Annotated in this window: 42 protein-coding genes and 2 pseudogenes (2 of these 44 cut by a window edge); 10 read left to right on the top strand and 34 right to left on the bottom strand. The window is 72.6% G+C overall.

Annotated elements, in window-relative coordinates:
• The 21 genes and pseudogenes from AC3EUJ_RS17750 to AC3EUJ_RS17650 form a co-directional block, all read right to left on the bottom strand.
• Positions 1-189: pseudogene (locus AC3EUJ_RS17750) on the bottom strand (helix-turn-helix domain-containing protein) (it extends 852 nt beyond the left edge of the window).
• An 84-nt stretch (positions 190-273) separates the two neighbouring features.
• Complete coding sequence (locus AC3EUJ_RS17745; protein WP_431962347.1) at positions 274-1,095, bottom strand: helix-turn-helix transcriptional regulator; 822 nt, start codon at positions 1,093-1,095, stop codon at positions 274-276.
• A gap of 147 nt (positions 1,096-1,242) precedes the next feature.
• Positions 1,243-2,676, bottom strand: coding sequence for an aldehyde dehydrogenase family protein (locus AC3EUJ_RS17740; RefSeq protein WP_431962345.1), 1,434 nt, complete (start codon positions 2,674-2,676; stop codon positions 1,243-1,245).
• Positions 2,677-3,252: 576 nt separating this feature from the next.
• On the bottom strand, positions 3,253-4,002 hold the full coding sequence (locus AC3EUJ_RS17735; RefSeq protein WP_431962343.1) for an SDR family oxidoreductase: 750 nt from the start codon (positions 4,000-4,002) through the stop codon (positions 3,253-3,255).
• Between the two features lie 229 nt (positions 4,003-4,231).
• A complete protein-coding gene (locus AC3EUJ_RS17730; RefSeq protein WP_431962341.1) occupies positions 4,232-4,498 on the bottom strand; it encodes a hypothetical protein in 267 nt (88 codons plus the stop codon).
• A 510-nt stretch (positions 4,499-5,008) separates the two neighbouring features.
• Positions 5,009-6,046, bottom strand: a complete 1,038-nt coding sequence (locus AC3EUJ_RS17725; protein WP_431962339.1) for a sugar phosphate isomerase/epimerase family protein — start codon at positions 6,044-6,046, stop codon at positions 5,009-5,011.
• A gap of 34 nt (positions 6,047-6,080) precedes the next feature.
• The gene (locus AC3EUJ_RS17720; RefSeq protein WP_431962337.1) at positions 6,081-7,469 is read right to left on the bottom strand and encodes an alkaline phosphatase family protein; all 1,389 of its coding nucleotides are present in this window, start codon (positions 7,467-7,469) and stop codon (positions 6,081-6,083) included.
• Positions 7,466-8,635 carry a metabolite traffic protein EboE gene (eboE, locus tag AC3EUJ_RS17715; protein WP_431962335.1) on the bottom strand — a complete coding sequence of 390 codons (1,170 nt, stop codon included), beginning with the start codon at positions 8,633-8,635 and terminating at the stop codon, positions 7,466-7,468. The genes AC3EUJ_RS17720 and eboE overlap by 4 nt, the downstream gene beginning before the upstream one ends.
• Before the next feature lie 13 nt (positions 8,636-8,648).
• The gene (locus AC3EUJ_RS17710; protein ID WP_431962333.1) at positions 8,649-9,497 is read right to left on the bottom strand and encodes a TatD family hydrolase; all 849 of its coding nucleotides are present in this window, start codon (positions 9,495-9,497) and stop codon (positions 8,649-8,651) included.
• Positions 9,497-10,138, bottom strand: a complete 642-nt coding sequence (locus AC3EUJ_RS17705; RefSeq protein ID WP_431962331.1) for an EboA domain-containing protein — start codon at positions 10,136-10,138, stop codon at positions 9,497-9,499. The genes AC3EUJ_RS17710 and AC3EUJ_RS17705 overlap by 1 nt, the downstream gene beginning before the upstream one ends.
• A complete protein-coding gene (locus AC3EUJ_RS17700; RefSeq protein ID WP_431962329.1) occupies positions 10,135-10,992 on the bottom strand; it encodes a sugar phosphate isomerase/epimerase family protein in 858 nt (285 codons plus the stop codon). Before AC3EUJ_RS17700 ends, AC3EUJ_RS17705 begins: the two co-directional genes overlap by 4 nt.
• The gene (locus AC3EUJ_RS17695) at positions 10,989-12,209 is read right to left on the bottom strand and encodes an SCO3242 family prenyltransferase (RefSeq protein WP_431962327.1); all 1,221 of its coding nucleotides are present in this window, start codon (positions 12,207-12,209) and stop codon (positions 10,989-10,991) included. Before AC3EUJ_RS17695 ends, AC3EUJ_RS17700 begins: the two co-directional genes overlap by 4 nt.
• The gene (locus tag AC3EUJ_RS17690) at positions 12,206-13,390 is read right to left on the bottom strand and encodes an inositol-3-phosphate synthase (RefSeq protein ID WP_431962325.1); all 1,185 of its coding nucleotides are present in this window, start codon (positions 13,388-13,390) and stop codon (positions 12,206-12,208) included. The genes AC3EUJ_RS17695 and AC3EUJ_RS17690 overlap by 4 nt, the downstream gene beginning before the upstream one ends.
• Before the next feature lie 93 nt (positions 13,391-13,483).
• On the bottom strand, positions 13,484-17,203 hold the full coding sequence (locus AC3EUJ_RS17685; RefSeq protein WP_431962323.1) for a ThuA domain-containing protein: 3,720 nt from the start codon (positions 17,201-17,203) through the stop codon (positions 13,484-13,486).
• A 298-nt stretch (positions 17,204-17,501) separates the two neighbouring features.
• On the bottom strand, positions 17,502-18,506 hold the full coding sequence (locus tag AC3EUJ_RS17680) for a sugar phosphate isomerase/epimerase family protein (protein WP_431962321.1): 1,005 nt from the start codon (positions 18,504-18,506) through the stop codon (positions 17,502-17,504).
• 28 nt (positions 18,507-18,534) lie between these two features.
• Positions 18,535-19,749 carry a Gfo/Idh/MocA family protein gene (locus tag AC3EUJ_RS17675; RefSeq protein ID WP_431962319.1) on the bottom strand — a complete coding sequence of 405 codons (1,215 nt, stop codon included), beginning with the start codon at positions 19,747-19,749 and terminating at the stop codon, positions 18,535-18,537.
• A 49-nt stretch (positions 19,750-19,798) separates the two neighbouring features.
• On the bottom strand, positions 19,799-20,836 hold the full coding sequence (locus AC3EUJ_RS17670; RefSeq protein ID WP_431962355.1) for a substrate-binding domain-containing protein: 1,038 nt from the start codon (positions 20,834-20,836) through the stop codon (positions 19,799-19,801).
• Positions 20,837-20,921: 85 nt separating this feature from the next.
• Positions 20,922-21,959, bottom strand: a complete 1,038-nt coding sequence (locus AC3EUJ_RS17665; protein WP_431962317.1) for an ABC transporter permease — start codon at positions 21,957-21,959, stop codon at positions 20,922-20,924.
• Positions 21,956-23,500, bottom strand: a complete 1,545-nt coding sequence (locus tag AC3EUJ_RS17660) for a sugar ABC transporter ATP-binding protein (RefSeq protein WP_431962315.1) — start codon at positions 23,498-23,500, stop codon at positions 21,956-21,958. Before AC3EUJ_RS17660 ends, AC3EUJ_RS17665 begins: the two co-directional genes overlap by 4 nt.
• A gap of 100 nt (positions 23,501-23,600) precedes the next feature.
• Positions 23,601-24,782, bottom strand: a complete 1,182-nt coding sequence (locus tag AC3EUJ_RS17655) for an ROK family protein (protein WP_431962313.1) — start codon at positions 24,780-24,782, stop codon at positions 23,601-23,603.
• Between the two features lie 293 nt (positions 24,783-25,075).
• Positions 25,076-26,257, bottom strand: coding sequence for an ROK family protein (locus tag AC3EUJ_RS17650; RefSeq protein ID WP_431962353.1), 1,182 nt, complete (start codon positions 26,255-26,257; stop codon positions 25,076-25,078).
• A gap of 250 nt (positions 26,258-26,507) precedes the next feature.
• On the opposite strand from AC3EUJ_RS17650, the gene AC3EUJ_RS17645 reads away from it, so the two are divergent.
• Together AC3EUJ_RS17645 and AC3EUJ_RS17640 are read left to right on the top strand one after the other, a co-directional pair.
• Positions 26,508-27,308 carry an alpha/beta fold hydrolase gene (locus AC3EUJ_RS17645; protein WP_431962311.1) on the top strand — a complete coding sequence of 267 codons (801 nt, stop codon included), beginning with the start codon at positions 26,508-26,510 and terminating at the stop codon, positions 27,306-27,308.
• 177 nt (positions 27,309-27,485) lie between these two features.
• Positions 27,486-27,899, top strand: a complete 414-nt coding sequence (locus AC3EUJ_RS17640; protein ID WP_431962309.1) for a nuclear transport factor 2 family protein — start codon at positions 27,486-27,488, stop codon at positions 27,897-27,899.
• Positions 27,900-27,928: 29 nt separating this feature from the next.
• On the opposite strand, the gene AC3EUJ_RS17635 is transcribed toward AC3EUJ_RS17640, so the two are convergent.
• The 9 genes and pseudogenes from AC3EUJ_RS17635 to AC3EUJ_RS17595 all read right to left on the bottom strand — a co-directional run bounded on the left by AC3EUJ_RS17635 (position 27,929) and on the right by AC3EUJ_RS17595 (position 36,890).
• Positions 27,929-28,282, bottom strand: a complete 354-nt coding sequence (locus tag AC3EUJ_RS17635) for a WhiB family transcriptional regulator (RefSeq protein ID WP_431962307.1) — start codon at positions 28,280-28,282, stop codon at positions 27,929-27,931.
• A 102-nt stretch (positions 28,283-28,384) separates the two neighbouring features.
• Positions 28,385-29,260: a LysR family transcriptional regulator gene (locus AC3EUJ_RS17630; protein WP_431962305.1), complete on the bottom strand. Its 876-nt coding sequence runs from the start codon at positions 29,258-29,260 to the stop codon at positions 28,385-28,387.
• A 77-nt stretch (positions 29,261-29,337) separates the two neighbouring features.
• The gene (locus AC3EUJ_RS17625; protein WP_431962303.1) at positions 29,338-30,273 is read right to left on the bottom strand and encodes an NAD-dependent epimerase/dehydratase family protein; all 936 of its coding nucleotides are present in this window, start codon (positions 30,271-30,273) and stop codon (positions 29,338-29,340) included.
• A 157-nt stretch (positions 30,274-30,430) separates the two neighbouring features.
• Positions 30,431-31,264 carry an oxidoreductase gene (locus tag AC3EUJ_RS17620; protein ID WP_431962301.1) on the bottom strand — a complete coding sequence of 278 codons (834 nt, stop codon included), beginning with the start codon at positions 31,262-31,264 and terminating at the stop codon, positions 30,431-30,433.
• 137 nt (positions 31,265-31,401) lie between these two features.
• Positions 31,402-32,262 carry a helix-turn-helix transcriptional regulator gene (locus AC3EUJ_RS17615; protein WP_431962299.1) on the bottom strand — a complete coding sequence of 287 codons (861 nt, stop codon included), beginning with the start codon at positions 32,260-32,262 and terminating at the stop codon, positions 31,402-31,404.
• A 294-nt stretch (positions 32,263-32,556) separates the two neighbouring features.
• On the bottom strand, positions 32,557-34,818 hold the full coding sequence (locus AC3EUJ_RS17610; protein ID WP_431962297.1) for a M4 family metallopeptidase: 2,262 nt from the start codon (positions 34,816-34,818) through the stop codon (positions 32,557-32,559).
• A 531-nt stretch (positions 34,819-35,349) separates the two neighbouring features.
• Complete coding sequence (locus AC3EUJ_RS17605) at positions 35,350-35,727, bottom strand: cupin domain-containing protein (protein ID WP_431962295.1); 378 nt, start codon at positions 35,725-35,727, stop codon at positions 35,350-35,352.
• Positions 35,728-35,832: 105 nt separating this feature from the next.
• Positions 35,833-36,199: pseudogene (locus AC3EUJ_RS17600) on the bottom strand (GNAT family N-acetyltransferase).
• A gap of 94 nt (positions 36,200-36,293) precedes the next feature.
• Complete coding sequence (locus AC3EUJ_RS17595; RefSeq protein WP_431962293.1) at positions 36,294-36,890, bottom strand: MBL fold metallo-hydrolase; 597 nt, start codon at positions 36,888-36,890, stop codon at positions 36,294-36,296.
• A gap of 342 nt (positions 36,891-37,232) precedes the next feature.
• On the opposite strand from AC3EUJ_RS17595, the gene AC3EUJ_RS17590 reads away from it, so the two are divergent.
• From AC3EUJ_RS17590 to AC3EUJ_RS17580, 3 genes are all read left to right on the top strand, one after another.
• Complete coding sequence (locus AC3EUJ_RS17590; protein WP_431962291.1) at positions 37,233-40,256, top strand: glycosyl hydrolase; 3,024 nt, start codon at positions 37,233-37,235, stop codon at positions 40,254-40,256.
• Between the two features lie 128 nt (positions 40,257-40,384).
• Positions 40,385-40,762 (top strand): VOC family protein, encoded by a 378-nt coding sequence (locus AC3EUJ_RS17585; protein ID WP_431962289.1) that lies wholly within the window; start codon positions 40,385-40,387, stop codon positions 40,760-40,762.
• Positions 40,763-41,131: 369 nt separating this feature from the next.
• Complete coding sequence (locus tag AC3EUJ_RS17580) at positions 41,132-44,857, top strand: S8 family serine peptidase (protein WP_431962287.1); 3,726 nt, start codon at positions 41,132-41,134, stop codon at positions 44,855-44,857.
• Between the two features lie 49 nt (positions 44,858-44,906).
• Here AC3EUJ_RS17580 and AC3EUJ_RS17575 read toward each other — a convergent pair whose 3' ends face one another.
• A complete protein-coding gene (locus AC3EUJ_RS17575) occupies positions 44,907-45,386 on the bottom strand; it encodes a hypothetical protein (protein WP_431962285.1) in 480 nt (159 codons plus the stop codon).
• Positions 45,387-45,492: 106 nt separating this feature from the next.
• Positions 45,493-46,050 carry an NAD(P)H-dependent oxidoreductase gene (locus tag AC3EUJ_RS17570; protein WP_431962283.1) on the bottom strand — a complete coding sequence of 186 codons (558 nt, stop codon included), beginning with the start codon at positions 46,048-46,050 and terminating at the stop codon, positions 45,493-45,495.
• 104 nt (positions 46,051-46,154) lie between these two features.
• Here AC3EUJ_RS17570 and AC3EUJ_RS17565 point away from each other — a divergent pair, with 104 nt between their 5' ends.
• The 4 genes from AC3EUJ_RS17565 (at position 46,155) to AC3EUJ_RS17550 (ending at position 52,114) form a co-directional block, all read left to right on the top strand.
• Positions 46,155-46,805: a TetR/AcrR family transcriptional regulator gene (locus AC3EUJ_RS17565; RefSeq protein ID WP_431962281.1), complete on the top strand. Its 651-nt coding sequence runs from the start codon at positions 46,155-46,157 to the stop codon at positions 46,803-46,805.
• Between the two features lie 50 nt (positions 46,806-46,855).
• Entirely contained in the window at positions 46,856-47,269 is a 414-nt protein-coding gene (locus AC3EUJ_RS17560; RefSeq protein ID WP_431962279.1) for a hypothetical protein, read from the top strand.
• Positions 47,270-47,384: 115 nt separating this feature from the next.
• Positions 47,385-51,119: a S8 family serine peptidase gene (locus AC3EUJ_RS17555; protein WP_431962277.1), complete on the top strand. Its 3,735-nt coding sequence runs from the start codon at positions 47,385-47,387 to the stop codon at positions 51,117-51,119.
• A gap of 197 nt (positions 51,120-51,316) precedes the next feature.
• Entirely contained in the window at positions 51,317-52,114 is a 798-nt protein-coding gene (locus AC3EUJ_RS17550; protein WP_431962275.1) for a hypothetical protein, read from the top strand.
• 86 nt (positions 52,115-52,200) lie between these two features.
• On the opposite strand, the gene AC3EUJ_RS17545 is transcribed toward AC3EUJ_RS17550, so the two are convergent.
• Entirely contained in the window at positions 52,201-55,197 is a 2,997-nt protein-coding gene (locus AC3EUJ_RS17545; RefSeq protein WP_431962273.1) for a S8 family serine peptidase, read from the bottom strand.
• A gap of 207 nt (positions 55,198-55,404) precedes the next feature.
• Here AC3EUJ_RS17545 and AC3EUJ_RS17540 point away from each other — a divergent pair, with 207 nt between their 5' ends.
• Complete coding sequence (locus tag AC3EUJ_RS17540; RefSeq protein ID WP_431962271.1) at positions 55,405-56,391, top strand: LuxR C-terminal-related transcriptional regulator; 987 nt, start codon at positions 55,405-55,407, stop codon at positions 56,389-56,391.
• Positions 56,392-56,798: 407 nt separating this feature from the next.
• Here AC3EUJ_RS17540 and AC3EUJ_RS17535 read toward each other — a convergent pair whose 3' ends face one another.
• Positions 56,799-57,671: the 3' portion of an ABC transporter substrate-binding protein gene (locus tag AC3EUJ_RS17535; protein WP_431962269.1), read on the bottom strand. It continues 477 nt past the right edge of the window; 873 of the gene's 1,350 nt are visible here — the last part of the coding sequence; its start codon lies beyond the right edge, outside the window; the stop codon is at positions 56,799-56,801.

Genomic DNA, 57,671 nt, shown 5'->3' with positions numbered 1-57,671 from the left:
GTCCCGGACGGTGTCCTCGTCGGCCTGGACCAGCTGCGCGATCACCGGCACCCGGTTCCCGTCCGCCGAAGCCAGCAGCATCATCGCCCGCCGGTAGCGCACCGAACTGGTACTGCCCCGGCGCACGATCTGCTGCAGCTTCTGCCCCTCCTGATCGGTCAGTCTGCGCACCCGCACAGGCTCAGCCACCGCACCTCCAGCAATCGGATCGAACGTCACCGCACATCCAACCGCCCCAACCGCCAACCCGGCGAACCTATGCGGTCACAGCACCTAGCCGAGCACGGAGAGGAGCTGGAGATTGGTGTGGCTCTCCGTGCCTGGCACCGCGGTGTAGACCAGGAGCCTTTGCGACTGGTCGGGGTCGACGAGCGTCTGGCAGTGCAGTTCCAGCAGTCCGACCTGCGGGTGCTGGAAGCGTTTCACCGCGCAGGAGGGGCCCAGCACGGGATGCCCGCGCCACAGCGCGGCGAAGTCCGGGCTGGCCTGGCGGAGCGCGTCGACGAGTTCGCCGACCGGAGAGTCGCCGCCGTCGCGGGTGTACGCGCCGTACAGGTCCGCCGCCATCAGCCGGCTCTGCTCGGGGACGTCACTCTCGGGCACCAGGCGGGAGGACGGATCGGTGAACCAGCGGTAGTGCGCGCTGCGCGCCCAGCCGGTGTAGGCCGTCTGGTCGCCGAGCAGCGCGACGGCCAGGCGGGTCTGCTTCAAGGTCTCGCCCAGGTGGTTCATCACCTGGGCCGGAGTGTCCTCCAGGCGGTCCAGGATGCGCAGCATGCCCGGGTTGAGGTGGTCGCCGCGGCGCACCCTGCGCGGCAGGGCATGACCGGCGAGCCGGAACAGGTGGTCGCGCTCCTCGAGCGACAGGCGCAGCCCGCGGGCGATCGCGGCGAGCATCTGCTCCGAGGGGTGGGGGCCGCGCGGCTGTTCCAGCCGGCTGTAGTAGTCGACCGACATGTCGCACAGGGCCGCCACCTCCTCGCGGCGCAGCCCGCCGGTGCGCCTGCGCCGCCCGCGCGGCAGGCCGATGTCCTCGGGCTGCAGGGCTTCACGGCGTGCCCGCAGGAACGCCGCCAGCCCGGCTCGGTCCGTCATGTGCCCTCCCGTCCTTTCGTCTGTCACGGGCCGCTCGGGCGCGGGCCGCCCACAACGCAGGGTAACTCCGCACCGCCGGCCCTCCCCGGTGGCGGCCGCGGGCCGCGGACGTCCCGGTGAGCGTCCGCGGCCACCAGCGGCCGCAGGTCAGCGGGTGATCGCCTTGGTCTCGAGGAACTCCTCAAGGCCGGCCCGGCCCATTTCCCGGCCGTTGCCGGACTGCTTGTAACCGCCGAACGGCGCCTGGAAATTGTGGGGCCCGCCGTTCACGTCGACCTGCCCGACCCGAAGACGCCGGGCGATCGCCACGGCGTGCTCCTCCTCGCCGGTGACGGCGCCGTTGAGTCCGTAGACCGTGTCGTTGGCGATCTCGACGGCGTGGTCGTCGTCGGTGTAGGGAATCACCACGAGAACGGGGCCGAAGATCTCCTCCTGGGCGATGGCGGAACCTGGGTCGACGTCGGCGAAGATCGTGGGCTTGACGTACGCGCCGGTCTCCAAGCCCTCGGGGCGGCCGGTGCCGCCGACGACGAGCGTGGCGCCGTCGGCGATGCCGCGACGGATGTAGCCGTCCACGCGCCGGCGCTGGTTCTCCGAGGCGAGCGGGCCGATACGGGTGCCCTCGTCGGCAGGGTCGCCGACGGTGTAAGCGACGGCGGCGGAGCGCAGCTTCTCGACGACGGTCTCCTGCAGGTGCCCGGGCACGAGCATCCGCGTGTAGGCGCCGCAGGCCTGACCGCCGTTGGCCCAGGCATAGGCCAGGCCGCGGTTGACGGCGAAGTCGAGGTCGGCGTCGGGAAGGATGATGTGTGCGGCCTTGCCGCCGAGCTCCAGTGCGACGCGCTTGACGGTCTCGGCAGCGGCGGCCGAGACACGCCTGCCGGCGGCCGTGGACCCGGTGAAGGACACCATGTCGATCTTCGGGTGCCGCGAGATGGCCTCGCCGACCACCGGCCCGGTGCCCTGCACGACGTTCAGCACACCGGCCGGCAGACCGGCCTCGGTGGCGATCTCCGCGAACATCCGGGCGCTCAACGGCGAGAGCTCCGACGGCTTGAGGACCACGGTGTTGCCGGCCAGCAAAGCCGGGACGACCTTGGTCACCAGCTGCTGGAGGGGGAAGTTCCACGGGGTGATGGCGCCCACCACGCCGATGGGCTCGCGGATGATCAGAGAGTTCTCCACCGTCTCGGTCCACTCGAACCGCTCGGCCGTCACGATCGCGGCAAGGGTCGACGCCACCGGGAAGCCGGCCTGCGCCTGACGCGAGAACGTGATCGGTGCGCCCATTTCCAGGGTGATCGTGGCGGCGATCTCCTCGGAGTGCTTCTGCATCCCTTCGGCCACGCGCCGGATCACGGCGATGCGGTCCTCGGTCTCCGTCGCCGACCAGACGGGAAAGGCGGCGAGCGCCGCGTCCACGGCCATGTCGACGTCCTCGGAAGTGCCCTGGGCAACGGTGGCGACCACGGAGTCGTCGGCCGGGTTGATGACGTCGATCAGCGGACCCGAACCGGGGACCGCGCGGCCGCCGATCCAATGGGACGGGGCCGGGAAGGGAACATCGGGGTTTTCGTTCATACCGCCAGACAACAGCGACTGCCGCGCGGCATCCATGCCCGGCCATACCCATGATGCGCGTCACTCCCGCTTGGGAGCACCTGGCTGAACGCGGTCAATGACCAAGTGGTCGGGACCGGCAGTGGTCGTGCCGGCATCCGCAGCGAGAAAGGCATCCGCTGGGGCGGACGAGCACGGGGCGGGTCGATGCCCTCGCGGGCGGCACGTTCGCGTACCTCCGCCGCGCGTTCGGCGTTGCGGCCGGATATGTCGCGCATGCTCGCATAGACGGTGTGTCCCGCGGAGGCGAGGGCGTGGGCGGCCAGCGCGCCGAACCCGGAGCTCGCACCGGTGACCCGGACGACGGAAGACACGGGGGACATGACGGATCTCCTCGGGCTGCCGGGGCCGGTCCCGGCGGCTGTGGCGTCCGGGTCCCGGATCGGGTGGGTGGCGCGAGGTGCGGGACATGCCGTGGGGCAGGCCGCGGTCGTGGTGCGGGGGCGACGAGGGGCGGGGAACCAACGTCCGGCGGGCAGCGCCGACGAGCCCGCGGTCCGGTGCCGGGAGCGGCCGTGCGGGGACGCGGCCGGCGGGTCAGGCCGCTCCTCCGTTGGCGAAGATCGTCTGGCCGTTGATCCAGCGGCCCGGGCCGGCCAGGAAGGAGACGACTTCGGCGACGTCCTGGGGGGAGCCGAGACGCTCGAGGGGGCTCAGCTTCGCGAACCGCTCTATGGACGCCTCGTCCTTGCCGTTCAGGAACAGGTCGGTGGCGATCGGGCCTGGCGCGACGGCGTTCACGGTGATGTCACGGCCGCGCAGCTCACGGGCCAGGACCAGACTGATGACCTCGACCGCACCCTTCGACGCGGCGTACGCGGCGTAGGTCGGCGTGGCGATCCGGGTCTGCGACGAGGACACGTTGATCACGGCGCCGCCCTCACGGAGCCTGCGGGCGGCCTGCTGGTTGACCACGAAGGTACCCCGGATGTTGGTGCGGTGCATGCGGTCCAGGGCGTCGAGGTCGAAGTCCGCTACGGTGTTGAGGATCATGAGGCCGGCCGAGTTGACCACCACGTCCACACCCCCGAACTCCCGCTCCGTGGCGTCGAAGAGCGCCAGGACTGCCTTCTCGTCGGCGACGTCGGCCCGCACCGCGAGCGCGGAACCACCGTTGGCGGCGATCTGCGCGACGGTCGCGTCGGCGTCCGCCTGGTTGCCGGCGTAGGCGATGACGACCGCCTGGCCGTCGGCGGCCAGGCGCAGCGCGACCTCGCGGCCGATGCCGCGGGAGCCGCCCGTGACGATTGCGACGCGGCGGGCGGTAGCGGTGGTGGTCTCGGTCATGGCGGTCTCCTGATCACGCGAGGGAGGCGACTCCTTCCGTCGCCCCGCTTCCGTCGATAACAGTGCCACGTTATCGACGGAAGCGCAAGCATCGATAACACCGATCTGTTATCGTCGTTCACGGTCTGCGGACGTCCACCTCGCACACTCCGAGGCCGCCACCCCTGTGCGGGGCGGCGGCCCGGGAACCAGCGGCCGTCACGCGTGGGCGTTCAGGCCGGGCCGGAGGTCAGCGGTAGCGACCACCGAAGAAGAAGGGGTCGAAGAGGTAGGGGCCGAAGAGGTAGGAGCCGAAGAAGCCGCGGTCGAAGCGGTAGTGGTCACGGTGGTGGCCCCGGCCGCCGTGGCCACGGTCGTAGCCCCGGCCGTGGTCGCCCGTGACGTGGGTACCGTGGGCGCGAACGAGATCCGGGGTGGCGGCGCCGGCAGCAGTGGCACCACCCAGCAGAACGGCAGAGGCCACGCCAAGAGCGGCCACAAAACGGGAAACACGCATGCTGACTCTCCTGTCTCGGCGGACACCGTGGCGGCGTCCGCAGGGTTCCGACATGGAGAGCCTGCGTCGAGGACTTCCGCGCCGCACGGCGGAATCCCGTCACACTCCGTCACTCGACGCGGCGTCAGATGCGGCGAACGGTGGACTCCGGAACGGGCTCACAGCGGCGAATGCCTGCTGATCACGGGCCCGAAGGGGCCTCAACCGTTCCAGCACGCACCGTAATCACGAACCGTCACGTCCGGACCTCCCGACGGGTGAATCCTCGTCACCGACAACGTACGCCAACCCGGCCCCCGTCCTCGGGGGCGACCCCGGCGGCAGCGGGCCCGGAGCGGACGCGGACCGTTCCGTCGCTGGTCACGGACTCAGGTGCCGCCGCGGTCGCGTGCTGCCCGAAGTCGCGGCGACACGCAAGCCCGGCCCCCCGCCGGAAGACGAAGGGCCCCGGCCCGCCCGGGCGGCGGGCACGGGGCTCCGACGAATCGTCAGACGGACGCCGACGTGACGTCAGCAGTCCTTCTCGCGCAGTGAGTGCAGGTACGCGCTCGACCTGCGGGCGAAGCTGAGGGAATCGGCCGGCGTGTCGTGCTCCGTCTGCCAGTGGTGGGCGAGGCGGCCGCCGTGCGTGCGCGTCACCTCCGAGATGAACCGCTGGTAGTCGATGTCGCCATCGCCGACGTCGACCATGCGGTAGCCGTCGCGGGCGGTGTCGTCGCGCTCACCGTCCTTGACGTGGAAGAGGGGGTAGCGGTCGGGCTGCTCGAGGACGTAGCGCAGCGGGTCGAAGGGGGCGGGGGTGCCGTCCGCCCGCTTGGAGAAACGGAACTGACCGGCGTAGGCCCAGTAGATGTCCATCTCCAGGTAGACGAGGTCGGGGTCGGTCTCGGCGAGGAGCACGTCGTACAGCCGCACGTTCGGGCGGTCGGTCGCGAACGAGAATTCCTCCGCGTGGTTGTGCTGGTAGAACTTCATGCCGCGGGCCTTGGCGGCGGCGCCGTACTCGTTGAACTCCTCGGCGCAGCGCTTCCAGCCGTCGACGGTGCTGCCGTAGCGCCAGGGGCCGGACGCGGTGCCGATGTGCTTCAGCCCGAGGGCCTGTGCGTCGTCGAGGACCCTCGTCAGGTTCTGGGCGAAGGTGTAGGCGCCCGGGTCCCCGTCGTTGTAGTAGCCGACGTGGCTGCCGATCGCGCGCAGTCCGTGGTCCTCGGCGAGCCGGCGCAGCTGGGCCAGCGTGATGGCGCCCGCGGAGCCCTGGGTGTAGCCGGCGTACTCGATCTCGTCGTAGCCGTACTTCTCGAGTTCGGCGAAGACGGGGGCGAAGCCGAGGGTGGAGACCTTGTCCCGCAGCGAGTACAGCTGGATGCCGAGGCGGCCGGGAGGCAGGACGGGACGGCCGTGGCCCTTGCCGTGGGCGCCGGCCGTGGGGGCGGTCACTCCGAGCAGCGCGGCGGCGGTGGCCCCGGCGGCGACACCGAGCATGCCCCGTCTGCTCAGCTTGCGGCTGAGCTCCGGGTCGGGGGTGCTGTTACGACGCGTGCTGGTCATTGTGGATAACTCCTTGACGTCGGTGACGTGTGGTTCAGTGGAGTCCTGCCAGGCGCAGGAGCAGGGACTTCACTTCGGTGGCCGCGACGCGGCCACCGACGGCACGGGGGATGGAGCAGAGGATGAGCGGACCTTCGTCGTCGCTCGCCGGGAGGCGGCCGTGGCTGCCGCGAATAGGCGAGGGGTCGAGCGGCACGACCGCCATGCGGTAGCGCATGCCGAGCTTCTTGCGGGCCAGGGCCGCGGCGGCCTTGACGCGGACGTAGGGGTCCGCGGGGTCCATGAACAGCTCGACGGGGTCGTAGCCGGGTTTGCGGTGGATCTCGACGAGCCGGGCGAAGTCGGGTGCCCTGTCGTCGTCGAGCCAGTAGTAGTACGTGAACCAGGCGTCCGGGTCCGCGACGGCGACGAGCTCGCCGGAACGCGGGTGGTCCAGGCCGTGGCGCTTCTTGCCCTCGTCGTCGAGGAGTTCGGCGATGCCGGGCAGGGTGGCGAGGACCTTGCGGGTGGCTTCGAGGTCCTGGGAACGGCGCACGTACACGTGGGCGATCTGGTGGTCGGCGACCGCGAACGCGCGGGAGGCCATCGGGTCCAGGTACTCCATGCCGTCCTGGGTGTGGACCTCCAGCAGTCCGGCGCGCCGCAGCTCGCGGTTGATGTCGACGGGACGGCTGACCGGTGTGATGGCGTACTCGGAGAGCGCCACCACCGTGCGGCCCTCCCGGCGCGCGTCGTCGAGGAGCGGGGCCAGGGCCTCGTCCAGCTCGGTGGCCGCGCGGCGGGAGCGGGGATCGTCGGGACCGAAGCGCTGCAGGTCGTAGTCGAGGTGCGGGAGGTAGCAGAGGGCGAGGTCGGGTGTGCGGGTGCGCAGGATGTGCCGGGTGGCGTCGATGATCCAGCGGCTGGAGACGATGTCGGCGCCGGGGCCCCAGAAGTGGAAGAGGGGGAAGGTTCCGAAGGCGTCGGTGAGCTCGTCGTGGAGTTCGGGGGGCCGGGTGTAGCAGTCGGGTTCCTTGCGGCCGTCGGCGTAGTAGACGGGGCGTGGGGTGACCGTGACGTCGGTGTCGGCGCCCATGGCGTACCACCAGCAGATGTTGGCCACGGTGTAGCCGGGGTGGGCACGGCGGGCCGCGTCCCACAGCTTGTCGCCGGCGACGAGACCGTTGTGCTGGCGCCACAGCAGGACGTCGCCGAGTTCGCGGAAGTACCAGCCATTGCCGACGATGCCGTGCTCGGCGGGCGGCGCACCGGTGAGGAAGGTGGACTGGGCGGCGCAGGTCACCGCGGGCAGGACGGTGCCGAGGGGCGCCTGCGTGCCGGTGTCCGCGAGTCGTTTCAGATGCGGCATGTGGTCCAGGAGCCGGGGGGTGAGGCCGACGACGTCGAGGACGAGTAGGGGGGCCGGCCCGGCGGTGTCGGTCATGGGAGTTCCTTTAGGCCGAGGTCGTGGAGGAGGTCGCGGGCGAGGCCGAGTTCCGCGGCGATGCCGTCGGCGAGCTGGGCTCGGGTGCGCGGGCGCAGCTCGGCGGGGAGTGCCTGCCAGGTGTAGGTCTCCACTTCGAGGTGGTGGGTCAGCGGGACCGGCCCGCCGACGAGGCGGGCGAGGGCGTCCTTCAGGACGGGAACGGTGGAGGTGAGCGGAGGCGCGGGCGGTGCGTGCAGTGGGACGTGGAAATGGGCGCGCCAGGGTGCGCCGGTGGGGAGTGGCCCCTCGGTGAGCGCCTGGTGGAGGTCGTCGGTGCCGTGCAGGCCGCCGGCGGTGCGGGCGCGCGTCTGGTGGAGGAAGCGGGGTTCGTTGAAGGCGCCGAGCGCATCGCGTACGTCCCGCAGGTGCGGGTGTTCGGCGTGCAGGGCGGCGGAGAGCTGGACCTTGGGGATGGTGATGCCCGCGGCGGTGAGCGCGTCCAGCGCGGCGGCGGGTTCTTCGAAGGAGGTGGCGAGATGGCAGGTGTCGACGCACAACCCGATCCGGGGGTGGGCGATCGCGGTGAGGGGCTCTATCGCGTCCGCGGTGGTCTCGACGATGCAGCCCGGTTCGGGTTCCAGGGCGATCCTGATGGACTTGCCGGAGAGCTCGGCCAGCGCGTCCAGCCGTCCGGCGAGGGTGGTGAGGGCAGTCCTGGCGGTCCGCGCGGCGCGGTCGTCCCAGAGGGTGCGCCAGGCGAGAGGGAGGGTGGAGATCGACCCTTCGGTGACGTCGGCGGGGAGCAGGGCGGCGAGGAGGTCGGCGAGGCCGCTGGTGTAGGCGAGCCGTTCCGGTTCGGTCCAGTCCGGCCGGTAGACGCGGTACTTGACCTCTGCGGCGCCGAAGCCCTGGTAGGGGAAGCCGTTGAGGGTGACGACCTCGAGGCCGCGGCGGTCGAGCGCGGTGCGCAGCCCGCGCAGTGCCGCCGGATCGGTGTGGAGGGCGTGTGCGGCGTCCTTGGCGAGCCACAACCCGATGCCGAGGCGGTCGCGGCCGAGCCGTTTGCGGACCGGTTCGCAGTGGTCGCGGAGCTGCGAGAGCACTCCCTCGAGCGTCTCCGCGGGATGGACGTTGGTGCAGTAGGCCAGGTGGACGACGGAGCCGTCGGGGTGCCGGAAGCGCATGGGTGCCGCCTCCTCATTCCCCGCCGCGAAGGATGGAGTTGCCCTCGTGCAGGTCCCGCGGGGCGGGGACGTCGAGCTGCAGCTTGCCGCTGCGGCCGTAGAAGGCGACGGGGTTGCGCCACAGGACCTGGTCGACTTCGTCGGCGGTGAAGCCGGCGGCGAGCATGGCGTCGGCCGTCCTGCGGGTTTTGAGTGGGTCGCTCTTCCCCCAGTCGGCGGCGGAGTTGACCAGCATCTTCTCGGTGCCGTGGGCCTTCAGCACGGCGACCATGCGGTCCTCGTCCATCTTGGTGTCGGGGTAGATGGAGAAGCCGAGCCAGCAGCCGCTGTCGGCGGCCTCCTTCACCGTGGTCTCGTTCAGGTGGTCGAGCAGGACGTGCTCGGGGTCGAGCGACGACTCGCGGACGACGTCGATCGTGCGCCGCATCCCGGCGAGTTTGTCGCGGTGCGGGGTGTGGACCAGGGCGGGCAGTCCGTGGTCGGCGGCGAGCTGGAGCTGGGTGGCGAGGGCGGTGTCCTCGGCGGGGGTCATCGAGTCGTAGCCGATCTCGCCGACGGCGACGACGTTGTCCTTGACGAGGAAGCGGGGCAGCGCCTCGAGGACGGGGAGGCAGCGCGGGTCGTTCGCTTCCTTGGGGTTCAGCGCGACGGTGCAGTGGTGGGCGATGCCGTACTGAGCGGCCCGGAAGGGTTCCCAGCCAAGGAGGGAGTCGAAGTAGTCGAAGAAGGACTCCGGAGAGGTGCGGGGCTGACCGAGCCAGAAGGAGGGTTCGACCAGGGCGCGGACACCGGCGGCGTACATGGCCTCGTAGTCGTCCGTGGTTCGGGAGGTCATGTGGATGTGGGGGTCGAAGATGCGCATCAGGACTCCTCCGTCCGGGACGTCAGGGCGAGGACGCGGTGGAGGTCCGCGGGGACGGAGCGGCCCGCGGCGGTGCGTTCGGCGGCGTAGTCGCCGAGCATGCGGGCCAGTTCCGCGTCACCGCGCGCTCGTTGCTCGAGCCCGGCGGCCGCGTCCACCGGCACCCCGGTGAACAGGCACTTGAGGAGGGCGTGACGCCAGGTGTGCGGGTCGAGGTGCTCGGCGGCGTAGGGGCCGACGGCGGCGGCGACGAGCCCCGTGTCGTTGGTGCGCAGGGCGTCCTCGACCAGGGGCACCCCGTCGGCGGGGCCCGGCGCGAGGTGCGTCAGCGCGAGGAGGACGGCACGGCGCTCCGCGGCGGTGCCGTGGCGGTACAGGCGGGTCAGGGTGGCGGCGCCGGCGCGGGCCTCCCGCAGGAGCAGCACGCGGACGGCGTCGGCGTGCTGCTGGCCGCAGTGGCGGCCCGCCGAGGCGAAGCGCTGTTCCCAGGCGGGCACGGAGGAGGTCGCTGTGGGGGTGGCGTCGTTCGTGGCGCCACCGCGGGCGGCTTCGGCTTCGGCTTCGGCGAGGGCCGCGTCCAGCCAGGCGCGGGCGGTCTCGCCGAGACGGCCGTGGAGGCCCTCGCGGGTGGGTGTCGTCATGCCGTGGCTCCGTTCGTGGGGGTGTGGGAGCGCAGGAAGTCGAGTGAGGTGCGGGCGAGTTCGGGTCCGGCGTGGGAGTGGCGGGGAAGTTCGACGACGGTCAGTCCCTGGTAGCCGCTGTCCGTCAGGGCCTGGAGGACGGGCGGGAAGTCGATCTCCCCGTCGCCGAAGGGGAGGTGTTCGTGGACGCCGCGGCGCATGTCCTCGATCTGCACGTGGCGCAGCCAGGGAGCGGCCTGCTTGACGCAGTCCGCGGGGGGCGCCGGTTCCAGGCACTGGCAGTGGCCGATGTCGAGGGTCAGTCCGAGCGGTTCGGGGTCACCCAGCAGCCCGCGCAGGTGGTGGAAGTCGTCGAGGCAGGCCAGCAGGTGCCCGGGCTCGGGCTCGACCGCGAGCGGGATCCCGGCGGCGGACGCGGCGTCGAGGACGGGCGCGAGGGCGCCTTCGAGTCGCTGCCAGGCGGTGGCGGGCGACGTGCCGGCGGGGGTGATCCCGCTGAAGCAGTGCACAGCGTGGGCCCCGAGGTCGGCGGCTACCTGGACGGCGCGCTCGAGCAGCCGGGTGCGGGCGGCGCGGGCGTCGGGGTCCGGGTCGAGCAGGGAGGGGCCGTGCTTGCGGCGCGGGTCGAGGACGTAGCGGGCGCCGGTCTCGACGGTGACCTCGAGGCCGAGGGCGGCCAGCCGTCGCGCGAGGCGGTGGGTACGGGCGGCGAGGTCGGGTGCGAGGGGGTCGAGGTGCATGTGGTCGAGGGTGAGTCCGACGCCGTCGTAGCCGAGGTCGGTGAGGAGGGCGAGGGCGTCGTCGAGGCGGAGGTCGGTGAGGCCGTTGGTTCCGTAGCCGAGACGCAGGCTCATGTGGGGCTCACCTTTCTGGCGACCCGGCGGGCGACGGGGCCGAGGGCGAGGACGGCCGCCGCGGAGGCCCCCGAGCCGCAGCGGGCCGCCAGGGCGGCCTGCAGCGGGATCATGGCGCGGATCCCGCCGCCGACGGCGCGTTGGGTGAGCAGCGGGGAAGGGTTGAGAGCCGCGTGCAGGAAGGGGGTGAGCGCGGTGGCGGCATAGACGGTGGAGGCCAGTGCCGTCATCACGTGGGGCAGGGCCGGTGGTCGCTCCGTCCCCGGGGCCGGTCGCCCAGGTCGGCCACCGCCCGCCCCGTGCCGGGCGGTGGCCGACGGCGGACGTGCGGACGCGCGCGGGAGGCGCGGCGTCCGGGTGGCGTCCGTCGTGACGGCGGCGATCGCCGTGGTGGTGACCAGGGCGGCGAGCGGTGCCGTGCTGGAGCCGCCCCGCGTCTCGTGGCGGGAGACGGTGGTGACCGCGTAGGTGTGCGCGCCGAGCAGGGCGGCGTGGGGCAGCGCGGCACCGAGTGCCCGGGGACGGGTGGCCGTCGCGCCGAGCACGAGGTCGAGGGCGCGTGCCGCGGCCATGGCCGCCGGGCCCCCCGCAGTGTGCTTCAGGCGCAGGTCGTACGCCCAGACCGTCACCGCGAGGGTGGTGGCCAGGGCGAGCGGGGCACGTCCCGCGCGGGCCGCGAGCGCCAGGCCGGCCGCGGTGAGCCCTCCGGCGGCCGTCAGGGCGGCAACAGGGCTGATCCGGCCCGACGGGAGGGGACGGTGGGGGCGGTCGGCGGCGTCCTCGTCGCGGTCGGCCCAGTCGTTGAGCGCCATGCCCGCGTGGTAGAGGCACAGGGAGCTGCCGATGGCGAGGAACGTTCCGCGACCAGGGCCCCGTCCGGTGGCGGCGGCACCCGCGAGGGCGTCGCCCGGGACGGTGAACAGGGCGGAGACGCGCAGCAGTTCGGCCCAGTCCCACAGCCGGGGGGCCGGTGCGGGCCGTTCCGCCCTGGCGTCGCCCGCGGTGTCGGCTACGACGTCGGCCTTCTCGGCGCTTCCGCTCCCGCCCGGGGCGGCCCCCTCCTCCGCCCCGGGCCGGTGGGTGCCACGCGCCCCGTCCCGAGGGACGCTGCCGCCCGCCACGCCGCGCGGAGGGCGGCGCGTGGCGAGCGCCGTCACGACGCCCAGGGCCGCCACGACGGCCAGGACCCGCCGTCGCCCCGCTCCCGGAGCCCTCACCGGGGCTCCCCCAGGCGAGACTCCCCCAGGCGGGACTCCCCCAGCCTGGCGGCAAGGGCCAGCAGCTCCCCGTACTGCTCGGAGAGCGCCGCGGGGGCGCCCGGGTCGGGGTCCTTGAAGTAGAAGCCCAGTTCCGGGAGGGGGCCGGTCAGACCGGCCTCGTGAGCGCGGGCCGCGAAGCGGGCGAGGTCGAGGACGAGCGGGGCGGCCAGGGCGGAGTCGCACCCCTGCCAGGTGGTCTGCAGGACCATCCGGGTGCCCAGGAATCCGTCGAAGGCGATGTGGTCCCAGGCCGTCTTCCAGTCGCCGAGGGCCGGGACGTCGTCGATGTGGACCTCGCCCTCGGGGGTGGTGCCGAGGGCGTCGGCGAGGACGCGTTCCTTGCCGGCGTTCTTGGCCGCGGCGGCCGCGGGGTCGGCGAGTACCGCCCCGTCGCCCCCGCCGAGCAGGTTGGTGCCGGACCAGGCGCGCACCGTCAGGGCGCGTTGTACGAACATCGGGGCGAGGACGGAGCGGAGCAGGGTCTGCCCGGTCTTGCCGTCCCGTCCCGCGAAGGGGAGGCCGCGGGCCGCGGCCGCCTCGGCGAGGGCCCGGGTCCGTATCCCGGTGGAGGGGGTGAAGTTCACGTAGGCGCATCCGGCCTCGATCGCCGCCGTGGCGTAGAGGGAGCTCGCCGGTAGCCGGTCGCTCCCTGGCTCGGGGACGGGCTCGGTGGAGGCGACGTTGACGACGACGGTCCTGGCCAGGTCGTTGCGGCGGGTGAAGGCGGTGATGTCCGCGGCGAATGCCGCGATCAGCTCCTCGTCGCCGCGCCTGTCGCCAGGGAGCGGGCCGCCGGTGCGGATCTCCCGGTCCGCGGCGGCCAGTTCGGCGCGGAGGGCGGCGGGCAGGCCGTGCGGCAGCACACCGCCCTCCGCGAGCTGTTCCGCCCGCTTGCCCAGCGGGCAGGCGGCCGTGTCGTGGCCGCCGAAGACCAGGGACGGCAGCGGTGGGAGCCCCGCCGCGGCGAAGGGAGCGGTCTCGCTCACCATGCCGGTCGCCGGGTGAAGTCCGGCGGTGACCGCCGCGCATCCGGCGACGGCGGTGGTGGCGACGGAGCCGCGGGCTCCGATGAGCCACACTCCGGTGCGCGCGGGCGACTGGTTGTCCGATGCCGGTGCCGCGGCGGGCGGGTTCGTCACGACTGCCTCCCTGGTGCGAGTGGTGGGGGCGGCGGGCGGGGGCACGGCGTCTCCCCGCCCGCCGCCGGCTCGTGGGTGCCGGCAGGGACCGCCCTACGAGGAGGGCAGTTCCTTGATCTGGATGTTCCGGAAGGACACCTGGTCGTCGGCCCCGTGGTTCTGCAGGCCGATGTAGCCGTCCTTCAGGCTGCGGACCGGGTCGGTGTTGGTGAAGTCGTTGATCTTGACTCCGTTGAGGAAGACCTGGAGCCGCTCACCCTGGACCTTGATCTCGTAGCTGTTCCACTGGCCCGGGGGACGCAGCACCTGGTCGCGCGCCTTGAGGTTGGCCGACTTGAAGCTGTAGACGGAGCCGGTGGTCCGGTCGGGGGCGTCCGAGGCGTCGATCTGGACCTCGTAGCCGTTGTCCACCGCGGACCAGGGGTCGTCGGAGGCCGGGAAGCCCACGAAGACACCGGAGTTGTCGTCGCCGTCCATCTTCCAGTCGAGCTTCAGCGAGTACGCGCCGAACTGCTTGGCCTGGTACCACAGCAGGCCCATGCCGCCCTCGGTGTGCAGTTCACCGTCGACGACGTTGAACTTGCCGGGGCCCGCCTGCTTCCAGCCCTCCAGGGTGTGCCCGTTGAACAGGTCGCGGTAGCCCGTCTGCGGCTTGCAGTCGGCCTTGACCTGACCGACGGCGTAGCGCAGCCCGCCCAGGAGGTGCTGGCGGAAGGCCGGCTCGGCGTAGGACTCCTTGGTGTGGCCGCCACCGGTGTAGAAGGAGCGGCCGGACTCGTAGGTCTGGCACCACGCGATGGGGTGGTCGCCCTTCATCGTGCCGCCCTGGTAGGTGGTCTCGTCCAGGGTGGCGAGGATGCGGGCCTGACCGCGCGGGTTGCTGCGGTAGTTGTACCACTCGTCGGTGCGCTCCCAGCCGGCCTCGTCGAGGTGCGCGGTGGCCGGGTGGTCGTGGTCCTCGGCGCGGACGGTGGCCTTCTGGATCTGCGGGTGCGACTGGAAGTAGGCGCCGACCAGACCGCCGTAGAAGGGCCAGTCGTACTCGGTGTCGGCGGCGGCGTGGACGCCCATGTAGGCGCCTCCGCCCTTGACGTAGTTCTCGAACGCCTGCTGCTGGTCGGCGTTGAGGACGTCACCGGTGGTCGACAGGAAGACCACCGCGTCGTAGCGGGCCAGGTTGTTCGTGGTGAACTGCTTCGGCTCCTCGGTGGCGTCGACGGTGATGTTCGCGGTGGCACCGAGCTCCTTCAGCGCGGCGACGCCGGTGGGGATGGAGTCGTGGCGGAACCCGGCGGTCCGGGAGAAGACCAGGACCCGCTTGGCGGCGCGGTCGGCCGGGACGTCGGAGAGCTCGAAGTCGTCGACGTCGTAGAGCGCTCCGGAGCCGCCCTTGAAGACCAGGAAGAGCTCGGTGGTCTTCTTCGGCACGGCGCGCAGCGGTACGTCGATCTCCTGGAAGGTCTCCCAGCTGCCGGTCACCGGGACGGGGGCGGAGCCCAGGATCGGGCCGGTCGCCGAGCCGGTGCGCACCTCGAGGAAACCGCCGGAGCCACCGGAGGAGACCCGGGCGGTCAGCCGGACGGAACCGGTGAGGTTGTAGGGCTTGAAGGAGATCCAGTCACCGTTGTCGATGTTGCCGACGGTGCGGCCGCCGTGGGCCTCGGCCTTGTCGAAGAGGTCGACGCCGGACGAGGCGGTGAAGTGCTCGGCCTGCCGGTGGCGCGGCTGCAGCTGCGCCTGGTCGTGGCCGGCGAGCGCCTCCTGGCCGCCGCCCCCGCCGTCGGTGTACTCGGCGTCGATGACGCCGAAGATGTTGGCGTTGGGGTCGTGGCCGCCGTCGGCGGAGGTCTTGATGGTGCCGGAGCAGCCGTTGACGGAGGTCACGGGGTGGCCGTGGCTGTCGTGGCCGAGAACGTAGGTGACCTTGACCTTGGAGCAGTCGATGGTCCCGTCCTCGGGGTCGGTGACCGTCGCCTTGAAGGGGATCTCGTCGCCGAAGCTGAACAGGGCCCCTTCGGCGGGCAGATCCAGGGTGACCTTGGGCGCGGTGTTGCCGACGACCACTCGGACGCTCGCGTTCGCGGTGCGCCCGGTCGGGTCCTTCACGGTGAGGGTGGCGGTGTAGGTGCCGTTCGTGCGGTAGGTGTGCGCGGGGTTCGCCGCGGTGGAGGTGCCGCCGTCACCGAAGTCCCAGCTGTAGGCGAGCGTGTCGCCGTCGGGGTCGGTGGTGCCGGCCGAGGAGAAGGTGACCTTCAGCGGCGCGGCGCCCGAGGTCTTGTTCGCGGACGCCTCGGCGCTCGGGGAGCGGCCGTCGGTGGCGTTCTCGATCCGGTAGAGCGCGGAGTGCTCGTCACCGCCGAACCATGCGGTGCCGTAGTCGAGGACGTACAGCGCGCCGTCCGGGCCGAAGGCCATGTCCATGATCTGCGTCCCGGTCCACGGGACGTCGTTGATGGACTGGACGGTGCCGTCCTCGCCCTGCTCGATGCGCTTGATCCAGCGGCGCCCGAACTCACCCGCGAAGAAGTCGCCGTCGTATGCCTCGGGGAACTTCACCGGGGAGTCCAGCTCGGGGTCGTACCGGTAGACCGGGCCGCCCATCGGGGACTCGGAACCGGTACCGAACTCGGGCACGGAGCCGCCGTCGTAGGGGATCCACGCGGCCTGCGCGGGCGGCAGGTCGGTCAGGCCCGTGTTGTACGGCGAGTCGTTCTTCGGCGCCGCGCAGTCGAAGGTCTCCCCGGACTGCCCGGTCGCGAAGTCGTAGTCGACGTACGGGTCGTTGTCGCCGGTGCAGAAGGGCCAGCCGAAGTTGCCGGCCTTCGTCACACGGGCGAACTCGACCTGGCCGCCGGGGCCGCGCGTGGGGTCGGCCGCGCCGGCGTCGGGACCGTAGTCGCCGACGTAGGCGATGCCGGTCTTCTTGTCGACGCTGAAGCGGAACGGGTTGCGGAAGCCCATGGCGTAGATCTCGGGCCGGGTCTTGTCCGTGCCCGGGGCGAAGAGGTTGCCCTCGGGGATCGTGTACGTCCCGTCGTCGGCGACCTTGATCCGCAGCAGCTTGCCGCGCAGGTCGTTGGTGTTGCCGGAGGTGCGGCGCGCGTCGTAGGCGGGGTTGCGGCCCGGGCGGTCGTCGATGGGCGCGTAGCCGTCGGAGGCGAAGGGGTTGGAGTCGTCGCCGGTCGACAGGTACAGGTTGCCCTGGGCGTCGAAGTCGATGTCACCGCCGACGTGGCAGCAGATGCCGCGGGTGGTGGCGACGTCGAGGACCTTCTTCTCGCTGCCGAGGTCGAGGGTCCAGTCAGCCTTGAGCGTGAACCGCGAGAGCCGGTTGACGCCGTCGAACTTGGCGAAGTCGGCGGCGGTCCCCTGATCGGGGGCGTCGCCCGCGGGGGTGTCGAGCGGTGGCGCGTAGTAGAGGAAGATCGCCCGGTTCTCGCTGAAGTCCGGGTCGATACCGACGCCTTGGAGGCCCTCCTCGTCGTGCGTGTAGACGGGGACGGTTCCGATCACGGTGGTGTTGCCGGCGGCGTCGGTCCTGCGCAGCTCGCCGTCGCGCGAGGTGTGCAGCACGCTGCGGTCGGGCAGGACCGCGAGCGACATGGGCTCGCCGGTCTCAGGCTCCCCCTTGGCGAGGGTGACCTGCTGGAACTCCTCCGCCGCCGCGGCCGCGGGCTCCGAGTCGAGGGGCTGGGCCGAGGCGCCCGCGGGGGCGGAGAGGACGAGGGACGTGGCGGCGAGGAGGCCGCCGGTGAGGAGCGCGAGTGACTGCCGGAATCGGGTTCTGGACGTTCCGGGCCGTTTTCTGTGCACGTGTGTCCTCCGGGAAGGTCGTACGGGCGGATGCAGCTGCCGTGCGGAAGATCCGGGGACCGGCGTGCGCCGTCACGCTGGTCGGGGGTGCCGCGTCAGGACCGGCCTCGTGTTTCAGGCCCGTGTCCTGTACACCTCAGGGACGTTAGCCGGGTTCGTCCGGGACCGAAAGCCCTTGTGCGGCAGATAAGTTGAACTTTCTCCAGCATCAGGACAAAGACGTTCCCGGGCAGCCCGACAGGCCCGGCGGCGGTGGCCGCCGGGCTGCGGACTATCGGCTTTGACCTGTGGTGATGCCCTAGTCGCTGCCTCCGAACGCGGCGTCGAAGGAGGCCGCCGGCGGGTCGAAGTCGTACCGCTTCAGGAGGGAAAGCGCTTCCGGCGCACCGGCGAGGCGGTCCATACCGGCGTCCTCCCACTCGACCGAGATCGGGCCGTCGTATCCGATCGAGCGGAGCATCCGGAAGACGTCCTCCCACGGCACGTCGCCGTGCCCGGCCGAGACGAAGTCCCAGCCGCGCCGCGGGTCGCCCCACGGCAGGTGGGAGCCCAGGCGCCCGTTGCGGCCGTCCAGGCGCTTGCGGGCCTCCTTGCAGTCGACGTGGTAGACGCGGTCCTTGAAGTCCCACAGGAACCCGACGGGGTCGAGGTCCTGCCACACGAAGTGGCTCGGGTCGAAGTTCAGCCCGAAGGCCGGCCGGTGGCCGACGGCCTCCAGCGCGCGGTGCGTGGTCCAGTAGTCGTAGGCGATCTCGGCCGGGTGGACCTCGTGGGCGAAACGGACCCCTTCGGCGTCGAAGACGTCCAGAATCGGGTTCCACCGCTCGGCGAAGTCCTCGAAGCCGCGCTCGATCATCCGCTCCGGGACCGGCGGGAACATGGCGACCAGGTGCCAGATCGACGAGCCGGTGAAGCCGATGACGGTGCGCACCCCGAACGCCGCCGCGGCGCGCGCGGTGTCGGCCAGCTCGCGCGCGGCTCGCTGCCGGACACCCTCCGGCTCACCGTCGCCCCAGATCCGGGCGGGCAGGATCCCCTTGTGGCGCTCGTCGATCGGGTTGTCGCAGACGGCCTGGCCGACCAGATGGTTGGAGACCGCCCAGCACTTCAGGCCGTACTTGTCGAGCAGTGCCCGCCGCCCGTCCAGGTACGAGGGGTCGGCGAGGGCCTTGTCGACCTCGAAGTGATCTCCCCAGCAGGCGAGTTCGAGCCCGTCGTAACCGAAGTCGCGGGCAAGGCGGCAGACCTCCTCCAGGGGCAGGTCGGCCCACTGGCCGGTGAAGAGGGTGAAGGGTCGTGGCACGGCGAGGTCCTCCTCGATGCGGGCGTGGTCAGGTGGTGACGGGGGTGTAGACGGCGTTCTTCTCGGCGCTCTCCTCCACCGCCGCCAGGACGCGCTGCACCTGTAGGCCGTCGGCGAACGACGGCGCCGGGGCGACCCCCTCGGCGATGCCGGCGACGAGATCGCGCGCCTGGTGGGTGAAGGTGTGCTCGTAACCGAGCGCGTGGCCCGGCGGCCACCACGCCTCCAGGTACGGATGGCCCGGCTCGGTCACCAGGATCCGCCGGAAACCGGCCGACTCGGCGGGCTCGGTGTGGTCGTGGAACGACAGCTCGTTCAGCCGCTCCAGGTCGAAGGCGAGCGAGCCGCGCTCGCCGTTGATCTCCAGCCGCAGGGCGTTCTTGCGCCCCGACGCCATGCGGGTGGCCTCGAACGAGGCGAGCGCCCCCGAGGCGAGCCGCCCGGTGAACAGCGCAGCGTCGTCGACCGTGACCGGCCCGCGCCGCCCGCTCCCGGAGCCCGACAGCCCCGACGACGCGCCGGCCAGCTCGGGCCGCTCCCGTACGAAGGTCTCGGTGAGCGCCGAGACACCCACCAGGAGCTCCCCCACCAGGTACTGCGCGAGGTCGACGGCGTGCGCGCCGAGGTCGCCCAGTGCCCCCGAGCCCGCGTACTCGCGCTTCAGCCGCCAGGTCAGTGGGAACTCCGGGTCGACGAGCCAGTCCTGGAGGTAGGTCACCCGCACGTGGCGGATCGTGCCGACCCTCCCGTCCGCGATGAGCCGCCGGGCGTAGGCGACCGCGGGCACCCGCCGGTAGTTGAAGCCGACCATGGCCACCTGGCCGCGGGCGGCCGCCCGTTCGGCCGCCGCGGCCATGGTCTCGGCCTCGGCGACCGAATTGGCCAGCGGCTTCTCGCACAGGACGTGCTTGCCCGCCTCGAGCGCCGCGACGGCGATCTCGGCGTGGCTGTCACCGGGGGTGCACACGTCCACCAGCTGGACATCGTCCCGGTCCACCAGGGCCCGCCAGTCCGTCTCCGCGGCGGCCCAGCCGTGCCGGGCGGCCGCGGCTCGGACGGCACTCTCGTCCCGGCCGCCGATCGCGGCCAGGACGGGCCTCATCGGCAGGTCGAACACGCGGCCGACGGTGCGCCACGCGTGGGAGTGGGTGGCGCCCATGAAGGCGTAGCCGACCATGCCGATACCGAGCGCCGGCGAAGCGGCCCCCGCGTCACTGTCTTGGTTGCCGGCCATATCAGCCATGCCGTTGCTCCTCGTCGGTTGCTCGGTTCGGACGGGCGGGGCGTATCTGTCAGATGAAGCCCGTCGGCAGGTACTCGTCGACGTTCTCCTTGGTGACGACAGCCGAGTAAAGGGTGATCGACGCGGGGATCTCCAGCTCCGACAACCCGCCGACGCCCTTCTTCTGGCCGAGCGCACGGGCCAGGTCGATGGCGGAGGCGGCCATGGTGGGCGGGTAGAGGACGGTCGCCTTCAGCACGCCGTTGTCGGCCTTGATGGCGTCCATCGCCGACTTGGAACCGGCGCCGCCGACCATGAAGAACTCGTCGCGGCCCGCCTGCGCGATGGCGCGCAGGGCGCCGACGCCCTGGTCGTCGTCGTGGTTCCACAGCGCGTCGAACTGCTTCTGCGCCTGCAGCAGCTGGGCCATCTTGGCCTGGCCGGTCTCGACGGTGAACTCGGCGGCCTGCCGGGCCACCTTCTTGATGTTGGGGTAGTTCTTCAGGGCGTCGTCGAAGCCCTGGGTGCGCTGCCGGGTCAGCTCCAGGTTGTCGATGCCGGCGAGCTCGACGACCTTGGCGTCCGGCTTGTCCTTGAGCTGCTCGCCGATGTAGCGGCCGGCGTTGAGCCCCATGCCGTAGTTGTCGCCGCCGATCCAGCAGCGGTACGCCTGCGGGGAGGCGAAGATCCGGTCCAGGTTGATCACCGGGATGCCGGCCTTCATGGCCTGCAGGCCGACCTGGGTGAGGGCCTTGCCGTCGGCCGGCAGGATGACCAGGACGTCGACCTTCTTGTTGATCAACGTCTGGATCTGTCCGATCTGGGCGGCGGTGTCGTTGGAGCCCTCGGTGATCTCCAGCGTCACCTCGGAGTACTTCGCGGCACGGTCCTTGGCGTTCTGGTTGATGGCGTTGAGCCAGCCGTGGTCCGCCTGCGGGCCGGCGAAGCCGATCGTGACCGGCGTGCCGGGCTTGTCGTCGGCGGCCGCCGCCGTGGTGGCGGCCGCACCGGCCTTCTTCGGCTCGTTGCTGGTGCAGGCGGTGAGGGCCGCTCCGGCGGAGACGGCGGCGGCGCCGAAGAGGAGTCCTCTGCGGCTGGTGACCGGGATTCGTGGCATGACGGTGAAACCCTCCGGGATAGGGCGGTGCGGGGCGCGTGCCGGTTGTCGGGTGGAGCGGGGGCGACGGGCTGGGTCAGCCGTCGCCGTTGCGCACGGTGCTGCGCTGGACCAGGACGGCGGCCACGATGATCGCTCCCTTGGCGATCTCCTGGACGGCGCTCTCCAGGTTGTTGAGGGCGAAGATGTTCTGGATGGTGGTGAACACCAGCACGCCCAGGACTGAGCCGACGATCGTGCCGCGGCCGCCGTTGAGCAGCGTGCCGCCGATGATCGCCGCGGCGATGGCGTCGAGTTCGTAGAGGTTGCCGTTGGTGTTCTGGCCCGAGCCGGACAGGATGATCAGCAGGAAGGCCGCGATGCCGCAGCACAGCCCGGACAGCAGGTAGAGGTAGAGCCGCTGCCGGCGGACGTCGATGCCGGCCAGGCGGGCGGCCTCCGCGTTGCCGCCGACGGCCACGGTCCTGCGCCCGAAGGTCGTCCTGTTCAGCACCAGCCAGCCGATGACGGTGACCGCGGCGAAGACCAGCACCAGCGGCGGGATTCCGAGGACGTAGGCGTCGGGGATGCCGAGGTCGAGCACCGAGGTCACGGTGACGATCTGCGTCTTGCCGTCGGTGATCTGCAGGGCGAGCCCGCGTGCCGAGGCGAGCATCGCGAGGGTCGCGATGAACGGCACCATGCCGCCGTAGGCGATGAGCACCCCGTTGACCAGCCCGCAGCCGACACCGACGGCGATCGCCGTGAACAGGATGCCGACGAAGCCGTACTCCTGGGTGGCGAGGGTCGTCGCCCATACGGAGGACAACGCGACGATCGCACCGACGGACAGGTCGATGCCGCCGCTGGTGATCACGAAGGTCATGCCGACGGTGACGACACCGATGACGGAGGCCTGGGTGAGCACCAGTTGGAGGTTGGAGACGTCCAGGAAGGCGTCGGGCTGCGTGATGCCCCCGACGAGGACGAGGGCGGCGAGGACGCCGAGCAGGGACAGGTTGCGGATGTCGGCGTGGAACCCCAGCGCCGGACGCCGGCCGCCGCCCTTCGTGACGGGGGGCGCGTCCGCGGGCGGCGTCGGTGCCTGCGGGGCCTCGGAAGCGGGCTGCGTCATCGGCTCGGGCTCCCTTCCATGACAAGGTCGAGTACGCGGTGTTCGTCCAGCTCCGTCGCGGGCGCCGCGTGCACGACGCGTCCCTCGCGGAGCACCAGCACCCGGTCCGCGAGTCCCAGGACCTCGGGGACCTCGCTGGAGACGAGCAGTACGGCGAGCCCGTCGTCGGCGAGCCGGCGGATCACCGCGTACAGCTCGGCGCGGGCGCCCACGTCGACGCCGCGGGTCGGCTCGTCGAGCAGCAGGACGCGGCAGCCGCGCAGCAGCCAGCGGGCCAGGACGGCCTTCTGCTGGTTGCCCCCGGACAGCGTGCGCACCGGGGCGTCGGGGTTGTCCGGCCGCAGTGACAGCGACCGGGTGGACTCCCGGGCGGCCCGCCGTTCCTCCCTGCGGTCGAGCCAGCCGGCCCGGGAGAAGCGGGAGAGGGTGGACACCGACACGTTGCGCGTGACGGACTCCAGCATCAGCAGTGCCTGCGCCTTGCGCTCCTCCGGTGCCAGCCCCAGTCCTGCGCGGACGGCCGAGCGGACGCTGCCGGGCTTGAGGGGGCGGCCGTCCATGGTGACCCGGCCGGCGGTGGGCTTCCTGGCGCCGTAGAGCGTCTCGAGGATCTCCGACCGTCCAGAGCCCACGAGCCCCGCGAGCCCGACGATCTCGCCCGGGCGCACCTCCAGGTCGACCGCGGCGAACTCGCCTTCCCTGGCGATCCCTTCGACCCGCAGGACGGGGTCGCCGGAGCGCGGTCCCGCGGGGCGCGGCGGGAAGACGTACTCGACGTCACGGCCCGTCATGAGCGCCACGATCTCCCGCGTGGGCATGGACTTGGCGGGGAGCCCGCCGGCGACCGCGCGGCCGTCCTTCAGGACGGTGACCCGGTCGCCGACGCGGCGGATCTCCTCCAGCCGGTGGGAGATGTAGACGACCGCGACGCCGTCGGCGGTCAGTTGCCCGACGATGCGCAGGAGGTTGTCGGTCTCCTCGGGATCCAGCGCGGCGGACGGCTCGTCCATGACGATGAGGCGCACGTCGTGGGAGAGCGCCCGGGCCATCGAGACGATCTGCTGCTGGGCGGCCGAGAGGTCCCCGACGCGGCGGGCGGGGTCGATCTCGGGATGGCCGAGCCGGCGCAGCAGGACGGCGGCCCCGCGGCGGGCGTCGCGTCCCCGCACGACGAAGCCCGCGGTGGTCGGTTCGTGGCCGAGGAACACGTTCTCGGCCACGGACAGCCCCTGGACCAGATCGAGTTCCTGGTAGATGGTGGCGATGCCGAGCCGCATGGCGGCGATCGGCGACTTCAGCGACACCGGCTCCCCGCGCCAGGTGATCTCCCCGCCGTCGGGCTGGTGCGCCCCGGCGAGCACCTTGATGAGGGTGGACTTCCCCGCGCCGTTCTGGCCGAGGAGGCAGTGCACCTCGCCGGCCTGGACGTCCAGGTCGACGCCGTCCAGGGCACGGACGCCGGGGAAGGACTTGGTGATGCCGGACATGGTGAGCAGCGGGGCTGCTGTCGGGGGCGGCGGTGCCGGTGGTTCAGGTGCCATGACGATCCCCTCGGCGGGTGCGGGTGACACGTGCGCGTGCGGAGCGTGCGGGTGGAGCCGGTGGTGCCGTGGTACCGGTGGAGCGCTTGGCCGGTGGGGGTCAGGCCGGGGAGAACACGTGGTCGCTGATGAGCCGGGCCGCGCCGATCACGCCGGCGGTGGGGCCCAGTTCACCCAGGACGATGGGCAGGTTGCCGGTCGCCAGTGGCAGCGACTGGCGGTAGACCTGGCTGCGGATGCTGGCGAGCAGCGTGTGGCCGAGGCCGGTGACGCCGCCGCCGATCACGACCAGTGCGGGGTTGAAGAAGCTCACCAGGCCGGCGATGACCTGGCCGACGCGGTTGCCCCCCTCGCGGATGAGTTCCAGTGCCGCCGCGTCACCGACCGCGGCCGCCGCGGCGACGTCGACGGCGGACAGCTGCCCTGCCGCCCCGAGCCGGGCCGCGAGGGCGGAGGACCGCCCCGACCTGGCCGCCTCCAGGGCGTCCTGGGCGAGCGCGGCGCCGCTGAAGTGGGCTTCCAGGCAGCCCTTGTTGCCACAGGCGCAGGCGCGTCCGTCGGCCTCGACCCGGATGTGGCCGATGTCGCCCGCGCTGCCCGTCACACCGCGGTGCACCTCACCGCCGACGACGATGCCGCAGCCGATGCCGGTGCCGATCTTGACGCACAGGAAGTCGCCGACGGATCGGGCGACCCCGGCGTGCTGCTCCCCCATGGCCATCAGGTTCACGTCGTTGTCGACCATGACGGGGCAGCCCAGTTCCTGGCTGAGCGCCTCGCGGACCGGGAAGCCGTCCCAGCCCGGCATGATCGGCGGTGCAACGGGGACGCCCTCGGGGAAGCGCACCGGCCCCGGCACCCCGATGCCCGCACCGTCGAAGCCCTCGGCGAGGCCGGCGGCCCTGAGTTTGGCGGCCATTTCGAGGATCCGCTCGAATACGGCGACCGGTCCCTCACGGACGTCCATCGGGTGGTTGAGGTGGCCGAGCACCTCCAGTTCAGCGTTGGTGACGGCGACGTCGACCGAGGTGGCGCCGATGTCGACGCCGAGGAAGCGCAGACCCGGGGCGAGCCTGATGTTGTGCGAGCGCCGTCCGCCGCGTGAGGCGGCCAGGCCGTCCGCGACGACCAGACCCGTCTCCAGCAGCCGGTCGACCTCGACGGCCAGCTTGGAACGGGACAGGTCGATCTGGTCCCCCATCTGGGCACGGGAGTTGGGTCCGCCGTCACGGAGCAGCCGCAGCAGCCGCGCCTGATGCCCGTTGGCGGGTCGAGCTGTCATGCGTCTCACGTGCCCCTCACCTCCCCCGGCCGTCGGCATGGGGATACCGGACCGGCGTGAACCGGTCCCGCTCCGTCAGGCTTTCGATGGGAAAGTAGCAGCGCCCGCCTGGTGGGGGAAGAAGTTGCGCAGGAATCACCGAGGTCTTTTTCCGGTTCCAGGACAAAGTCTGGAGGGAGGTCAACTCTCCCGCCGGACGGGGGATGCAGGCACGCCCGATCCGGAACGGAGGGGGACCTCGGAGTGAAGGGCGGTGGAACGGGGCCGCACCGGAGGGCGGTTCCCGCCGCGGCTCACACCGGCGAGAAGACGTGGTCGCTGATCAGGCGGGTGGCCCCGACCACGCCCGCGGTCGGGCCGAGTTCACTGAGGACGATCGGCAGGTTGCCGGTCGCCAGCGGCAGCGACTGCCCGTACACCTGGCTGCGGATACTGGCCAGGAGGGTGTGCCCCAGACCGGTGAGCCCACCGCCGATCACGACGAGTCCGGGGTTGAAGAAGCTCACCAGGCCGGCGATGACCTGGCCCGTGCGGTTGCCGCCCTGCCGGATGAGGTCGAGGGCCGCGCCGTCCCCGCCCGCCGCGGCGCCCGCCACGTCGGCGGCGGTGAGCGTCCCCGCCGAGGCCAGCCGGGCGGCGAGCGCCGCCGAATCCCCGGCGGCGGCCGTGGCGGCGGCGTCCCGGGCCAGGGCGCTCCCGCCGAAGTAGGCCTCGAGACAGCCGTGGTTGCCGCAGGCGCAGGAGATTCCGCCCGGGACCACCTGGATGTGCCCGATGTCGCCGGCGCTGCCGTTGACCCCGCGGTAGACCTGCCCACCCACGACGATGCCGCATCCGATGCCGGTCCCGATCTTGACGAAGAGGAAGTCCCGCACCGAACGGGCGACCCCGGCATGCTGCTCCCCCAGCGCCATGAGGTTCACGTCGTTGTCGACCAGGACGGGACAGCCGAGTTCCTGGCTCATGGCCTCCCGGACCGGGAACCCGTCCCAGCCGGGCATGATCGGCGGGGCGACCGGCACGCCGTCGGGGAACCGCACCGGCCCGGGCACCCCGATCCCCGCGCCGTCGAAGCTCTCCGCGGTGCCGGCGGCGCGCAGTTCGGCCGCCATCACCAGCACCTGCTCGAACACGGCGACCGGACCCTCGCGCACGTCGAACGGCACGGTACGGTGGCCGAGCACCTCCAGCTCGGCGTTGGTGACCGCCACGTCGACCGAGGTGGCGCCGATGTCCACCCCGAGAAAGCGCAGCGAGGGGGCGAGGCGCACGTTGTGCGAGGGCCGTCCGCCGCGGGAGGCGGCGAGTCCGTCGGGGACCACGAGACCAGTCTCCAGGAGGCGGTCGACCTCGACCGCCAGTTTCGACCGGGAGAGCTCCACCTGGTCGCCGAGCACGGCCCGCGACTGCGGGCCCGCATCGCGCAGCAGGCGCAGCACCCTCGCCTGGTGCCCGTTCGCCGGCCGGGCAGTCATCCGTCTCACGTCGCGCCTCTTCCTCGCCGGTCACCCTCGGGTGCCTCTCGTCACCCTCCGGGCGGGGCCACGACTGGACGGGACCGTACCACCGGGGTCGGCGGCCGGGAAGAAACCGCCGAAAGACACCCGGAGGCCGCTTCTCCGGGCGACCGGCGGGGCGCCGTTTGCGGGCGCCCGCGGCGTCCGGCAGGGTGCGGAACGACAGCACGCGGCGCGGGCTCTGCGCGCCGGGGGACAGGGGTTCGTGATGACGTGGTCCCGCTTGACGGTGGTCCGCGACGGCGTGCGGCTGGAGTGCCGGGACCGGCCGGGTCCGGGGCCGTCGGTGGTCCTGCTGCACGGCCTGGCCGGCCACGCGGGCGAGTGGGACGACACCGCGCGGTGGCTGAAAGCCCGTCATCACGTGGTAGCCGTGGACCAGCGGGGGCACGGCGCCTCCGAGCGGCGCCCTGGGGACGTCTCCCGCGCGGCCTACGTGGACGACGCCGCGGCCGTCATCACGGAGCTGGGCACCGGGCCGGTGATCCTGGTGGGCCAGTCGCTCGGCGGCCACACCGCGATGCTGACGGCCGCGGCCCGCCCGGATCTGGTCCGCGCCCTGGTGCTGGTCGAGGCGGGACCCGGCGGCCCGAACCCGGGAGTTCCCGCGGACATCGGGGCGTGGCTGGACTCCTGGCCGGTGCCCTTCCCCTCGGTGGAGTCCGCCGCCGCGTTCCTCGGCGGCGGGCCGGTCGGCAGGGGCTGGGCGGAGGGCCTGGAGCGGCGCGACGACGGCTGGTGGCCGCGCTTCGACCGTGACGTCATGGTGGCCTCCCTGCGGGAGAACGCGGAGCGCGCCTTCTGGGAGGAGTGGGACGCGCTGCGGTGCCCGACGCTGGTCGTGCTCGCCGAGAAGGGGATCATCGGCGCCGACGAGGCACGGGAGATGTGCCGCCGGCAGCCGCGGGCGGTGGCCGTCGGCGTTCCCGGGACGGGCCACGACCTCCACTTGGAGCGTCCGGACGCGCTGCGCCAGGCGATGACCGCCTTCCTCGACGGGCTCGGGTGACGCCGCCCGCATGACGGGAGCGGGCGCCCGGGTGGGCCGGCCGTCCGCGCGAAAAGAAGGGATGCGGGTCCCGCCTTGGTGGACACCCCGGCGAGCGGGCCCTCGACTCCCCTATGCTCGCCTACGATCCGACAACCTTCCCAACAGTTAATCGTTGAATCATCTCAGGAGATCGCCATGCCCGAGGCACCCGGATCCGGGAGCGCGGCCCCACAGGAGGTCGCCGGGGCGATGTACGACGCCATGCTGCGGTCCGACCGCACCACGTTGGCGGCCATCGCCTCCCCGGGCCTGCGGATCCGGGTGACGGAGGCGCTGCCCTGTGGCGGCACGGACCCCGGACTCGCCGGTTTCGCGGCGTTCTTCAAGAAGGCGTTCCACCTGATCGAGAGCCGCATCGAGACCGCTCGGCTCTTCGAGGCGGGCGGCCAGGTCGTCCCCGTGGGACGGACGCAGGGCACGGGAGGCGGGGCCGCCCGGCCCTTCGACTCCGCGATCGTCCACGTCTTCACGGTCGAGGCGGGCAGGATCGTCGGATTCGACGCGTACGGCGATGACCCCCTGGGCCCGGAGGGCCCGGTCGGCCGCTGACCGCCGGGCCTGTGCCTGGTGGCTGATACTCAGGCCGAGGCCTGCTGCGGGCCCCGCTCGTAGGCCTGACGCGCCGTCCGCAGCAGGGCGCGCCAGGAGGTGATGGTGGGGCGGCGGCGTAGCAGGGCGCGTCGCTCACGCTCCGTCATACCGCCCCAGATCCCGAACTCGATGCGGTTGTCGAGGGCGTCGGCCAGGCACTCGGTGCGCACGGGGCAGCCGCCGCACACGGCCTTGACGCGCTTCTGGGCGGCCCCCTGGACGAACAGCACGTCCGGGTCCTCCATCCGGCACACGGCCTGCGCTCCCCAGTTCTCCACCCAGACGTCGCCCTCGCCGGCAGCGCCCGTCGGCCCCGGCTCCCCCACCACGTCAAGCTTCATCCGCGTATCTCCCGCTCCGCCGCCCCGTCGCGCAGTCGCGCGGGGCTTCTCCTCTCGTGCCCGCGCCCTCTGTACGGACCGCGCACGCAAACCGTTCAGCGGTCAGGCGGACGAGTCGGCGCAGGCGACCGCGATGCCGGCGAACTCCTCGATCAGCGGGTCGTGCCGGCTGCCGTCCCACGCCAGGAACACCCGGTTGGGGCCGATGTCCTCGATCTCGACGTGGGCGATGTCGGCGCGGGTGTAGTAGGTCGCGGTGGAGAGCGGCAGCACGACGACGCCGCGGCCCGCCGCCACGCTCTCGAGCTTCTCCTCGACGGAACGGAATCCCGGGACGTCCGGCCGGCGCTGAGGGTCGGCGATCTCCCGGGCGATGTCGCGCCACTCGGGCACGGCGGCGGGGTCCTGGAGGAGGTGCTCGTCGGCGAGGTCCGCGATGCCGAGGGCGGGCTTGCCCGCGTAGGGGTGGTCCGCCGGCAGGACGGCGACGCGGGGTTCGGCGAGGAGGCTGCGGGTGGCCAGGCCGCGGGTGTCGATGGGCATCCTGACGTAGCCGACGTCGACGCGTCCGTCGCGGATCACCTCCGTCTGGTCGTCCCAGCTCGTCCTGACGACCTCGACCGACAGGTCCGGGTGCCGGCGGGAGATCTCCCGCACGGCACCCGTGACGATCAGTCCGGGCATGAAACCCACGGTGAAGGAGGCGAGGCCCCGGGCCGCGCGGGTGGCCCTGCGCCGGGTGGCGTCGGCGGCCGCCAGGAGCGGCCCCGCGTCGGCGAGGAGTTGCGTGCCGGCCGGGGTCAGTTCGGTGTTGCGGCGGTCGCGGGAGAACAGCTGCACCTTGAGCTCGTTCTCCAGCGCCCTGATCTGCCGCGACAGCACGGGCTGCGCGATGTGCAGGCGTTCGGCCGCCCTCCCGAAGTGCAGTTCCTCGGCCACCGCGACGAAGTACCGCAGCTTGCGCAGATCCAGATCCACGGACCCCTCCTCGCCTCCTCACGGGGGCGGACATATCCGAGCGTATCCGCCCGGCTCACGCTTCTCAGCGGGAAGGCTCAGGGGCGGGCGAGGTCGGCCGCCAGGTCGAGCCGGGAGGGCTGCCAGCCCAGCTCACGACGGGCCCGGGCGCCGGTGAGCCGCTGGTCGAGGGCGAAGGCCTCCGCGATGGGGCCCATCCGCTCCTCGGCCTCCGCCTCGGTCAGGTGCCGGACCGATCCGGGGCGGCCGATCGCCCGGCTCACCGCGTGGGCGACCTCCGCCTGGGTCGGGTGGAGGTCGCCGACCCCGGCGTAGACCGAGCCGGGCGCGGCGTTCAGGGCCAGCGCGTACAGTTCGGCGACGTCGTCGACGTGAACGGTCGACCAGTGGTTGGCGCCGTCGCCGACGCAGGGCACGGAGCCGGTCTCCCGCCCCGGCGCCGCGTAGAACATGTCGACCAGGCCGCCGCAGCGGCCGTGGACCAGGCCGGGCATGACCACCACCGGCCGTTCGCCGGTCGCGGCGCGGGCGAGGACGCGCTTCTCGTTCTCCAGCCGCCAGGCGGTGATGCGCGGCGGGAACAGCGGGGCGTCCTCGTCCGCCACGCCGTCGGTGTCGCCGTAGACCCACACCCCGCCGGTGTGCACGTACGGGCGCGGCCCGGCGCCGTCCTGCAGCGCCTCGGCGGCGGCGCGGTCGACCTCGGCGGTGTCGGGACCGTAGTGCTGGCCCATGTGGATGACCCCGTCGGCGGCGCGCGCGGCGGCCCGCAGCACGTGCGTCTCGGTCAGGTCCCCCGCCACGGGGACGGCCCCGAGGTCGTGGACGACCCGGGCCGAGTCCTCGCTGCGGGCCAGGGCGACGACCTGGATTCCCCGGCGCACCAGGGCCTCGATGGTGGCCCGCCCGATGTAGCCGGAGCCTCCGGTGAGGAAGACCTTCATGGCGCTCGCCTTTCTCGTGATGTCCTGCGACACCTCCGAGTCTTCGGGCGGGGCGTGCGGCGCGTCCAAGACCTGTTCCCCTCCCTGTGATACCCGCCGGGTATCAGCGCAGGACCGCGTCGATGAGCTCCTGCGGGGACCGTGCGCTGAGCGGGCCGGGGCAGGGGTCCCCCGCCATGGCGGCGGGGGAACCGGGGCTTTCACGCAGCCGCGGGACCGGTCCGGATCACGAGGTGAAGTCGGTGGACAGGGCGAGGTCCCGCCACGCGCCGATCTCACGGGCGACTCCGGCGAGCTTGTTCTCCACGTCGGCGAGGCTGGCCTTGCCCAGCGGGATCCGGGCCGGCATCGCCTCCGCCCCGGCGACGGTGATGATGGCGGTCGCCGCCTTCACCGGGTCGCCGTCCTGGGCGTGGTTGCTGTCGTCGGCCCAGTCGCGCATGCCACCCGCGCTCTCCTGGTAGTCCTCGATGACCCGCTCGGTGCGGTGCAGGGAGGAGGAGTCCAGGAAGTCCGTACGGAACGGGCCGGGCTCGATGGCGGTCGCCTGGATGCCGAGCGGCGCGAGTTCCAGCCGCAGCGACTCGGTCACCGCCTCGACGGAGAACTTGGTCGCGCAGTACAGGCCCCAGCCCGCCCACCCGACGAACCCGCCGACGGAGCTGAGGTTGATGATCCGTCCAGAGCGCCGGGCCCGCATGACGGGCAGGACGGCACGGGTCACGGTCAGCAGTCCGAAGACGTTCGTGTCGAACACCGCGCGCGCCTCGGCGTCGCTGGTCTCCTCCACCGCGCCGAGCAGGCCCCGGCCGGCGTTGTTGACGAGGACGTCGATGGTGCCGAAGCGCTCGACCGCCGCCTCGACGGCGGACCGGGCCTGCTCCTCGTCGTTCACGTCGAGCGGTACGGCCAGCAGCCGGTCGGCGTGGGCCGCGAGCGCGTCCTCCACGGCGCGGGGCTTGCGGGCGGTGGCCACGACGTTGTCGCCCCGCTCGAGGGCCTGCCGGGCGATTTCCAGGCCGAACCCGCGGGATGCGCCGGTGATGAACCACGTCGTCATTGGTGATGTGCTCCTCATGATCACTGGGCGTCGTTCTGTCGACGTGTCCCAGCGTCCACCCGCGGCGAAGGGCGGGGCAGGGAAGGATCAACCGTAGGAGACGCCTGCCTGGGACCGGCAGTACCAGTCGGATCCGGTCACGGGCGCACGGCCGCGGGACTCGCCGACCACGTGGCCAGGAAGCGCAGCGCCTCGTGGGCGGCGGTGCCGGGCTGCGCGGTGTAGACGAAGATGGTCTGGTCCGGGTCGTCGCCCACGACGAGGCTCTGGAAGTCCAGCGTCATGGTGCCGGCCACCGGGTGCCGGAAGGTCTTCTCGCCCGCGGCCCGGGTCCGCACCCGGTGGTCCGTCCACCAGCGGCGGAAGTCAGCGTCGGCGGCGGAGAGTTCCTCGACCAGGGCCTTGAGCCGCGGGTCCTGCGGGTCGCGCGCCGCGCCCATCCGGAGGTAGGCGACGCACTCGCGGGCGACGGTTCGCCAGTCGGCGTACAGCTCGCGGAAGGCCGGGGCCAGGAACGCCATGCGCACCAGGTTGCGCTGCGCTTCCGGCACGGCGGCGAAGTCGGTGAGCAGCGCCGCGCCCAGCGGGTTCCAGCCCAGTACGTCCAGCCGGTGGCTCAGCAGCAGGGCCGGGTACTCCTGCAGCCCGTTGAGCAGGGTCTGCGTCTGCGGCCGGATGCGGCCGGGCGCCGAGGCGGGTCGTTGCGCGCCGGCCGCGGCGACCCGCAGCAGGTAGTCACGCTCGTCGGGCCGCAGGCGCAGCGCCCGCGCGAGCGAGTCCAACACCGCCGTCGAGACGTGCACCGTACGGCCCTGCTCCAGGCGCACCACGTAGTCCACGCTCACGTTCGCCAGCTGCGCCAGCTCCTCCCGCCGGAGCCCCGGGACCCGGCGGTGGCGCCCGTCGTCCGGCAGGCCCACGTCTTCGGGGTTCACCCGGGAACGGCACGCCCTCAGGAAGTCACCCAGCGTGGTGTTCGAAGCGTTCCGCTGACTCATATGTCGATTATCGACGCTGCGGGACGGTACCGGGAGCGCCGCCGGCCGGGGGCCTTGGGGCAGTGCCTCCGGCAGGCCCCGTGCGAGCGGGACGGCGTCGGCCGGTCCGGCGTCCCGCGGTGCCAGGGCGGACGGGGCCGTCTTGGCGAGCTCCCGGCCCGGGCCGAGGTCGTACTCGCCCGGTGGGTCGAAGGCCGGGGCGGGTCCGGCTCGGCGGCGACGGACATCGCCCTGCGCAGCCGGTGCCGTGGCGGCACCGGCTGCGCAGGGGTCAGGGGTCAGAGGGGCAGACGGTCAGAAGGTCAGGCTCCAGCGGTCGAGGTAGCCGGGGTCGACGGTGAAGATGCCGGGGGTGTTGTCCGTGACCCGCAGCTTCCAGGTGCCGTTGGCGGGGACCGCCGAGGCGTCCACGGTGTACGTGGCGTGCACCTCGCCCTCGCCGGTGTCCCAGTACCAGGGCTTCACCGGGATCTCCGTCCCGTCCTCGCCGACCAGGGTGACGATCTGGCCGCCCACCCATGGGTGGACCAGGTCGATGGTCACCTTGAGGTCGCTGGGCGCGTTGCCCTTGCGGCCGGTCACGATCAGCGGGGACTCGATCGTCTTCCAGTTCGGGATGTCGTAGCGGGCGGGATTGACGAAGAAGCTGCCGCCGGAGGCCAGGACAGGCCACTCGAAGCGCACCGTGCGCCTGGCCTTGTGCTGGGCGGTGTTCTCGACGGTGATGGCCGTCTTGAAAGTGCCGGCCTTCTTCGGCGTGCCGCTGATCAGGCCCGTCCGCGCGTTGATGGACAGCCCCTTGGGCAGCCCGTGCGCCGAGTAGGCCAGCCGTCCGGGGCTGGAGCCGACCGCCTCGATCTGGCGGCTCATCGGCTGGCCGACGGCCACGGGCCGGGTGGAGGGCGTCACGACGGCGATGTGGTTGACGTAGCGGGCGCCGACGTTGACCGCCGCCCAGGCGTTGCCCACCGCCTCGTAGGTGGCGCTGCCCTGCCCGAACAGGTCGGCGGCCGCCTGCAGGGTGGCGGTGCGCGCCCCGGCGTAGTCGGTGCTGCTGGTCATGTACGTGGTCAGGGCCCGGTACCAGATGTCGGTCGCGTTGCGCAGGCCGACGGGGGCGACGGGGAGGCCGTCGTAGGTGGGGCTGTCGTAGGCGACGCCGTTGATCGTCTTCTTGCCGCTGCCCTCGGAGAGGAGGTAGAAGAAGTGGTTCGCCGGGCCGGAGCTGTGGTGGACGTCCTCCTTCCTCAGCTGCGGCGTCCAGTAGTCCAGCGACGTGCCCTTGACGGGGTCGGCGTCCTTGGACGGCTGGTCCATGTAGCGCAGCGGCTTGCCGGTGCCACGCACGTCGGCGAGTTCGCCCATCATGTAGTCGGGGACGTCGGCGGGGTTGTCCGCGAAGAACTCCACGGCCGTGGCCATGATGTCGCTGGTCGCCTCGTTGAGGCCGCCGGACTCCCCGGCGTAGGTGAGGTTGGCGGTGGCGTAGGTGACGCCGTGCGTCATCTCGTGGGCGGCGATGTCGAGTTCGGTGAGCGGGTGCTCATTGCCGCGGCCGTCGCCGTACGTCATGCAGAAGCAGCCGTCGTCCCAGAAGGCGTTGGCGAAGTTGTCGCCGTAGTGCACCCGTGAGAAGGCTCCGACACCGTTGTCGGCGATGCCGTTGCGGCCGAAGCGCTCCTTGTAGAAGTCCCAGGTCTCCCGCTGGCCGTAGGCCGCGTCCACGGCGGCGGTCTGGCGGTCGGTGATCGTCCCGTCGCCCCAGACGTCGTCGTCGTCGGTGACCAGGTTGCCGTTGCCGCCGACGCCGGTCAGGTCGTACGTCTTGTGCCCGCCGCGCTCCGGGTCGGTCAGCTCGTAGAGGCCGTTGTTGTCGACGGTGCCGATCTGCACCTGCCCGCTGTACTGGCTGTTGCCGGTGCCCGAGCGGATCTCCTCGACTTTCTGGAGCTCCTTGCCGGTCGCGGCGTCGGTGACGACGTTCAGCCGGCTGGGGGTCCCGTCCTTCTGGGTGCCGGTGACGAAGGACTGCCAGGCAAGGGTGGGCTTGCCGTCGCCGAGGAAGACGACCAGACGGGGGGCGCCGTCCGCGGCCGGGTTCCGGGTGCGCTCGCTCTCGGCCGCGGCAAGGGCGGACTTCTTCGCCGTGGCGGCGCTGACGGCGGCCTTCGTGCTGGGCACGGCGACCCGTGCGGACGAGGCCTTGCTGACGGTGCGTGCGCCGGCCCGCTCGTGCACCACCAGGTCCCCGCCGACCACGGGGAGCCCGGCGTACGTGCGCTCGTAGCGTGTGTGCACCGTGCCGTCGGCGTCCTTGATGACGTCCTTGGGTATCAGCGCCTCCTTGTCGCCCAGCCGGAGTGCGCGGGCGGCGGTGACCCGGCCGTCGGACGCCGCCTCGAGCAACTGCTTGCGCTGCGCGGTGGAAAGGGCGAGGGAGCGCGCCCCCGGCCGGGAGTCCGCCACGATCTTGCGCGGCGCCGTCCCGTCCCCCTCGGACGCGGCGACGGCGCCGGTGGCCGGGAGGAGGGGGGTGAGCAGGGCGGCCAGGGTCACGGCGGCGATCGCCGTGACACGGCCGCGTGCGCCACGCGCACGACGGTCGGGAGAGGGATTCGGCAGGGAAGTGGCACCCGTGACAGCGGGTTGGTTCGTCACTCGTGAAGCTCCTTGTGCCCGGCCGTTCGAACGGCCGCTGGGAACGGGAACATCGGAGGCCCAGAATGCCTCCGCAAGGTGACGTGCGAGTGATGCTCGCGCGACGCCGTGGATCGTTTCAGCATGTTCGCCCCATGTCACCACTGCGGAGATCATTGTCCGAAAGTCGGTCACCTCCCTCCCGTGGGAGCGGTACCACGCTTTGCCGACCACGTGCGGATTTACCGTGCGGCAACAGAGAGTTGACGATGCCGAACGAAAAGATCCAGCCACGGCAGCGGACACATCAAGCCGTCCGGATGATGGGGATCTGAGGCTCTTTTCCCTGATCAAAAGAGGCCGAGGCCCATGCGTTCGGCGAGGAGCGGCTCAACTCGACCACTGCGTCGATAATTTCGAGCCAACGCTCCTCGGGGGACGATGGGGTCGCTAAACGTCCTCGGCGGCCGGGACCGCGTACCCCGGCACGGACGGCCAGCGGACGGTCAGCACCGTCGAGTCCTCCTCCGCCACCCACGAGTGGTCCACGCCCTTGCCCCACACGACGTAGTCCCCCTGACGGGCCAGCACCACCGACCGCCCCCGGAACTCGACCCGGAACCGCCCGCTGATGAGGATCTGCAGCGCGGTCCGCTCCTCGCCGCGCACCCACTCCCCGCGCTCGTCCCCCGCCGGGTGGACGCCCCACTTGATCTCCACGGCGTCACTGTGCCGGGGGTCTGCCGCCTCCTTGAAGTGCCCCAGCAGCCACCCCCGGTCGAGCGGCGCGTCCTCACCGGCGTTGCCCACGTAAACGCTGTCGTCCATGACCGGGACGCTAACACCGCGGCTGCGCCGCCCCGATCGCCCGGCCAGGCGGGTGCCTCACTCCGTCTCGCGGGGTTCGCCGGCCACCATCTCCGCCGTGACGGCTCATCGTTCGTGGCCTCGCCAGGCGCCGTCGAGGTACTGGAAACGCGGGGAGTACCCCTCGCGCTCGAAGCCCAGGCGCTCCACCAGCCTGATCGACGCGACGTTCGCGGGCTGGATGTTGGCCTCCAGCCTGTGCAGGCCGAGGTCGCCGAAGGCGTAGGCAGAGCACGAAACCCTCGTGCGTCGGGTGGTCGAAGCGCTCGACGTAGACGGAGAAGGTCTCCGGGGTGTGCTCCCACCTGGGCACCCAGGGCCCGTGCAGTGCGGCGCTCGCCCGGGCGAGCGCGCCGATCTCTTCGTGGTCCCGGACGGTGATCCGCCGGATGGCCACCCGGGGACCGTGGGCGAGGAAGGTGTCGTCAGCCATCGCGCGATCGTAGTGCGACCGGCCTTCGCGGTACCGCTTCCCGACGAACGGCGTTCACTGGTGGGACATCTACGGCTGGGCACATGCGGCGCGCTCAGAGCGATTCGCCGGGCCGCAGATACCGGTAGCCGTGGTCGGTCTGTTCCGCGAGCCAGCCGTTGACGCTGCCGAGGCCCCGCTCGTTGATCTGGCCGTCGTGGATCCCGAACGTCCGTCGCGGTGCGACGGCGTTGACGAAGTCGATCGCCTCGGTCGTCTTCAGCCAGGACGCCTGGAGCGGCACCATGAGCGTCTCGACCGGCTGGGCGGGCACGTGCAGCGCGTCACCGGGGTGGTAGAGGGTGTCGTCGACAACGTAACCGAGGTTCACGCAGTCGGGCCGGCCGGCGTGGACGGGCGCGTGGCGGCCGCCCACCGCACGCACACGGAAGCCGGCGGCGGTGAACTCCGTGCCGGCGCCGACCCGGGCCGACTCCAGCCGCGGGATGTCCGCCCCCGCTGGGGCGTAAACCGGGACGCCGAGCCCGGCCAGGCGAAGGACGTCGACGTGGTCGCTGTGCTCGTGCGTGACCAGTACGGCGTCCGCCCCCGCCAGCGCGGCCGGCTCGCTCCACGTCCCGGGGTCGATGACGAGCACGCGCCCCTCGTGCTCGACGCGCACGCAGGCGTGGGTGTACTTCGTGATCCGCATGACCCCGACCGTAACGCGAGCCCGCCCGAGCCGAGCCGAGCCGAGCCGAGCCGGGTGACGCGATCGGCGAGACATTTCCCTGAAACGTTCTCATCTCATGGGCCGCGCCCACCGCGAACCCCTGGCGCGGACCGCCGGCGCCCCGCTCCCCGACGTCGCGGATGCCGCACCCCACCACGCCCGTCGAGGTTCGTACCCGCTGGGACCTTGCCCCCGCCAGGGACCTCGCTGTAGCCTCCGCAAAAGATTGAAACGGTTCAATAAGCAGCGCGTTGCATCCCGGCACTGATCACCCCGGGATGAAAGGCACCTCCACCACTCACTCCGGGGAGCTACGGAACCATGCACGACCACAGCAACCGCCCCGAGGGCGGCGGGGTTTCCCGCCGCAGCCTCCTCATCGCCACCGCCGTCGCGGGCACAGCGGCGGCCCTGGCCCCCGCACTGCCCGCTGCCGCCGAGGCGCGGACCGGGACCGGGGCGGCGGGCGAGGGCGAGGCGGCACGCGCGTTCGCCGAGCCGGGGAGCGCGGTGCGGCCCAAGTTCCGCTGGTGGTGGCCGGACGGGCTGGTGGACCCCGACGAGATCAGACGCGAGGTCGACCAGATCGCCGACGCCGGGTTCGGCGGTGCCGAGATCGCGGCCGTCCACCACAGCGTGAAGGACGCCTCAGTCCTGGACACCGAGCACCACGGCTGGGGCAGCCCCGCCTGGGTGGCCGGCGTCCAGGCGGCCCTGGACCAGGCCCGCCGGCGGGGCGTCACCATCGACCTCACCATCGGCCCCAGCTGGCCCGCGGCCGTCCCCGGGATCACCCCCGACAGCGAGGCCGCCGTACAGGAACTCGCGCTCGGCGCCGTCACAGTGGCGGCCGGAGCGGACTACTCGGGCCCCGTGCCGCCGCCGGCCGCGGCCGCCGCCTCCGGGGTCACGCGGCAGCGGCTGCTGGGCCTGCTGGCCACCCGGGTCGCCCCCGAGAACGCCACCCGCAAGGAGACCGGCCTGGACCGCGCGAGCGCCCGGGACCTCACCGCGCGTGTCGCCGACGGCGCCGTGGACTGGACCGCCCCCGCCGACGGCGACTGGGTGCTGACCGCCTTCTGGCAGCGCGGCACGGGGCAGACCCCCGAGGGCGGCCCGCACACCTCGCCCACCGCCTACGTCGTGGACCACTTCAGCGCGGCCGGCACCGCGGCCGTCACGGACTTCTGGGAGCGGAGCCTGCTCACCCAGGAGATCCGCAAGCTCCTCGAGTCCGCCGGCGGCGTCCTGTTCGAGGACTCCCTGGAGATCGAGACCAAGGCGCTGCCCTGGACCCCGGGTCTGCCCGCCGCCTTCGAGAAGCGCAACGGCTACCCGCTGCTGCCCGTCCTGCCCGTGGTCGCGATGAGCGGTGGCAACCAGGTCTACGCCTACGACGCCGTCGCGACGCGGCAGATACGGCACGACTTCTGGGACACCGTCAGCGACCTGTACAACACCCACCACCTCACAGCGCTGCGCGACTGGGCGCACGCGCTGGGCCTGGGGATGCGCGCCCAGCCGTACGGCCTGCAGACCGACGCCATCGAGTCGGCCGCGCTGCTGGACATCCCCGAGGGCGAGTCGCTGGGCTTCAAGAACCTGGACGACTACCGCTGCCTGGCCGGCGGCCGGGACATGGCGGGCCACACGGTGCTCTCCTGCGAGGCAGGCGCCTACACAGGCTCCGCGTACAGCACCACATGGGAGAAGTTCCTGCGCACCATGGGCGGCGCGTACGCGGCCGGCGTCAACCAGACCGTCGTGCACGGCTTCTCCTACGCCACGCTGCCCGGGGTGAAGTGGCCCGGCTTCGCGGCCTTCACCCCGTACAACGGCACCGTCGGCTACGGCGAGTCCTGGGGTCCGCGGCACCCGACCTGGCGGCACGTCGGCGATGTGTCGGGCTACCTGTCCCGGGTGCACCACGCCATGCAGCGCGGCACCTCGCGCATCGACGTCGCCGTCTTCCGGCAGACCGGGTACACCGCGACGGGGATCGGCGCCTCCTGGTTCACCTCGACGGGCGTTCCGCTCGGCTGGACCCACCAGTTCGTCAGCGGTCCCCTGCTGGACCTGCCGTCGGCGAAGGTCCGCGACGGGCGCCTGGCCCCCGACGGCCCGGCCTACCGCGCGCTGTTCGTCGAAGGGGACTTCTTCTCCGGCTCCGCGGTCACCCTCACCCTCGCGGACGCGCGCCACCTGCTGCGCCTGACGCGGGCCGGGCTGCCGGTCGTCCTGCTCGGCGACTGGACGACGGTCACGACGCCCGGCGTGGCGGACGACTCCGCCCTGCAGCAGCTCCGCTCCCTCGTCGCCGAACTGCTCGCGCAGCCGCGGGTCCGGCAGGTCACCGAGAAGACGGCGGTGGGCCAGGCCCTCGCGGACCTCGGTCTGGCGCCCGACGTGAGCTACGCCGTCCCCTCGACGCTGCTGACGATGCACCGCTTCGAGGAGGGCGTCGACTGGTTCTACCTCGTCAACGGCAAGCACGCCGAGACCGTGAAGCCCCCCGTCGCCGCGATCGACCACGCCGTCACGGTGCGCCGCACCCGCTCGGACGCGGTACCCCACCTGCTGGACCCGTGGACGGGCGAGGCCCGGCCGCTGGCGCTGTACGCGCAGGACGGCGACCTGTGCACCTTCCGGGTGGCGCTGCAGCCGTCCGAGTCGATGGTCGTGGCCTTCGCGCCGCCGGGACGCTTCCACGGCGAGCCCGGCCGCACGCACGCGGTCACCACGGACGCGGACGACGTGCGCTTCGACGACGGGAGGCTCGTCCTGCGCGCCCGCGCGGCCGGCACCTACACCACCGCGCTATCACGCGGGGGTTCGGTTGGCACCGTGGTCGAGGAGGTGCCCGCGCCGCGCGAGCTCACCTCCTGGACCCTGGACGCCGAGGACTGGCGTCCCGGCGCGGACCCCGACCGCACCACCGTCGTGCGGCACCGGATCGCCCTCGACGCACTGGCGCCGTGGAACGCCATCCCGGACCTCACGGACGCCGCGGGCATCGGCCGGTACCGCGCCACCGTCGAACTCGGCGGGCCCTGGAGCGGCGGCCTCGGCGCCCTGCTCGACCTCGGCGAGGTCACCGACACCTTCCGGGTCAGCGTCAACGGGCGCCCGGCTCCGGTCACCAGCCACATCAACCCCGTGGCGGACCTCGGCGGGCTGCTGCGCCCCGGCACCAACACGATCGAGGTGGAGGTGGCCACGCCGCTGATCAACCGGCTGCGCGTCAGCGACCCGTCGGTGTACGGCGGTGCCGCCTCGCAGCGCACCGGGCTCGTCGGGCCGGTGCGGCTGATCCCGTACGGCCAAGCCGTGGTGGGCCGGGACTGACGGCCCCCGCCTCCGGGGTCCCCGCCGGCCGACGTACGACCGGCGGGGACCCCGGCCACCTGGTTCTCCCGCACCCCAGAGCCAATCACGTTGCCCCGGTCCTTCGCCGTGCACGAGAATCCGGCCGCATGACTTCCGCGATGCGCCACATCACGATCGACTGCGCCGACGCCCACCGTCTGGCGAGCTTCTGGTCCCTCGTCCTGGACCGCCCCCTGCACGAGGACGACAAGCCCGGTGACGAGGAGGCCCTGATCGAGGTCGACGGCGGCCCGGGGCTCCTCTTCGTGACCGTTCCGGACCCCAAGACCGTCAAGAACCGCGTGCACGTGGACGTACAGCCGCAGGACCGCACCCGGGACGAGGAGGTCGAGCGGCTCCTGCTGCTCGGCGCGACCCAGGTCGACGACCGGCGCCGCCCGGACGGCACCGGCTGGGTCGTGCTCGCCGACCCGGAGGGCAACGAGTTCTGCGTCGAGCGCGGCGCGGCGGAGCGCGCGGGCTGAGGCGGCCCGCCTTCCTCCGGCGGGAACCGGGCCCGGCGGTGCGCGTGGCTGGACTCCTGGCCGGTGACCCTGCCGGCGCAGCCGGCGAACGTGAACGTGGACCACGTGGTGCGCCTGGAGCAGGGCCGTACGGTGCTCGTCTCGACGGGGGTGGAGTGTGCCGCGCCGTCGTTCCGGCGTTCAACTTCTCCACGTGAGAGCGGGCTTGACGGCTCCAAACCGTTCGGGCGCGAAGCGGACGTGGGGAAGATCACCCCGCACGCCCTGACCACGTCCGGCGGTTTGGGGCCAGGATGCGACCGCCCCCACCGGGGCAGTCCGAACCTTTGCCGGGCCGGTCCCGGCCCCACGGAACAGCCAGGGAATCCCTTGAGACCATCACCCAGACGCTGGGGCGTGTTCGCCGCCGCCGGCGCCGCCCTCCTGTCGGTGGCGCAACCCGCCGCCGTCACAGCCGCCCACGCCGCTGCGCCCGAGAGCACCGGATCCGACACCCAGGCGGCGCGGAGCGACGTGCCGCCGGGTGTCCACACGGTCACCCTCATCACGGGTGACAGCGTTATCACCCGTCAGTCCGGTGCCGCAGGGGGCACCGTCGAGGTGCGCGGCGCCGACGGCTCCAAGGCCCGCGCGCACATCATGGAGTCACGAGGCGACCTGTACGTCTACCCCGAATCCGCCCTCCCCTACGTGGCGGCGGGCACGCTGGACCGGCGCCTGTTCGACATCAGCAAGCTCGTCGCGGACGGCTACGACGACGCGCACCGCGACCACTTGCCGCTGATCGTCTCCTACGACACCACCGCCGGACGGCGCTCCACGACGCCCCGGGGCGCCACCCGGGTCAGGGACCTCAGCAGCGTCCAGGGTGCCGCCCTCACCGAGGACAAGGACCGGTCCGCCGACTTCTGGCGGTCCGTCACCTCCGGAGCCGGATCGCGAGCCACCAAGGTCACGTCCGGCGAGGCCCCCACCTTCGGCTCCGGCATCGCCCGCATCTGGCTCGACGGCAAGGTCGAGGCCGATCTCGCCGACACCACCGCCCAGATCGGCGCCCCGCGGGCGTGGTCGGCCGGCGACACCGGCAAGGGCGTCGACGTCGCCGTCCTCGACACCGGCGTCGACGCCGGGCACCCCGACCTGTCGGGCCGGATCGCGGCCTCGCGGAGCTTCGTCCCGGACGAGGACGTGACGGACCGCAACGGGCACGGCACCCACGTCGCGTCCACCATCGCCGGCACCGGGGCCGCCTCGGACGGCAAGGAGAAGGGCGTCGCCCCCGGCGCGGACCTGCACGTCGGCAAGGTGCTGGCCGACACCGGCTCCGGTCAGGACTCCTGGGTGCTGGCCGGCATGGAGTGGGCCGCGGTGGACCAGGACGCGGACATCGTGAGCATGAGCCTGGGCTCCGGCACGCCGTCCGACGGCACGGACCCCCTCAGCGCGGCCGTCGACCGCCTGAGCGCGCAGACCGGCGCGCTGTTCGTGATCGCCGCGGGCAACGCGGGCACTCCGGGAAGCATCGGCGGACCGGGCGCGGCCGACTCCGCCCTGACCGTGGGCGCCGTCGACTCCTCGGACGACGTCGCCTGGTTCTCCAGCCAGGGTCCGCGGGTCGGCGACGGCGGCCTCAAGCCGGAGATCACCGCCCCCGGCGTGGACGTCCTGGCGGCCCGCTCGCAGTACGCGCCGGAGGGCGAGGGCAGCTACCAGACGCTCAGCGGCACCTCGATGGCCACCCCGCACGTCGCGGGCGCGGCCGCGCTGCTCGCGTCCGCGCGTCCGGGGCTGACCGGCTCCCAGCTGAAGGACCTGCTGGTGAGCAGCTCGAAGCAGACCCCGCAGTACGACGCGTTCCAGGCGGGCAGCGGCCGGGTGGACGTCCCGTCGGCGCTCGGTGCCGACGTGTTCGCCTCGGCGACCGCGTTCACCGGCCAGGCGGAGGCGGGCGGCGGCGCGGCCGCGGTCCGGCGCCCGGTCACGTACACCAACACCGGGAGTGCCCCGGTGACGCTCGCCCTTTCCGTCGAGGCCCCCAACGCCCCGGCGGGCCTGTTCTCGCTGTCCGCGTCCCGGGTCGTCGTGCCGGCGCACGGCACCGCAGAGGTCACCGTCGGCATCGACGGCTCGAAGGCGACGGGCAACGGCCGCTGGTCCGGCCAGGTCGTCGCGGCCGACCCGGAGGGCAGGACGGTCACCCACACGGCGGTGTCGCTGGGCGACGGCGCCCACAAGCTGACGATGGTCCTCAAGGACGGCGACGGCAAGCCGATGTCCGGGGTCGTCCAGGTGCTGCGCTCCGGGAACTTCGAGCCGGAGTTCTACATCGCCGACGCGACCGGTCGGCTGGAGGCCTGGCTCCCGGACGACGTCTACTCGGTGCTGTCCTTCAAGGACGTACGCGGCGTGCACGGCCCGCACTCGATGGGCATGGCGCTCCTCGGCGACCCCGAGGTCGTCATGGACCGCGACCGGACGGTGACGCTGGACGCGACGAAGGTCACGCGGGTCGAGATGACGACACCGCAGCCGACCGAGGCGACCTACCAGCGCCTGGAGTACAACCGGGCGATGGGCGGCGGCCGCTGGCGCGACTACATGGAGACCCAGACCAGCTACGACAGCCTCTGGGCGCAGCCCACCACGCACAAGGTCACCCATGGCGACTTCCACCTCGGCGCCCGCTGGCGCAAGGAGCAGCCCGCGCTGTCCGTGACGACCGGCGGCGACGAGTTCACGGACGTCCTGCGACAGGAGGACGTCACCGCACTCCCCCAGGGCACGTACTCGTTCCCGCTGGTGGCGGCCGGTGACGGCGCGGGCGCGGACTACGCCGGGCTGGACGCGCGCGGCAAGGCCGTGGTCGTGCGCCGCAACGCGGCCGTGGGCGACGCCGAACAGGCCGCCGCGGCGGCCGCGGCGGGCGCCAGGCTTCTGCTCGTCGTGAACGACCAGCCGGGACGTCAGCTGCGCAGCTACACCGACGACCCCTTCACGCCCGCCCGGATCGACGTCGCGCTGCTGAGCACCGACGAGGGCGAGCGGCTCATGCGCCGCGCGTCGGCACGGGGCGCCGTGCTGAAGGCCGGCTCGCAGCCGGTCAGCCCGTACGTCTACGACCTCATGTGGACGTGGCACAACGAGATCCCCGGCGACCTGGTCGTCGAGGGCGGCACGAAGAACCTGGCCCGGGTGGACGTCTCCTTCGACAGCCCCGATCCGGCCAAGGGCGGCGGCGAGTTCCGCTTCGACTGGCCCGTGTACTCCAACTGGGGCATCGGCCTGACGATGCGGGAGCCGGTGAACTCCCGGCGGGTCGACTGGGTCTCCACCGGGCCCGGGTACTCCTGGGGCCAGGAGGCGTACGTCGACGGCCTGCTGTACGAGATCGAGCCGCGCGCCACGTACCGGCCGGGCAGCCGGCACACCCAGGAGTGGTTCAAGCCCGTCGAGCGGCCGTACCTCAACGACAACTACAAGCTGCCGACGCGCAGCGGAAGTTGGCTGGCCTTCGACATACCCGCCTGGGGTGGCGCGGACCACGTCGGCATGTCGATGGACTACGAGCGCACCCGGCAGACGCTCACGCTCTACCAGGGCGACACACGCCTGGGGCAGAGCACGACCAACACCAGCATGGGTGGCACCGCCCCAGCCACCGGCCGGCTGCCCTACCGCCTGGTGCTGGACGCGAGCCGTGACGCCTCGGTGAGCCCCTACTCCTCCACCACGCACACCGAGTGGGCGTTCACCTCCGAGGCGCCGTCGGGCGACGAGCCGGCGGTGCTTCCGCTGCCGCAGATCGACTACGGCATCGCCACGGACGGGGAGGGCAGGGCCGCTCGCGGCGACGCGCTGTCCGTCACGGCCGCCCACCTGCCGGGCGCCGTCGGCGCGGGCACCCTGTCGGCCGTCTCCCTGGAGGTGTCCTACGACGACGGACGCACCTGGCGGAAGACCGCCTGCGGGCACGACGGCCGCTTCAGGCTGTCCGCCCCGAAGCAGGCGCGGTTCGTCTCGCTGCGTGCGCGTGCGCACGACTCGGCGGGCAACGCGGTCACCCAGACCGTGATCCGGGCCTTCGGCCTCCGCTGACGCGGGACACCGGTTCCCCACCGGTGCGGGCGGCCCGCCCGCACCGCGCTCAGCGCCCCCGGGCGCTGAGCGCGGTGGCCGCGATCCCGCGCGCCGCCAGCCGCTTCAGGAGTTCCGCCTCCTGTGCTCGCGTCACGGCGATCCACAGGGCGGCCCCCGAGTCGTCGGCCGTGAAGACCGTCCGTCCCGCGCGTCGGCCCTCGGCGTGGATCGTGTATGGGACCAGATCGAGCAGCAGCCCGAACTGCGCGTCGTCACGGACGTCGATGTCGATCCCCATCCCGGGATCGGCGCGCCGGGAGCGCGTGCCGGCTGCCACCGCCTCCCGGGCCAGGGTGAGCGCGCCGCCGTACGAGGACAGCGCCTCGGCCGGCCAGGTGCGACGGTCGCAGTACGCGTCGACGTGCGCGCTGTCGAGGTCCGGCCGCAGGACGCGTAGTGCCTCCCGGTGGACACACGCCGCGTCCGCGGGGCTCAGCCCGTCAGCGAGTGCGCGTCCGCGGCGGAGTCCGCCGTCCTGGTCGATCATGCCCACAAGCCTGTCACACACCGTCGCGTTCGTGTCACGGCGGTGATGCGGAAGACGCCGGGACCCCGCGGGCGACGGCCCGCGGGGTCCCGGCGTGAGAGGGGACTCAGGCGGCCTCGGTGCCGGCCTGGGAGAGCTCCTGGATGACCTTGGTCAGGCCGGCGACGACCTCGGAGTCGTCGGCCGGGTGGGTCTCGGCGAAACGGATCACCGAGCTCGGGATGGAGAGCTTGACGTCCGTGAGGACCGAGGCGCCGGCGATGCCGGCCGCCTTGCGGGCCTCGTCCTGCGCCCACACGCCGCCGTACTGACCGTACGCGGTGCCGACCACGGCGACCGGCTTGCCGGTCAGGGCCGCGGCGCCGCGGGGGCGGGACAGCCAGTCGATGGCGTTCTTGAGGACGGCCGGGATGGTGCCGTTGTACTCGGGCGAGAAGAAGAGGAACGCGTCGGTCGCGGCGGCAGCGGCCCGCAGCCGGGCGGCGGCTTCGGGCACCGCGCCCTCGACGTCGATGTCCTCGTTGTAGAAGGGGATTTCCGCGAGCCCCTCGTAGAGCGTGATGTCGACGCCCTCAGGGGCGTGCTTCACGGCCGCCTCGGCGAGCTGACGGTTGTGCGAACCGGCGCGGAGGCTGCCGACGAGGGCGAGGATGCGGACGGTCATGGGCGATCTCCCTGTGAGGACATTGAAGCGGACCGTGGTCCGATTATTTTGTACCAGCAAAACGGACCGGGGTCCACTTTCATTCCCGCCGCTACGCTGTGTCCATGACCGAGCCGCCCAGCACCGCCCTCCCCGTGAGCGTCGCCTCCGCCGGCTGCGCGCACCTCACACTCACGGCGGCGAACGAACCCCCACCGCTGCGGGCCGACGCGGCGCGGAACCGCAAGCGCCTGCTGGAGGTGGCGGCCGAACTCGCCGCTGAACGCGGAGCCGCGAACGTGACCATGGACGCCGTCGCCGTCGCGGCCGGGGTCGGCAAGGGGACGGTCTTCCGGCGCTTCGGCGACCGCACGGGATTGATGCTCTCCCTGCTCGACCACATCGAGCAGCAGCTCCAGGCGGCCTTCCTCACCGGCCCGCCACCCCTCGGACCGGACGCCCCGCCCCTGGAGCGGCTGCGCGCCTTCGGCCCCGCCGTGATACGCCACGAGCACGCCCACCGCGACCTCTACATGGCCGCACGCCGCGAGGAGAGCCGCCGCTTCAACCCGTCCTTCCAGCTCCGACTCACACATCTGACGCTGTTGCTCCGGCAGGCGGGCGCGCCCGGAGACCTCGAACTGACCGGATACACCCTGCAGGCCTACCTCGACACCGCGCTCGCCCAATACCTGCTCACGGTCCGCGGTATGCCAGTCGAGCGGCTGGACGCCGGCTGGTGCGATCTGGTCGACCGCCTCGGCACACCGCGATAGCGGGCCGTGGGGCCGAGGGGACAGCGGGCTGCAGGGGCGAGGGGGAAGAGATGACACGGCACGTCGGCGACGTGGTGACCGGCACGCCGGGGACGCCCGGGAAGCGGCCGCTGTGGCCGCGCCCCCAGGTGTGGGCGAACCTCGCCATCGGGGTGCCGGCGGCGCTCCCCCTGTACTGCGCACGGTGGCTGCTCACGGTGTACCTGCCGATGGACTGCCGGAGCGTGGCGGACTCGTACGCGCCGGGCTTCTCCGGCGACTGCGACTACGGCACGCTCGACCACGCGGGCCCGGTCGTGTTCCTGCTGTTCCTGACCGGTGCCCTCGTCCTGGCCGTCGTGCTCGTCGTCGACGTGCTGCTGCCGCTCTCCCGGGGCCGGAGCGCCCGGCCGTGGCTCGTGGCGGCGGCGTTCGTCCCCGTGCCGTACGCGGCGCTGACGGCCGGGGTCCTCCTTCTGTCGTGATCCCGACAGCGGGCGTAAAGACGCCGTTGTCCGTCTCCCGTTTCCCCATCTGTTGAATCGTTTAACTCGCTAGCATGCGGCGGACATTGGATGGATCTAACGTGAAGGATCCCCTGTGAGACCGCTCTTCCCGGGCCGAACTGGCCTGCCGATCGTCGCGGGTGTCGCGGCAATGCTGATGGCGATCCCACCGGCGTCTGCCAGTGACCACGCCACCGCCTCCTCGTCGGAGGGCGTGGTCGTGACCGGCGGTGCCCACTCGGCCTCCACCTCGCGAACCGTCACCCTCATCACCGGCGACCGGGTCACCGTCACCCCGGGCGGCGACGGCCGCGCCTCCGTCACCGTGGAGGGCCCCCGCGGCCACCGCGCGGACGCCCGCATCACCACGCAGCACGGCGACACCTACGTCTACCCGTCCGCCGCCGAGCGGTACGTGGCGGCCGGACTGCTCGACACCGACCTCTTCAACGTCACGCGGCTGATCGCCGACGGTTACGACGACGCGCGGTCCAAGGGCCTGCCCGTCATCCTGACGTACTCCTCCGAGGCCCGGCGGAAGCTCGCGGCGCCGTCCCTTCCCGAAGGGGCCACCGGCGCACGGGCACTGACCAGCATCGACAGCACCGCCACCACCCAGGACCACGACCAGGCGCCGGAGTTCTGGGCCGACCTGACCGGCCGGGCCGCCCCGCAGGCGGCCGCGAACGCCAGGGCGGGCGGCCTGGCCCTGACCGGCGGCATACGCAAGGTGTGGCTCGACGGCAAGGTCGAGGCCGACCTCGCGGACAGCGTCGCGCAGATCGGCGCCCCCGAGGTGTGGAAGGGCGGCAACACCGGCCAGGACGTGGACGTCGCCGTCCTCGACACCGGCTACGACCCCGGGCACCCCGACCTCGGCGGTGTCGTCACCGACTCCCGCAGCTTCGTACCCGGCGAGGACGTCGACGACCACCACGGCCACGGCACCCATGTGGCGTCCACCATCGCCGGCAACGGCGCCGCGTCCGGCGGCAAGGAGAAGGGCGTCGCCCCCGGCGTGCGGCTGCACGTGGGCAAGGTCCTCAGCAACGCGGGCAGTGGATCCGACTCCTGGATCATCGCCGGCATGGAGTGGGCCGCCCGCGACGCCAAGGCACGCGTGATCAGCATGAGCCTCGGCAGCGACCAGCCCACCGACGGCACCGACCCGATGAGCCGGGCGGTCAACGAACTCAGTGCCGAGACGGGCGCGTTGTTCACCATCGCCGCAGGCAACTCCGGCCCGTACGAGGGCACCGTGGCCGCGCCCGGCGCCGCGGACGCCGCGCTGACCGTCGGCGCCGTCGACTCCTCCGACGCCATCGCCGACTTCTCCAGCCGCGGCCCCCGCTTCCGCGACGACGCGATGAAGCCGGAGATCACCGCCCCCGGCGTCGGCATCCTGGCGGCTCGCTCGCAGTGGGCGCCCTTCGGCAGCGGCTCGTACGCCACCCTCAGCGGCACCTCGATGGCCACCCCGCACGTCGCGGGCGTCGCCGCCCTGGTGGCGGCCGAGCACCCGGACTGGAACGGCGCCCGGATCAAGGACGCCCTGGTCTCCACCTCCGTCGCGACGCCGGACATCCCCGCGGACTCGGGCGGCAACGGACGCGTGGACGCGGTCGCCGCCACCAGCGGCACGCTCGTGGCCACCGCCAAGGCCGACGCCGGCATCCACCCCCCGGGCGGCGCGTCCGGCGGGACCGTGACCCGTACCGTGGAGTGGGCCAACTCCGCTGACACCGCCGTCACCGTGACGCCGCGGGTGGACGCGGCGGGGGCACCCGAGGGCCTGTTCACCGTGACGGACGATCAGGTGACCGTCCCCGCACACGGCACCGCCTCCACCACCGTGACCACCACGCTCGACCGGGCCCCGGCGGGATCCCGCTTCACCGGGCACGTCGAGGGCGTCGTCGACGGCAAGGCCGTCACCCGCACCCTGCTCGCGGTCAGCACCCGCGACGAGTACCACCACCTGCGCGTCCACGTCACCGACCGCGCCGGTGACCCGCTGGTCGGCCTGGTGATGTACCAGCGCAAGGGCGACGAGTACGCGCAGGCCCTGTACACCGACCTCGACGGCGTGCTGGACACCGTCGTCCCTCCGGGCACGTACACCGTCTGGACCTGGGGCGCCGTGCGCGGCGTCCACGGCGAGTCCTCCTACGGGCGGGCGCTGCTGGCCAGGACCGGCGTCGTGGTCGGGAACACCGACACCGACACGACCCTGGACGGCACGAAGTTGCGCAGGACCGAGGTCGTCACGCCGAAGACGTCCACGGACAGCGACATCCGCATGGACTTCACCCAGTCCTTCAAGGACGGCGCTCCGGCGATCACGGACACCGCGACCGTCGGCGACGGCTTCGACAGCGTGTGGGCGCTGCCCATGCCGAAGGCCTCCGGCGGCGACCTGGCGTACACGGTGCGCTGGCGCATGCAGCAGCCGCTGCTGGCGCTCTCCTCCGGCGACCAGGCCTTCGACGACCTGTGGCTGCAGCCCGGTTCCGGCCGCCCGGCCGAGGGAACCAGGACGCTGCCCGCGGTCTTCGCCGGCAAGGGCACCGCGGCCGAGTACGCGGCCGCCGACGCCGAGGACAAGGTGGCCGTGGTCCGCTACACGGGGAGCGACGACCAGGTCAGCGCCGCCAAAAAGGCGGGCGTCGCCCTGCTGGTCATGGTGAACGACCTGGACGGCCGGCTGCGCGAGCCGGTGCGCCGCACCGACCTGGTCATCGCGGGCATCTCCCGCACCGAGGGCGAGACCCTGATCGGCCGCATCCAGGACAGCAGTGACGGCTCGGTGCCGATGCGGGTCGTCGGCCACGCCGAGACCGACTACCTGTACGACCTGGTGCACACCTGGCACGGCACGATCCCACGGAGCCAGCGTTACGCGCCGGCCGAGCACCGGCTGGCCCGGGTCGACGTCGGGTTCCGCAACGAACCCGGCACCGAGGTGGACGAGTTCCGCTACGACATCCAGCCGTACCTCGGGGTGAAGGTCGGCGGCACGCGGCTGTCGACGGCCGGCGCCGAGCGCACCGACTGGGTCACCCCGGCGGGCGAGGCGACCTGGATGGAGGAGGCCGCCAACGGCATCCGCTCGATCCAGTTCTCCGGGCTGGTCGGCTATCCGGCGGGACGCACCACCGACGTCCAGTGGTTCGGTCCCGTCGAGCACCCGCGGATGAACGAGAGCCAGTGGCTGCCCCAGCGCAGCGGTGACGTCCTCGACGTGATCATCCCGGCCTGGGGCGACGGCGGCCGCGACCACGCGGGAGTGGTCGGCCCGGGCACCACCACCCAGGTGAACGAGCTCTACCGGGGCGACGAGCTGGTCACCCGCACCGAGGGCGGCTGGCTGGGCGGGGACGTCCCGGCGGCCTCGGGCCGGTACCGCCTGGTGACGTCCACCGAGCGGACGGAGGGGTACCCGTACTCCACGGCGACCCGCACCGAGTGGGGCTTCTCCTCCGCGACGGCCGGCACGGACGACCCGCGGGTGCTGCCGCTGCTGCAGCTCGACTACGGGATCCGCACCGACGCGGCCGGCGCCGCGCGACGCGACGCCGAACTCACGGTGAGTGCCTCCCCGTTGCCGGACACGTCGACCGGGCGGGTCCGCACCGACGCGGTGGAGGTCTCGTACGACGACGGCCGCACGTGGCACAGGCTCGCGCTGCGCGGCGCGGACGACGGCGGCGCCCGGGTCCGTCTGGACGCGCCGCGGCGGGCCGAGTTCCTGTCGCTGCGGGTGCGTGCCTCGGACAAGCGGGGCAACACGGTGACGCAGACGGTGATCCGGGCGACCGGCCTCGCCTGATCCGGGGCCCGCACACACCGCGGCCGGTCCCCCCGTACGGGGGCCGGCCGCGGTGCCGTTCCCCATACGCTCCCCTCGTCGCCTGCCTCGACCCGGCAGGCCGGACGGGTCGTCCGCTGCCGGAACCGGCCCTGGGCGGCCCTCGGCACGGCGTGATCGGATGAGCGAGCGGGGGTCACCCGCGGTGAGGAGACACAGTGGGTCCGGGGGAGCAGAAGAGGTCACCGGCGGGGATATGGCTACTGATCGCCGTGGCGGCGCTGGCCGTCGGGGTGGCGATGGTCTTCCAGACACGCGGGGCGCTGGAACGGGAGCGGGCGTTCCGCGCCGCGCCGCCGTGCGTCTCGGTACCCGTCAAGGCGTCGGAGTGCCGATGGGAGCAGCGGTTCACGGTGCGGTCGGTGGACACGCACAGCGGTGAACGGGCCCAATCGGCCGAGGCGGAACTGGTGTTGCCGTCCGGTAAGCCGTGGCATGTGACTTTCCGCCAGACCGGTCCCGTACTGTCGCAGTTGGAGCCGGACGACAAAATCGTGGGCCTGGTCTGGCGGGGGCGGGTCGTCGAGATACGGGACGCCGCGGGAACGTGGCAGGAGACCAGCGACGGGCCCCTGGAGTGGCCCGAGGACCGCCTCGGCGGCGCGCTCGCCGGCCTCTCGTTCGGTCTGGTGGGGCTCGTGGGGGCGCTGTGGTCGCTGTTCGCGTCGGGTTCCCGTCACGCGAGCGCGGCGCGCGCGGTGCGGTGGCACGGCGTGGCCATGGGCGTCGCGGCCATCGTGACGCTCTGGGTGCAGGCGGCCAACGACTGGCCGATGTGGTCGATCCCGGCGGTCTGGGGGCCGCTGGCGCTGCTCCTGCTGGTCTCGGCGGTGGCGTTCGCCGTGGCGGCGCTCCGCGGTGAACCCGGCGACGACGCCCCGGCCGGCGGGCGGCCGGCCCGCAAGCCTGAGGACCTGCCGGGCGGGGCCCCGGGGCCGGGGGCCGTACGTCCCTGACCCGGCCGCCCTCGAAGCGCCGCCCGGAACGGACCGGTGCCGGCCCCCTCGTCATGAGGGGGCCGGCACCGTGGCGCGGTGCCGCGTCAGCCGATGGTGACGAGGGTGCCCGCCGCGTTGGGGTAGCCGACGTAACCGGTGGCCGGACGGTCTGACGGGACGCCGCTCCACGAGGCGGTCAGCGTCAGCGGGACGCCGGGCTTCGTGGCGGGGTGCTGCGGCGTCACCGTGAACGTGCCCTGCGTGGGTGCGCTGTCCGGGCCGATCAGGTTGGCCTGGAAGGAGAACGGGAAGTCCGTCAGCTCCGGCTGGCTGCCCAGCGTCACGACGATGGCCAGGTACTTGCCGGCCTTCATGCTCGGCAGGCTCACGACGGGCCGCGTCTGGTCGAGGGCGAGGTCCCCGACGATGTACGGCGACTGGCCGTCGCCCGGATCGTACGCGAGCAGCAGGCTCAGCCGGGCCTCGGGGTTGTCGGGCGTCACGAAGAACTGCCCGGCCTGCGTTCCCTCCGGCACCGTGAACGTGAAGTCCTGCTCGGGCTTGTCCGGGGACACCGAGTTGTGGACCGGGGTGCCCGCGACCGGGCCGCGCGGGGTGACGGCGAGCGACGTGGTACCCGGCGTCACCTCGAAGGAGACGCTGCCGCTGCCGGCGGGGCCGGACACCCGGTCCGGGGCGATCAGGCTCCACGGTGTGAGGACGACCGGGCTGCGCACACCGGTGCGGCCGTGCCGCCAGGTGAGGTCACCGGTGACGGTCTCGCCGGACCGCCCGGTCGTCAGCTCGAAGGAGACGGTGAAGGTGGCCTTCTGGCCGGCCCTGCTGAAGTGCAGTACGGACGGGTGGACGGTGGTCTTCACCCCGGGCACCGAGAGCGAGGCCCGGTAGGTGCCGGGCGTCACGGCGGTGACGGTACGGGTCACGGTCTGCGAGCCGACCATCCGGCCGATGGCGATCGACGGGTAGTTGAGGTCGCTGGGGTCGACGGCCTTCACACCGCTGCCGGTGTCGACGCCGAGGCCCTCCAGGTAGGCCAGCCAGTCCTTCTCGGTCGAGTCGTAGACCAGACCCGGTTCGAACATGCCGGCCGGCCGCACCTCACCGGCTCCCTGGGCGAACAGGTCGGTGTTCCTGGCACCGGTCGCCGTCTTCGTGTCGGCGGCGGTCGTCATCATCGCGGACTTCACGGCCATCGGCGACCACCTGGGGTGCTCGGCCAGGTAGAGCGCGGCGAGACCGGCGATGTGCGGGGTCGCCATCGAGGTGCCGGTCATGAAGTCGTAGTCGTGGCCGAAGTTGGAGGCCGGTGCCACGGCCGCGAGGATGCCGACGCCCGGGGCGGCGATGTCGGGCTTGAGGAGGTCGCCGTGGTTCGTCGTCGACGGCCCACGCGAGGAGAACGGCGCGATCTGCGGGTACGGCTGGCCGGTCGTACCGCCCGGGAGCAGGCTCGCCTCCGCTCCGGAGGTGGCGGCGTACGCCCGGACGTCGGTGGCGCCGGGGGTGTTGAGGTGCACCGTGGGCACCGCGTGCAGGTCGCCGTCGGTGTCGAGGTCGCTGACGTTGACCAGGATCATGCCGACGCCGCCGGCGCGCTGGACCTCGTGGGACTTGTCGACGCGGGGGTTGACGCCCCGGTCGCAGACGACGATCGCGCCGACGACCTTCGCCGGGTCGAGGGTGCCGTCCTGGCACAGCGCGGCGTCGGTCGTGGAGGCGCCGGAGTTCTTCACCTTCTCTGCCAGTACGAGGGGCTTCGGGCCGAGCGGGGCGTCCACGGTGGTGCTTCCGCCGACGTAGGTGTCGCCGTTACCGAGGCGCGCGGTGGCCTCGTAGGGCGCCAGGGTGCTCGCGGCCACCGTGGTCGTCCACGGGGCGACGTTGTCGGCGGAGGAGACCTCGGGGCCGGAGTTGCCGGCCGCGGTGGCGACGAAGACGCCCGCGGCCGCGGCGGTGCGGAAGGCGGCCTGGACCGGGGAGTCCGGGGCGGTCTCGACGATCGACCCGGCGGAGTAGTTGATGACGTCGACGCCGTCGGCGACCGCCTGGTCGACGGCCGCGACGATGTCGGAGGTCATGCCGCCGCTGTCGCCCGCCGCCTTGCCGGTCCAGAACGCCTTGTAGACGGCGATCGCGGCGGCCGGCGCGACGCCGGATATCCCGCCGAACCGCCGCCCGTCGACGGTGACGTCGACGCCGCTGTTCCCGGCGGCGGTGGACGCGGTGTGCGTGCCGTGGCCCTCGCCGTCCCGCGCGGAGACGTAGTCCGCGCGGCGCTCCGGCGGCACACGGGCCAGCCAGGCGTCGCCGAACCAACGGGCGCTGACGAGCTTGCTGTTGCAGGCCCCGGCGGTGAACTCCTCGCCTGCCTGGCAGCTTCCGGTGAAGGTGCCGCCGTCCGCCTTACGCATGACAACCTTGTCACCCTGGCGGTAGGGACGGTACGGCTCCTTCGCGGTGGGCCGCGCCGTGCCCAGCGGGGTGGCCGCGAAGGAGTGGCTCTCCGGCCAGATGCCGGTGTCGATGTCGCCGATCACGACACCGCGGCCTGCCTTCTCGGTGCCGCCGAGGGCGGCCCACAGTCCGTGGCGTCCGGAGAGGCCGAGGAAGTCCTGGGAGTTCCGGTCGTCGGAGACCTTGTTGAGGGTGTCGGGCGTCACCGACAGCACCCCGGGGGCCTCCGAGAGCGCGGCCACCTGCGCGGCGGACAGGTCTGCGGTGAAGCCGTTGGTGACGACCGCGTACTGGCGCTTGATGCGCGCGCCCACCGAGGCGGCCATGGAGCGCTGTTCGCCGGTGAGGTGCGCGCGGTAGCGCACGGCGTCCGCGTCGGTCAGGTCGATTTTGGCGCCCGGCGCGGGGGCTGTGCCGGGTATGCCGTCGACTCCGCCCCGGTAGGCGGCGATCGGCCGGTCGGCGAGGGTGACGATGTAGCGGCCCGCGGCGAGGTGGCCCGCCACGGGGACGGGCGTCGGGCCCGCGGCGGGAGCCGCCTGGGCGGGAACCGCGGCCGGCAGGGCCAGCGCGACTGCGGTGACCGCCACCAGGGCGGCCGGTCTGATGCGTGACTTCGAGGTCACGTTCGGTCCTCCAAAGGGAAGAGGCCAGGGACATCACAGCGCGCCCGGGCGCGGCGGGGCGAGCGGGGAAGGACGCCGAACTGCCGCTCCCGGGTACGGGTGTTCGCAACGATTCAGAAGTGAACGGCCCCCGACGGGTCGATGTCCAGATAATCTTGTGGCGTCTTCGGACAGCTGGCGGACCACGCCACCACGAGGAGCGCGTACGTGCTGCAGGCCCTGGGTATCAGCGAGTTCGACGAAGAGGTGTACCGCGCCTTCCTCACCCGGGCGGACCTCGGCCCGCTGGAGTACGCCAGGACCGCGGGGGTCTCCCCGGGCCGTGTCCGCCGCGCCGTGGCCCGGCTCGCCGGGCAGGGCCTGCTGCGCCGCGACGGCAGCGGCGGCTACCGGCCCGTCGGGCCGGATACGGCGCTCACCGCCCTGCTCGACCAGCGGCGGCTGGAGGCCGAGGCGGCGTTCGCCGGGGTGCGGTCGGTCGTCGACGACCTCGCCGAGGAGTACCGGGCGGGACGGCTGCGCACCGATCCGGGCAGCCTGGTGGAGGTGCTGTCGGGACGCGACGTCGTCGCGCCGCGGATCGACGAGCTCAACCGCTCGGCCGGTACGCACATCTGGATCCTCGACAAACCGCCCTACCACGACCGCGCCGACGGACTCCCCCACACCAACGAGGCCGAGAAGGCGTCGACCGCCGCCTGGGCGCGCCGCGGTGTCGACATCCGCTCGATCTACTGCCCGGAGTCCATGGAGCGGCCCGGCCGTTTCGAGACGGTGCTGGAGATGGCCGCGCTCGGCGAACAGGCCCGGATGCTGCCCAGCCTCCCCTTCAAGCTGCACATCATCGACCGCCGCGTGGCCCTCGTCCCGCTGGTCGGCGGGGGCTACGACAGTCTCGCCGTCGTGCACCCCTCGGGCCTGCTGGACGCCCTCATCGAGCTGTACGAGGCGTACTGGGCCCGGGCCGAGCCGATCGGCGTGCCGCCCCGCGCGGCGGGCGACGGGGGTCCCACGCACGAGGAGGTCGCCCTGCTGACGATGCTCCGCGCCGGGCTCAAGGACCAGGCGATCGCCCGTCAGCTGGGACTCAGCACACGGACCGCGACACGCCGCATCGCCGCGCTCATGGCACGGCTCGACGCGACGACGCGTTTCCAGGCCGGGGTGGAGGCCGGCGCACGTGGCTGGATCTGATCACTCCTGACGGCACATCGCACCGGGGCCGGTCACAAGCGGCCAGGCCCACGCGGAGCCCGGCGTACGGGAGTGAGTCCCCCGGGCGGTCCGTGGCTAGGGCGCCGGGTCTGGGCTGCCTTGGTCAATCTGGTCACGTCGAGGGAGTTGTTGAGGACCGCAGGCTCCGCGGTCAGGCTGGGGGCGGCCTGGTCGTCCACGGACAGCGGGCCGGGGCAGGCTCCCCAGTGGAGGATCCTGGGCACCGGCTCGGTGAGTTCTACGACGCATGCGGTGCCGGCGCACGCGGCGCGACGATCCGCGCGGTGCTGTCTGCGATGGGGGGAGTCCTTTCGGTGTGCCCCGCCGCCGGACGGCCCCGGGTGGGGACACGTGCGGCGGCGGGGGTTCGGTTCGCTGCCGGTGGCTCAGTTCTTCGCGAGGAGGGTCCTGCTCCGGTTCTGCATGTCCGCGAAGACGGAGTCGTCCTTCTGCCCGGCGAAGTAGGCCTCGAAGAGCGGGTTCAGCGCGTCCTGCACGGCGGCGCCGTTGCCGTAGACCGGGGAGGGGTACAGGACCTCGTCCTTCAGCATGCTGGTGAACACCGACAGGTCGACCCCGTCGGCGGCCAGGGCCTTCGTCGCGGCGTCCATGGAGGCCGGGATGGACGGGAAGAACGAGCCGGTGCGCGAGGCCTTGGACTGGCAGTCCTCGGAGCCCATGTAGGAGACCCACTTCCAGGTCAGCTCGGGGTTCTTGGTGCCCGCCCAGATGTTGTTGCCGTTGGAGTTGCTCATCACGGCGCGGGTCTTGCCGTCGGGGCCGTACGGGGGCGCGGCGATGCCGGTCCTGACGCCGGGGACCTTGGCGAAGGTGGAGGCGGACCAGGAACCGCCGATCTCCATGGCCACCTTGTGGGAGGAGAGCAGGTCGACGTCGCTGACGCTGGAGGTGAACTCGCCGATCTTCGGCGCGTAGCCCCTCTCCGTCAGGGAGCGCGCCCACTTGAGCGTCTTCACCAGCCGCGGGTCGCCGTAGTCGAAGACGGTCGGCCAGCTCTCCTTGTCGCCGAGCCGCCACCCGGTGCTGGAGGCGAACGGGCTCCAGGAGGTCTGGCCGATGAAGTCCTTCGCCGCGATCTGGCCGAAGCCGAAGGTCTTGACGTGGGCCTTGTCGAAGCCGCGCTCGTCGCCGCGGCGTCCCTTCTCGTCGACGGTGAGATGGGCGATCATCTTGCCGAACTCGCCGCCGTCGTCGGGGTTCCACGTCACGGAGTCGATGTCGCTCTTGCTGTAGCCGGC

Source organism: Actinacidiphila sp. bgisy160, from assembly GCF_057707815.1.
This window is presented reverse-complemented; position numbering and strand designations above follow the sequence as displayed.

What these genes read in the sequence shown, in the direction of transcription:
- AC3EUJ_RS17730 (WP_431962341.1), bottom strand. Translation starts at nt 4,498, where the DNA reads ATGCGTGTTTCCCGTTTTGTGGCCGCTCTTGGCGTGGCCTCTGCCGTT.
- AC3EUJ_RS17700 (WP_431962329.1), bottom strand. Translation starts at nt 10,992, where the DNA reads ATGAGCCTGCGTCTCGGCTACGGAACCAACGGCCTCACCGACCTCCGC.
- AC3EUJ_RS17595 (WP_431962293.1), bottom strand. Translation starts at nt 36,890, where the DNA reads ATGCGGATCACGAAGTACACCCACGCCTGCGTGCGCGTCGAGCACGAG.
- AC3EUJ_RS17710 (WP_431962333.1), bottom strand. Translation starts at nt 9,497, where the DNA reads ATGCGCATCTTCGACCCCCACATCCACATGACCTCCCGAACCACGGAC.
- AC3EUJ_RS17570 (WP_431962283.1), bottom strand. Translation starts at nt 46,050, where the DNA reads ATGACCGTCCGCATCCTCGCCCTCGTCGGCAGCCTCCGCGCCGGTTCG.
- AC3EUJ_RS17740 (WP_431962345.1), bottom strand. Translation starts at nt 2,676, where the DNA reads ATGAACGAAAACCCCGATGTTCCCTTCCCGGCCCCGTCCCATTGGATC.
- AC3EUJ_RS17745 (WP_431962347.1), bottom strand. Translation starts at nt 1,095, where the DNA reads ATGACGGACCGAGCCGGGCTGGCGGCGTTCCTGCGGGCACGCCGTGAA.
- AC3EUJ_RS17560 (WP_431962279.1), top strand. Translation starts at nt 46,856, where the DNA reads ATGACACGGCACGTCGGCGACGTGGTGACCGGCACGCCGGGGACGCCC.
- AC3EUJ_RS17705 (WP_431962331.1), bottom strand. Translation starts at nt 10,138, where the DNA reads ATGACGACACCCACCCGCGAGGGCCTCCACGGCCGTCTCGGCGAGACC.
- AC3EUJ_RS17660 (WP_431962315.1), bottom strand. Translation starts at nt 23,500, where the DNA reads ATGGCACCTGAACCACCGGCACCGCCGCCCCCGACAGCAGCCCCGCTG.
- AC3EUJ_RS17565 (WP_431962281.1), top strand. Translation starts at nt 46,155, where the DNA reads ATGACCGAGCCGCCCAGCACCGCCCTCCCCGTGAGCGTCGCCTCCGCC.
- AC3EUJ_RS17675 (WP_431962319.1), bottom strand. Translation starts at nt 19,749, where the DNA reads ATGGCTGATATGGCCGGCAACCAAGACAGTGACGCGGGGGCCGCTTCG.
- AC3EUJ_RS17735 (WP_431962343.1), bottom strand. Translation starts at nt 4,002, where the DNA reads ATGACCGAGACCACCACCGCTACCGCCCGCCGCGTCGCAATCGTCACG.
- AC3EUJ_RS17650 (WP_431962353.1), bottom strand. Translation starts at nt 26,257, where the DNA reads ATGACTGCCCGGCCGGCGAACGGGCACCAGGCGAGGGTGCTGCGCCTG.
- AC3EUJ_RS17665 (WP_431962317.1), bottom strand. Translation starts at nt 21,959, where the DNA reads ATGACGCAGCCCGCTTCCGAGGCCCCGCAGGCACCGACGCCGCCCGCG.
- AC3EUJ_RS17590 (WP_431962291.1), top strand. Translation starts at nt 37,233, where the DNA reads ATGCACGACCACAGCAACCGCCCCGAGGGCGGCGGGGTTTCCCGCCGC.
- AC3EUJ_RS17725 (WP_431962339.1), bottom strand. Translation starts at nt 6,046, where the DNA reads ATGACCAGCACGCGTCGTAACAGCACCCCCGACCCGGAGCTCAGCCGC.
- AC3EUJ_RS17615 (WP_431962299.1), bottom strand. Translation starts at nt 32,262, where the DNA reads ATGAGTCAGCGGAACGCTTCGAACACCACGCTGGGTGACTTCCTGAGG.
- AC3EUJ_RS17720 (WP_431962337.1), bottom strand. Translation starts at nt 7,469, where the DNA reads ATGACCGACACCGCCGGGCCGGCCCCCCTACTCGTCCTCGACGTCGTC.
- AC3EUJ_RS17575 (WP_431962285.1), bottom strand. Translation starts at nt 45,386, where the DNA reads ATGATCGACCAGGACGGCGGACTCCGCCGCGGACGCGCACTCGCTGAC.
- AC3EUJ_RS17585 (WP_431962289.1), top strand. Translation starts at nt 40,385, where the DNA reads ATGACTTCCGCGATGCGCCACATCACGATCGACTGCGCCGACGCCCAC.
- AC3EUJ_RS17605 (WP_431962295.1), bottom strand. Translation starts at nt 35,727, where the DNA reads ATGGACGACAGCGTTTACGTGGGCAACGCCGGTGAGGACGCGCCGCTC.
- AC3EUJ_RS17655 (WP_431962313.1), bottom strand. Translation starts at nt 24,782, where the DNA reads ATGACAGCTCGACCCGCCAACGGGCATCAGGCGCGGCTGCTGCGGCTG.
- AC3EUJ_RS17620 (WP_431962301.1), bottom strand. Translation starts at nt 31,264, where the DNA reads ATGACGACGTGGTTCATCACCGGCGCATCCCGCGGGTTCGGCCTGGAA.
- eboE (WP_431962335.1), bottom strand. Translation starts at nt 8,635, where the DNA reads ATGCGCTTCCGGCACCCCGACGGCTCCGTCGTCCACCTGGCCTACTGC.
- AC3EUJ_RS17640 (WP_431962309.1), top strand. Translation starts at nt 27,486, where the DNA reads ATGCCCGAGGCACCCGGATCCGGGAGCGCGGCCCCACAGGAGGTCGCC.
- AC3EUJ_RS17645 (WP_431962311.1), top strand. Translation starts at nt 26,508, where the DNA reads ATGACGTGGTCCCGCTTGACGGTGGTCCGCGACGGCGTGCGGCTGGAG.
- AC3EUJ_RS17635 (WP_431962307.1), bottom strand. Translation starts at nt 28,282, where the DNA reads ATGAAGCTTGACGTGGTGGGGGAGCCGGGGCCGACGGGCGCTGCCGGC.